General features: G+C 74.4%; 54 protein-coding genes and 1 pseudogene (2 of these 55 cut by a window edge). 18 read left to right on the top strand and 37 right to left on the bottom strand.

Annotated features, from left to right (window positions below):
- Positions 1-253, bottom strand: the start of a protein-coding gene (locus tag ACPYO6_RS04430) for a hypothetical protein (RefSeq protein ID WP_425713681.1). Its footprint begins 461 nt before the window's first position; 253 of the gene's 714 nt are visible here — the first part of the coding sequence; its start codon is at positions 251-253; the stop codon falls past the left edge of the window.
- 90 nt (positions 254-343) lie between these two features.
- Here ACPYO6_RS04430 and ACPYO6_RS04435 point away from each other — a divergent pair, with 90 nt between their 5' ends.
- The 3 genes from ACPYO6_RS04435 to ACPYO6_RS04445 are packed head-to-tail and all read left to right on the top strand — an operon-like array spanning position 344 to position 2,468.
- Positions 344-1,270: an A/G-specific adenine glycosylase gene (locus tag ACPYO6_RS04435; RefSeq protein WP_425713682.1), complete on the top strand. Its 927-nt coding sequence runs from the start codon at positions 344-346 to the stop codon at positions 1,268-1,270.
- Positions 1,271-1,290: 20 nt separating this feature from the next.
- Positions 1,291-1,725, top strand: coding sequence for a hypothetical protein (locus ACPYO6_RS04440; RefSeq protein WP_425713683.1), 435 nt, complete (start codon positions 1,291-1,293; stop codon positions 1,723-1,725).
- Between the two features lie 41 nt (positions 1,726-1,766).
- Positions 1,767-2,468, top strand: a complete 702-nt coding sequence (locus ACPYO6_RS04445; protein WP_425713684.1) for an alpha/beta fold hydrolase — start codon at positions 1,767-1,769, stop codon at positions 2,466-2,468.
- A gap of 31 nt (positions 2,469-2,499) precedes the next feature.
- Here the strand turns inward: ACPYO6_RS04445 and ACPYO6_RS04450 are convergent, their stop codons facing one another.
- The 5 genes from ACPYO6_RS04450 to ACPYO6_RS04470 form a co-directional block, all read right to left on the bottom strand.
- On the bottom strand, positions 2,500-2,715 hold the full coding sequence (locus ACPYO6_RS04450) for a hypothetical protein (protein WP_425713685.1): 216 nt from the start codon (positions 2,713-2,715) through the stop codon (positions 2,500-2,502).
- 190 nt (positions 2,716-2,905) lie between these two features.
- Complete coding sequence (locus ACPYO6_RS04455) at positions 2,906-3,823, bottom strand: hypothetical protein (RefSeq protein ID WP_425713686.1); 918 nt, start codon at positions 3,821-3,823, stop codon at positions 2,906-2,908.
- Positions 3,824-3,958: 135 nt separating this feature from the next.
- On the bottom strand, positions 3,959-4,489 hold the full coding sequence (locus tag ACPYO6_RS04460; protein ID WP_425713687.1) for an amino-acid N-acetyltransferase: 531 nt from the start codon (positions 4,487-4,489) through the stop codon (positions 3,959-3,961).
- Between the two features lie 42 nt (positions 4,490-4,531).
- Entirely contained in the window at positions 4,532-6,196 is a 1,665-nt protein-coding gene (locus ACPYO6_RS04465; RefSeq protein WP_425713688.1) for an alpha/beta hydrolase, read from the bottom strand.
- Positions 6,190-6,798, bottom strand: coding sequence for an LppA family lipoprotein (locus ACPYO6_RS04470; protein ID WP_425713689.1), 609 nt, complete (start codon positions 6,796-6,798; stop codon positions 6,190-6,192). The genes ACPYO6_RS04465 and ACPYO6_RS04470 overlap by 7 nt, the downstream gene beginning before the upstream one ends.
- A 198-nt stretch (positions 6,799-6,996) precedes the next feature.
- Here ACPYO6_RS04470 and ACPYO6_RS04475 point away from each other — a divergent pair, with 198 nt between their 5' ends.
- Entirely contained in the window at positions 6,997-7,857 is an 861-nt protein-coding gene (locus tag ACPYO6_RS04475) for an SMP-30/gluconolactonase/LRE family protein (RefSeq protein ID WP_425713690.1), read from the top strand.
- Between the two features lie 7 nt (positions 7,858-7,864).
- On the opposite strand, the gene ACPYO6_RS04480 is transcribed toward ACPYO6_RS04475, so the two are convergent.
- Entirely contained in the window at positions 7,865-8,149 is a 285-nt protein-coding gene (locus tag ACPYO6_RS04480) for a hypothetical protein (RefSeq protein ID WP_425713691.1), read from the bottom strand.
- Positions 8,150-8,206: 57 nt separating this feature from the next.
- Positions 8,207-9,820, bottom strand: a complete 1,614-nt coding sequence (locus ACPYO6_RS04485) for an HNH endonuclease (RefSeq protein WP_425713692.1) — start codon at positions 9,818-9,820, stop codon at positions 8,207-8,209.
- A gap of 704 nt (positions 9,821-10,524) precedes the next feature.
- Between ACPYO6_RS04485 and ACPYO6_RS04490 the strand changes: the two genes are divergently transcribed.
- A complete protein-coding gene (locus ACPYO6_RS04490) occupies positions 10,525-11,310 on the top strand; it encodes a uridine kinase family protein (RefSeq protein ID WP_425713693.1) in 786 nt (261 codons plus the stop codon).
- Positions 11,311-11,367: 57 nt separating this feature from the next.
- Here the strand turns inward: ACPYO6_RS04490 and ACPYO6_RS04495 are convergent, their stop codons facing one another.
- From ACPYO6_RS04495 to ACPYO6_RS04570, 16 genes are all read right to left on the bottom strand, one after another.
- On the bottom strand, positions 11,368-12,339 hold the full coding sequence (locus ACPYO6_RS04495) for an aldo/keto reductase (protein WP_425713694.1): 972 nt from the start codon (positions 12,337-12,339) through the stop codon (positions 11,368-11,370).
- 9 nt (positions 12,340-12,348) lie between these two features.
- Positions 12,349-13,902, bottom strand: a complete 1,554-nt coding sequence (gene lysS, locus ACPYO6_RS04500) for a lysine--tRNA ligase (RefSeq protein WP_425713695.1) — start codon at positions 13,900-13,902, stop codon at positions 12,349-12,351.
- 26 nt (positions 13,903-13,928) lie between these two features.
- Positions 13,929-14,399 carry an aspartate 1-decarboxylase gene (gene panD / locus ACPYO6_RS04505; RefSeq protein WP_425713785.1) on the bottom strand — a complete coding sequence of 157 codons (471 nt, stop codon included), beginning with the start codon at positions 14,397-14,399 and terminating at the stop codon, positions 13,929-13,931.
- Between the two features lie 20 nt (positions 14,400-14,419).
- Positions 14,420-15,304, bottom strand: coding sequence for a pantoate--beta-alanine ligase (gene panC, locus ACPYO6_RS04510; protein WP_425713696.1), 885 nt, complete (start codon positions 15,302-15,304; stop codon positions 14,420-14,422).
- 43 nt (positions 15,305-15,347) lie between these two features.
- Positions 15,348-16,253, bottom strand: a complete 906-nt coding sequence (locus tag ACPYO6_RS04515; RefSeq protein WP_425713697.1) for a Rossmann-like and DUF2520 domain-containing protein — start codon at positions 16,251-16,253, stop codon at positions 15,348-15,350.
- Positions 16,250-18,154 (bottom strand): PH domain-containing protein, encoded by a 1,905-nt coding sequence (locus tag ACPYO6_RS04520; protein ID WP_425713698.1) that lies wholly within the window; start codon positions 18,152-18,154, stop codon positions 16,250-16,252. Before ACPYO6_RS04520 ends, ACPYO6_RS04515 begins: the two co-directional genes overlap by 4 nt.
- Entirely contained in the window at positions 18,151-18,678 is a 528-nt protein-coding gene (locus ACPYO6_RS04525) for a PH domain-containing protein (RefSeq protein ID WP_425713699.1), read from the bottom strand. The genes ACPYO6_RS04520 and ACPYO6_RS04525 overlap by 4 nt, the downstream gene beginning before the upstream one ends.
- 153 nt (positions 18,679-18,831) lie before the next feature.
- Positions 18,832-19,302 carry a DUF3180 family protein gene (locus ACPYO6_RS04530; protein WP_425713700.1) on the bottom strand — a complete coding sequence of 157 codons (471 nt, stop codon included), beginning with the start codon at positions 19,300-19,302 and terminating at the stop codon, positions 18,832-18,834.
- Positions 19,299-20,228 (bottom strand): dihydroneopterin aldolase, encoded by a 930-nt coding sequence (folB, locus tag ACPYO6_RS04535; RefSeq protein WP_425713701.1) that lies wholly within the window; start codon positions 20,226-20,228, stop codon positions 19,299-19,301. The genes ACPYO6_RS04530 and folB overlap by 4 nt, the downstream gene beginning before the upstream one ends.
- Positions 20,225-21,112 (bottom strand): dihydropteroate synthase, encoded by an 888-nt coding sequence (gene folP / locus ACPYO6_RS04540; RefSeq protein WP_425713702.1) that lies wholly within the window; start codon positions 21,110-21,112, stop codon positions 20,225-20,227. The genes folB and folP overlap by 4 nt, the downstream gene beginning before the upstream one ends.
- A 5-nt stretch (positions 21,113-21,117) precedes the next feature.
- Positions 21,118-21,714 carry a GTP cyclohydrolase I FolE gene (folE, locus tag ACPYO6_RS04545; RefSeq protein ID WP_425713703.1) on the bottom strand — a complete coding sequence of 199 codons (597 nt, stop codon included), beginning with the start codon at positions 21,712-21,714 and terminating at the stop codon, positions 21,118-21,120.
- Complete coding sequence (gene ftsH, locus ACPYO6_RS04550; RefSeq protein WP_425713704.1) at positions 21,711-23,822, bottom strand: ATP-dependent zinc metalloprotease FtsH; 2,112 nt, start codon at positions 23,820-23,822, stop codon at positions 21,711-21,713. The genes folE and ftsH overlap by 4 nt, the downstream gene beginning before the upstream one ends.
- 147 nt (positions 23,823-23,969) lie before the next feature.
- On the bottom strand, positions 23,970-24,524 hold the full coding sequence (gene hpt / locus ACPYO6_RS04555; protein WP_425713705.1) for a hypoxanthine phosphoribosyltransferase: 555 nt from the start codon (positions 24,522-24,524) through the stop codon (positions 23,970-23,972).
- On the bottom strand, positions 24,515-25,651 hold the full coding sequence (gene tilS, locus ACPYO6_RS04560) for a tRNA lysidine(34) synthetase TilS (RefSeq protein WP_425713706.1): 1,137 nt from the start codon (positions 25,649-25,651) through the stop codon (positions 24,515-24,517). Before tilS ends, hpt begins: the two co-directional genes overlap by 10 nt.
- Before the next feature lie 10 nt (positions 25,652-25,661).
- Complete coding sequence (locus ACPYO6_RS04565) at positions 25,662-26,702, bottom strand: zinc-dependent metalloprotease (protein ID WP_425713707.1); 1,041 nt, start codon at positions 26,700-26,702, stop codon at positions 25,662-25,664.
- Positions 26,703-26,743: 41 nt separating this feature from the next.
- Positions 26,744-28,144 (bottom strand): D-alanyl-D-alanine carboxypeptidase/D-alanyl-D-alanine-endopeptidase, encoded by a 1,401-nt coding sequence (locus tag ACPYO6_RS04570; protein WP_425713708.1) that lies wholly within the window; start codon positions 28,142-28,144, stop codon positions 26,744-26,746.
- A 163-nt stretch (positions 28,145-28,307) separates the two neighbouring features.
- On the opposite strand from ACPYO6_RS04570, the pseudogene ACPYO6_RS04575 reads away from it, so the two are divergent.
- From ACPYO6_RS04575 to ACPYO6_RS04590, 4 genes and pseudogenes are all read left to right on the top strand, one after another.
- Positions 28,308-28,802 (top strand): annotated as a pseudogene (locus ACPYO6_RS04575) (inorganic diphosphatase); the annotation flags it as partial.
- Positions 28,803-29,054: 252 nt separating this feature from the next.
- Positions 29,055-30,374: a bifunctional o-acetylhomoserine/o-acetylserine sulfhydrylase gene (locus ACPYO6_RS04580; RefSeq protein WP_425713709.1), complete on the top strand. Its 1,320-nt coding sequence runs from the start codon at positions 29,055-29,057 to the stop codon at positions 30,372-30,374.
- A gap of 37 nt (positions 30,375-30,411) precedes the next feature.
- A complete protein-coding gene (gene metX / locus ACPYO6_RS04585; protein WP_425713710.1) occupies positions 30,412-31,560 on the top strand; it encodes a homoserine O-acetyltransferase MetX in 1,149 nt (382 codons plus the stop codon).
- Between the two features lie 48 nt (positions 31,561-31,608).
- The gene (locus ACPYO6_RS04590) at positions 31,609-32,850 is read left to right on the top strand and encodes an alpha/beta hydrolase (protein WP_425713711.1); all 1,242 of its coding nucleotides are present in this window, start codon (positions 31,609-31,611) and stop codon (positions 32,848-32,850) included.
- On the opposite strand, the gene ACPYO6_RS04595 is transcribed toward ACPYO6_RS04590, so the two are convergent.
- Complete coding sequence (locus ACPYO6_RS04595; protein ID WP_425713712.1) at positions 32,851-33,513, bottom strand: hypothetical protein; 663 nt, start codon at positions 33,511-33,513, stop codon at positions 32,851-32,853.
- A 182-nt stretch (positions 33,514-33,695) separates the two neighbouring features.
- Between ACPYO6_RS04595 and ACPYO6_RS04600 the strand changes: the two genes are divergently transcribed.
- Positions 33,696-34,148 carry a TetR/AcrR family transcriptional regulator gene (locus tag ACPYO6_RS04600; RefSeq protein WP_425713713.1) on the top strand — a complete coding sequence of 151 codons (453 nt, stop codon included), beginning with the start codon at positions 33,696-33,698 and terminating at the stop codon, positions 34,146-34,148.
- A gap of 15 nt (positions 34,149-34,163) precedes the next feature.
- Here ACPYO6_RS04600 and ACPYO6_RS04605 read toward each other — a convergent pair whose 3' ends face one another.
- On the bottom strand, positions 34,164-37,238 hold the full coding sequence (locus ACPYO6_RS04605) for an FAD-linked oxidase C-terminal domain-containing protein (RefSeq protein ID WP_425713714.1): 3,075 nt from the start codon (positions 37,236-37,238) through the stop codon (positions 34,164-34,166).
- Positions 37,239-37,368: 130 nt separating this feature from the next.
- Positions 37,369-40,086, bottom strand: coding sequence for a pyruvate, phosphate dikinase (gene ppdK / locus ACPYO6_RS04610; RefSeq protein ID WP_425713715.1), 2,718 nt, complete (start codon positions 40,084-40,086; stop codon positions 37,369-37,371).
- 186 nt (positions 40,087-40,272) lie between these two features.
- Here ppdK and ACPYO6_RS04615 point away from each other — a divergent pair, with 186 nt between their 5' ends.
- The gene (locus ACPYO6_RS04615; RefSeq protein ID WP_425713716.1) at positions 40,273-41,004 is read left to right on the top strand and encodes a glutamine amidotransferase; all 732 of its coding nucleotides are present in this window, start codon (positions 40,273-40,275) and stop codon (positions 41,002-41,004) included.
- A gap of 108 nt (positions 41,005-41,112) precedes the next feature.
- On the top strand, positions 41,113-42,231 hold the full coding sequence (locus ACPYO6_RS04620; protein ID WP_425713717.1) for a DUF4349 domain-containing protein: 1,119 nt from the start codon (positions 41,113-41,115) through the stop codon (positions 42,229-42,231).
- Positions 42,232-42,324: 93 nt separating this feature from the next.
- Here the strand turns inward: ACPYO6_RS04620 and ACPYO6_RS04625 are convergent, their stop codons facing one another.
- The gene (locus ACPYO6_RS04625; protein ID WP_425713718.1) at positions 42,325-44,901 is read right to left on the bottom strand and encodes an ATP-dependent Clp protease ATP-binding subunit; all 2,577 of its coding nucleotides are present in this window, start codon (positions 44,899-44,901) and stop codon (positions 42,325-42,327) included.
- 193 nt (positions 44,902-45,094) lie between these two features.
- On the opposite strand from ACPYO6_RS04625, the gene ACPYO6_RS04630 reads away from it, so the two are divergent.
- Positions 45,095-45,787 (top strand): hypothetical protein, encoded by a 693-nt coding sequence (locus ACPYO6_RS04630; RefSeq protein ID WP_425713719.1) that lies wholly within the window; start codon positions 45,095-45,097, stop codon positions 45,785-45,787.
- 12 nt (positions 45,788-45,799) lie between these two features.
- Here ACPYO6_RS04630 and ACPYO6_RS04635 read toward each other — a convergent pair whose 3' ends face one another.
- Entirely contained in the window at positions 45,800-46,528 is a 729-nt protein-coding gene (locus tag ACPYO6_RS04635; RefSeq protein ID WP_425713720.1) for a TetR/AcrR family transcriptional regulator, read from the bottom strand.
- Positions 46,529-46,654: 126 nt separating this feature from the next.
- Between ACPYO6_RS04635 and ACPYO6_RS04640 the strand changes: the two genes are divergently transcribed.
- Complete coding sequence (locus ACPYO6_RS04640) at positions 46,655-47,038, top strand: VOC family protein (protein WP_425713721.1); 384 nt, start codon at positions 46,655-46,657, stop codon at positions 47,036-47,038.
- A gap of 13 nt (positions 47,039-47,051) precedes the next feature.
- On the opposite strand, the gene dtd is transcribed toward ACPYO6_RS04640, so the two are convergent.
- The 6 genes from dtd to ACPYO6_RS04670 form a co-directional block, all read right to left on the bottom strand.
- The gene (dtd, locus tag ACPYO6_RS04645; RefSeq protein WP_425713722.1) at positions 47,052-47,501 is read right to left on the bottom strand and encodes a D-aminoacyl-tRNA deacylase; all 450 of its coding nucleotides are present in this window, start codon (positions 47,499-47,501) and stop codon (positions 47,052-47,054) included.
- Positions 47,502-47,571: 70 nt separating this feature from the next.
- Positions 47,572-47,967, bottom strand: coding sequence for a DUF2516 family protein (locus tag ACPYO6_RS04650; protein ID WP_425713723.1), 396 nt, complete (start codon positions 47,965-47,967; stop codon positions 47,572-47,574).
- A 68-nt stretch (positions 47,968-48,035) separates the two neighbouring features.
- Entirely contained in the window at positions 48,036-49,235 is a 1,200-nt protein-coding gene (locus ACPYO6_RS04655) for an FUSC family protein (RefSeq protein ID WP_425713724.1), read from the bottom strand.
- Between the two features lie 5 nt (positions 49,236-49,240).
- A complete protein-coding gene (locus ACPYO6_RS04660; RefSeq protein ID WP_425713725.1) occupies positions 49,241-50,404 on the bottom strand; it encodes a YgfZ/GcvT domain-containing protein in 1,164 nt (387 codons plus the stop codon).
- Positions 50,404-50,988: an FABP family protein gene (locus tag ACPYO6_RS04665; protein WP_425713726.1), complete on the bottom strand. Its 585-nt coding sequence runs from the start codon at positions 50,986-50,988 to the stop codon at positions 50,404-50,406. The genes ACPYO6_RS04660 and ACPYO6_RS04665 overlap by 1 nt, the downstream gene beginning before the upstream one ends.
- Positions 50,989-51,043: 55 nt before the next feature.
- The gene (locus ACPYO6_RS04670) at positions 51,044-51,802 is read right to left on the bottom strand and encodes a hypothetical protein (RefSeq protein ID WP_425713727.1); all 759 of its coding nucleotides are present in this window, start codon (positions 51,800-51,802) and stop codon (positions 51,044-51,046) included.
- 89 nt (positions 51,803-51,891) lie between these two features.
- Between ACPYO6_RS04670 and ACPYO6_RS04675 the strand changes: the two genes are divergently transcribed.
- From ACPYO6_RS04675 to ACPYO6_RS04690, 4 genes are all read left to right on the top strand, one after another.
- Positions 51,892-52,710, top strand: a complete 819-nt coding sequence (locus tag ACPYO6_RS04675) for a winged helix-turn-helix domain-containing protein (protein WP_425713728.1) — start codon at positions 51,892-51,894, stop codon at positions 52,708-52,710.
- Between the two features lie 286 nt (positions 52,711-52,996).
- Positions 52,997-53,629 carry a hypothetical protein gene (locus ACPYO6_RS04680; protein WP_425713729.1) on the top strand — a complete coding sequence of 211 codons (633 nt, stop codon included), beginning with the start codon at positions 52,997-52,999 and terminating at the stop codon, positions 53,627-53,629.
- A complete protein-coding gene (locus tag ACPYO6_RS04685; protein ID WP_425713730.1) occupies positions 53,626-54,642 on the top strand; it encodes an anion permease in 1,017 nt (338 codons plus the stop codon). The genes ACPYO6_RS04680 and ACPYO6_RS04685 overlap by 4 nt, the downstream gene beginning before the upstream one ends.
- Positions 54,643-54,743: 101 nt before the next feature.
- On the top strand, positions 54,744-55,181 hold the full coding sequence (locus ACPYO6_RS04690; protein WP_425713731.1) for a septum formation family protein: 438 nt from the start codon (positions 54,744-54,746) through the stop codon (positions 55,179-55,181).
- A gap of 107 nt (positions 55,182-55,288) precedes the next feature.
- Here the strand turns inward: ACPYO6_RS04690 and pstB are convergent, their stop codons facing one another.
- The gene (pstB, locus tag ACPYO6_RS04695; RefSeq protein WP_425713732.1) at positions 55,289-56,068 is read right to left on the bottom strand and encodes a phosphate ABC transporter ATP-binding protein PstB; all 780 of its coding nucleotides are present in this window, start codon (positions 56,066-56,068) and stop codon (positions 55,289-55,291) included.
- Positions 56,069-56,167: 99 nt separating this feature from the next.
- Positions 56,168-56,434, bottom strand: partial view of a phosphate ABC transporter permease PstA gene (gene pstA, locus ACPYO6_RS04700; RefSeq protein WP_425713733.1) — the end only. Its footprint extends 963 nt past the window's final position; only the last 267 of its 1,230 coding nucleotides appear in the window; the start codon falls outside the window, past its right edge — the gene reads right to left on this strand; it ends in the stop codon at positions 56,168-56,170.

Consider the following 56,434-nt stretch of genomic DNA (forward strand, 5'->3'; position numbering starts at 1 on the left):
CGGGGTCGCCGGTCGGGACGGCGTCGGAGGCGGACTCGCTGCCGGACTCCGAGGACGACTCGGCGGCGGCCGGGCCCTGCTCGTCGTCGTCGCCCCCGAAGATCGCGCCCCAGACGGCGATGACGCCCCACACGACGAGCGCGAGCACGACGAGAAGCGCGAGGAGCACGGTGATGCGGCGGCGCCAGATCGTCGCCCGGCTGGGGCGGCGGCGCTGCGCGGGGCGCGAACCGCGGTCGTCATCGGTGGGCACGGGCCCACCGTAGGCACGCGGACCCGCGCCGCCCGGGTGGCACGCCGGAGGACCGCGGGGGACGCGCGTGGATCGGGGCACACTGGCCCGGTGCCCGAGTACCGCGAGATCCACGACGCCGTCGCCGGCTTCTGGGCCGACCACGCCCGTGACCTGCCCTGGCGCCGGACCGGCACCACGCCGTGGGGCGTGCTCGTCTCGGAGACGATGAGCCAGCAGACGCCCGTGGCACGCGTGGCGCCGGCGTGGGAGGCGTGGATGGCGCGCTGGCCGGTGCCTGCGGACCTCGCGGCCGCGCCCGGGGCGGACGTGCTGCGGGCCTGGGACCGGCTGGGCTACCCGCGCCGCGCGCTGCGGCTCAAGGAGTGTGCGGCGGCGGTCGTGCGGGACCACGACGGCGAGGTCCCCGGCGACGAGGCCGACCTCCTCGCGCTGCCGGGGGTCGGCCCGTACACCGCGGCCGCGGTCGTGGCGTTCGCCCACCGGCGCCGCGCGGTCGTGCTCGACACGAACGTCCGGCGGGTCCTCGCCCGGGTCCTCGGCGGCGAGGCGGCGCCCCCGCCCGGCGCGCCCGCGAAGGCGGAGCAGGCGCGGGCGGCGGACCTCCTGCCGGCGGGCGACGAGGCGTCCGCCGCGTGGAACGCCGGGGTGATGGAGCTCGGCGCGCTCGTGTGCACGGCGCGCGCGCCGCGGTGCGACGACTGCCCGCTGGCCGGGCGTTGCACCTGGAGGGCCGCCGGGTACCCGGCGGACACCCACGCCGCACGACGCCGTAGCCAGCCCTGGGAGGGCACCGATCGCCAGGCTCGGGGCCGGGTGATGGCCGCGCTGCGCGCCGCCGAGCCGGGGGCGACGCACACGTGGGCCGAGCTGGTGGAGGCGGCGATGGGTAGGGCGGGATCCGGCGCGGCGGGATCCCGCGGGGCAGGAGACGCCGAGCAGGCCGCGCGCGTGGTGACCTCGCTGCTCGCGGACGGCCTCGTCGTCGAGCGTGGGACCGGCCTCGGCCTGCCCTGAGCGGCGACTACCCTGCCCCGGTGAGCACCGATCTCCCGCCCGGGCCCGAGGACGCGCCCGCGCGCCCGCCGGGGTCCCGGGCCGTGCGCGCGACGCTGCTGGTCATGGCCGGTGCGATCGGCGCGCTCGGGGTGCTCGGGCTCGGGCTGGCCGCGATGGCCGGAGACGTCCTGTCCCCGTGGCCGGGTCTGACGATGATGCTCATCGGCCAGGCGGCCGCGCTGCCGGCGCTCGTGCTCGCGGCGCTCGGTCACCGCCGGGCACTGGTGGGCGACGACCCCGGCGCGGCCCGGCTGCGGAAGGTCCTGCGGGTCACCCCGCCGGTTCTCGTCCTCGCCCTGGGCATCGCGTTCGCGCTGTGGTTCTGGCGGGAGCCCGAACTGTGGCTGCCGACGCTCGGGTGCGCGCTGGTCGCCGCCCAGGTGGGGCTGCTCGCACGGCTGCTGTCGCGGTAGGCGGGGCGCGGATGTCGGCCCCTGCGCCTAGCCTCGGGGCCGTGGAGATCCTCCTCGTCCCCGGCTTCTGGCTCGATGCGTCGTCGTGGGGGCCGCTCCTGGGCGCCCTCGAGGCCGCGGGGCACCGGCCGCGCCCGCTCGCGCTGCCCGGCACGTCACGTCGCGCGGCGGACCGGGCGGGCGTCACGCTCGCCGACCAGGTGGCGGCGACGGTCCGGGCGATCGACGGGTCCGACGCCGAGAAGATCGTCCTCGTCGGCCACTCGGGCGGGTCGCACGTGGTGTGGGGCGCCGCCGACGCCAGGCCGGAGCGAGTCGCCCGGATCGTGCTCGTCGACGGGTTCCCCGTCCCGGACGGGACGCCGGTCAACCCCGATCTCCCGGTGGTCGACGGCGAGGTGCCGGTGCCGGACTGGTCGTTCTTCGACGACGGCTCGCTCACCGACATGACGGACGAGGTCCGCGCGGAGATCGAGCGGGTCGCCGTGCCCGTGCCGGTCGGGGTCGCGCAGCAGCCGCTGCGGCTGACCGACGGGCGGCGCCTCGAGATCCCGGTGACCGTGCTCGCGTCCTCCGTGCCGTCCCACGTCATCCACGAGCTGATCGGGTCGGGCGCCCCGTTCGCCGCCGAGCTGGCCGCGGCAACGGACCTCGAGCTCGTCGACCTGCCGACGGGTCATTGGCCGCAGTACACCCGGCCCGACGAGCTGGCCCGGCTCGTCGTGGCGGCGATCGACCGGTGACGACGCCGGCCGTCAGCCGGGGGCCGAGGGCTCAGCAGGGGAACGGGGTCCAGGGGTCCCCGGGCACCGGGTAGGCCGGGTCCCCTGGCAGCGGATGGGCCGGGTCACCGCCGTCGGCGAGGACAACCTCGCCGGACGCCACGGGCGCCTCGGGCTCGACCGGCTCGTCGCCCTGGCAGGCAGCCAGGCTGCCCGCGAGGAGGAGGGCTGCGGTGGCGGTCGTCAGGCGGGTGGTCCTCGAGCTCATCGTGGTCCTTCCGGGGCGTTGCTGGGGTCGTCCTGCTGTCCGGGCCCACGTTAGGGACGACCCCGGTCCGGCGCCAGGCCGCTCGACGGGCCGGACTCCCCGGTCCCGACGTGCGGCGGCGCCGGCCGGAGGGGATCCCCACCGGCCGGCGCCGTGGTCGGACCGCTACCGGGTCACGGGTGCCGCCGGGTCACTGGAGCGACATCTCGCGGACGGACTCGAGGACCGCGTCGTCGACACCCTCGCTCTGGTACTCGAGGACGGCGACCTCCTCGGTCTCCTGGTTCTCCACGACCCAGTAGACGATCTCGGTCTGGCCGTCGCTCACCGAGATCTCGGTGGCGTTGAGGCCCTCGGCGACCGGCTGCAGCTGCTGGATGTCGACCTCGGTGTCCGGGTCGGCCGCACTCGGGTCCCCGGTCTGGGGGATGAAGTCGACGCAGTCGCTGTAGCCGAGCGTCCCGGAGTCCGGCGCGTGGCAGTCGTTCAGGTGCAGCGCAGCACCGTCGTTGCCGGACCAGACGCCCTCCTCGAACTCGCTCCAGTCCTCGGGCAGCGGAACGGCGAGCCAGTCGGAGTGGATCGCGACGCCGGCCGCACCGGTCCCGGCCGGATCGCCCTCGGGGGCCCCGCCCTCAGGGGCCTCACCCTCCGGTGGTGCTCCGCCGTCGTCGGGCACCCCACCGTCGTCGGGCACCCCACCGTCGTCGGGCATCTCCCCTCCGGGGACGTTCCCGTCCTCGCCGGGCGCGACGCCGCCCTCGGAGCCACCGTCCCCGCCGGGCGCGACGCCGTCGGACGCACCTTCCTGGCCGGGCGCGACGCCGTCGGACGCACCTTCCTGGCCGGGCGCGACGCCGTCGGACGCCCCCTCGTCGGAGGCCGAGTCCTCGTCGGGAGCCTCCGGCTCCTGCGAGTCCTCGACGGCGGGCGGTTCGACGGGGTCCGTCGCATCGTCGGAGCAGGCGGCGATCCCGCCGACGAGAAGCAGCGCGCTCGAGCCGAGCGCCAGTCGCTGGGTGACCTTCGCGTTGATGGTCGTCTCCTTCCTGCCCTTGTGGCCGCTGCGGCCACGAGGAACCGGAGTGTCGATGTCGTGCTCGGTCACCCACCACGCTAGAAATCACGCCGCGCGGGTCGCAGATCCGAACCGTGGGGACTTCTGTCCTGCCCTGACCTGGGCAAAGACTCCGACATGCAGAGAACCGCGTCGTCGTGGGGAACGGTGCGCCTCCCCCGGGTACTACAGCTCGAGCAGCATCCGGGTGTTGCCCAGGGTGTTCGGCTTGACACGGGCGAGGTCGAGGAACTCGGCGACACCGTCGTCGTGGGAGCGCATGAGCTCCTCCTGGACGTCGACGCCGACGGGCGTGCCCTCGATGACCTCGAAGCCGTGACGGCCGAAGAAGTCGACCTCGAAGGTGAGGCAGAACAGACGCTTGAGCCCGAGGGCGCGGGCGCGGTCGACGAGGGACCGGAGGAGCAGTCCGCCGATGCCGCGTCGGAGCCACGACTCGTCCACCGCGAGCGTGCGGATCTCCCCGATGTCGTCCCACATGACGTGCAGGGCGCCGCAGCCGACGATCGTGCCGTCGTCCGCCTCGGCCACGAGGAACTCCTGGACGGACTCGAAGTAGGTGACGAGGTCCTTCGTGATGAGCGTGTTCGTGGCGGCGTAGGGCTGGACGAGCCTGGCGATCGTGCGCACGTCCGTCACGAGCGCGGGCCGGACGGCGACCGCGCCACGGGGCTCCGTGCCTGGTCGCGACGTCATCGGAGAATCATGCCACCGCCTCGGCCGACGGTCCGGACGTGGCTACCAGGGCCACTCGACCGGGTCGGTCCAGAACTCGTGCGCGCGCTCGGAGACCACGTGCTCCTCGAGCCCGGCCACGACGAGCCCGGTGTTGTGCTGCGCCATCGACCCGTCGTCGAAGACGCTGGAGTGCCCGGTGGTGCCGTCGCGGTGCTCGCCGTACGCCGTCTGTCCCTCGTACGTGGACAGGTGGGTGAGGCCGTCGACGCCGGTGGGGTCGGGCCCGAACCGGCCGAGGTCGGCGATGAGGTCGTTGTCGTTCTCGAGGTAGTAGATCGCGTCGCCCGGCACGTCGAAGTCGTCGAGATCGCCGGTCGAGATGCCCGGGGAGGACATGAACACGGTGTTGTCGACCCCCGTGCCCTCCTGCTGGAGCGCGTACCCCTGGGTCGTCGACCCGTACGAGTGCCCGAGCGCCGTGAGGTTGGGGTCGACGGGACGCGAGGCGTTGATCCCGGTGTAGAAGCCCGCGAGGTCGTCGCCGCCTCGCTGCGCGGCGCCGGACAGCGCGACGGAGTTGCCGGACAGCGTCTCGTCCCACTGGGGTGCGTCGTAGCCGAGCCACGACACCGTCGCCACCGTCTGGTCGTGGTGGCCGTAACGGTCGAGCTCGGCCTCGGTGACCCCCTTGAGCGAGGACATCCGGCTGTCGTAGCTCGCCAGGCTGCCGTCGACGGTGGTGGTGAACCCCGGCGTGAGGACGGAGACGTGGTCCGCGGTGTCGACATCGCCGTTCGCGACCGCCGCCTTGACCCGGTCGCCGGACTCGGTGTCGAGCAGGAGGAGGTAGCGGCCGTCCTGGGCGATCGTCTCCTCGACCTGGGTGATCGAGTCGAGCGCGGCCTGGGCGTCGTCGATCGCACCCTGGTCGCCCGAGGCCTCGGCGGCTGCCAGCGCCTCCTCGGCGTCGGTCTTCTCGCCGTCGAGCCGGTTGCGGTTGGCCTCGTCCCTGGCGGTGGACGGGATGCCGTCGCGGTTGCCGACGAGGTCCGGCTCGTCGTCGAGGATCTCCTGGCGCTGGGCCGGGGTGAGGGACTCCCACCAGTCCGCCTGGGCCTGCTCGTCGCCGTCGGGCGGCGGGGGCCAGGTGATCTGCCCGTCGGTGTCGCCGGCCGCGGCGGCCGCCGCGAGATCGGTGTGCCCCGAGTCGAGCTGGTCGCCGTGCGCGGAGTCGAGGACCGCGGCCAGCGTCGTGTCGGCGGATTCGGCGAGCAGGAGGACCTCGGTGACGGCCTGCGACACGACGTCGACGGCCTCCTGGCGCTCGCGCGTGTACGCGTCGCGGTCCTCGACCGTGTCGAACCGGGCCGGCGGCGTCCGGGTGTCGGTGACAGAGCCGTCGCTGCCCACCGTGACCTCGCGGCTGGTAGCGAGCGCGTCGATGTCGGCGACCTTGTCCTCGACGGTGCGCACGGAGTCCTCGGCCTCGTCGACGGCCGCCCGGACGAGGGAGACCTCGTAGACGATCGACTGCGCGGCGGTGCTGATCTGGGTGCGGCGGGTCCCGGCGGCGGTGGCGGCATCACCGGTCCAGCCGGCGGGGGTGACCATCGCGTCGAGCTCGTCCTCGATGCCCTGGAGCGTGTCGCGGGCGTTCCCGAGCGCGGTGACCTCGGCGGCGAGCGACGACGACGACCAGCTCCGCACGTCCGACCAGGTCACCATCGCGGGACCTCGTCGACGATGTCGGGGGCCGCATCCGGGAGGTCGGCGCCGGCGGGGCCGATGAGGGGCTCGGCCGAGGTCGAGCCGGCCGAGGCGGAGCCGACGGCGCCGGACCCTGGCGCCGCGCCTGATCCACCCATGTGCGCCGGCAGGCCGGCGCCCGGTCGCACGGTCACGCGGAAGATCGTCGAGGTGGCCGTGCCGAAGGTGAGGATGCGGCCGTCCTCGGCGTAGAACCGAGCCTCGTGGTCCTCGAGCCTGTCGACGGCGAGCTCGGCCCCCGTGTACCCCACCCGGCGGGCGTGGGCCGCGACGATCGCGATCGCGCGGTCCCACTCGTCCTCGTCGAGGTGCCGGGCGACGCCGAACGTGTAGTGCCGGTCCACCGGGTCGCTCGCTCTCGGACCGGTGCGCGCCGTGCTCAGCTGCGGCCTGTTCTGGATCCAGGTGAGCCCGTTGAGCGCGGCATCGAGGTCGTCCTTGACGGCCTCGGCCAGGTCGGTGATCTCCCGGTCCGCGTCGGTCGGCTCGGCGTCGGTCGGCTGGGCGTCGGTCAGGTCGGCGTCCCTCAGCTCGGGCGGTGGGCCGTCGGCTTCGTCCATGCGCGCATCTCCTGGGCAGGTCCGTCGTCGTCGGCGTCCCCAAGGTGCCGACGGGACGAATCTTCCACGTCGCGCCCCGAGGGCCGAATCCATGACAACGATCGCGTGGGGAGAAGTCCCCATCGACGACGACGGGAGCACGTGGCAGGCCCGCTCCGGGGTGGCGCGCCGCGTTCGGGCGTGGTCGACAATGGGCCCATGACACACGTGCACTCGGCACCCGAACAGGTCACCGACGCCGTCGCCTATCACGGGGAGGGGCCGGTCTGGTCCGCGAGCTGGGGCGGGCTCCGGTTCGTCGACATGCTCGCCGGGGACCTGCTGACCGTCCGGGACGACGGCGGGGTCGACCGCCTGCCGACCGGCTCCGCCGTCGCCGCCTTCGTCCGCCCGCGCGCCGACGGCGGCTACGTGGTCGGCACCGAGCGTGGGCTGGCCACGTCCGACGAGCCCGACGCCGTGCCCTCACCGTGGTTGACCCTCTGGCGCCACGAGGGACTGCGGATGAACGAGGGCGGCTGCGACGCCGCCGGCAACCTCTACGCGGGCAACATGGCCTACGACCGCAGCCCGGAGGTCGCGAGCCTCTACCGGATCACGCCCGGCGGGGACGTGACGACCGCCGTCGAGCGGGTGACGACCTCCAACGGCTTCGACGTCTCCCCCGACGGCTCGCTCGCGTACTACAACGACACCTCGGCCGGCGGGACCGATGTCTTCGACGTCACCGACGTCGGGCTCCGCAACCGACGGCGCTTCGCGACCGTAGCCTCCGACGAGCGGCCCGACGGCCTGACCGTCGACTCGGCGGGGAACGTGTGGGTCGCGCTCAACCGCGTCGGGAAGGTGCGCCTGTACTCCCCCGAGGGGGCCGAGCTGGCGACGGTCGACCTGCCCGTCCGGCTCGTCACCGCATGCACTCTCGGCGGCGAGGACGGCCGCGACCTGTTCGTCACCACGTCCAAGGAAAAGCTCGACGACCCGGAGCCGGAGGCCGGCGCCGTCTTCCGCATCCGGGTCGAGGTACCGGGCCGGCCGGTGCGCACGTTCGGGGGCTGAGCAGGGGTCAGCCGAAGTCCTGCGCCGCCGCCTCGTCGGTGTCGCGGTAGGTGCGCGCCGCTGCCTCGAGCCCGGCCGCGTAGTTGTCCAGCCCCTCGGTCAGCGCATCCTTCTCCCCGGTCCAGCTCGTCCCCAGCTCTGGCGCCGACACCGCGGAGCTCGAACCAGGCATCGCCGTGGCGATCCCGTCGACCGCTGCCGGCAGGTCGACGTCGGCGATATCGCCGGACGCGTCTCGGGCGTTGCTCGCCGCGGTCTCGAGCTGGCTGATCTCGGCCTCGAAGTCGCTCACGGGGAGATCGTGCCACGCGCCCCGGACCGGCCCGACATGGTCCCGTCAGGGACGGGCTCACCCCGACCACCCCCCGCGATAAGGCAGGTCATACATGTCGGGCACGTCGAACTCCTCCAGGTCGTCCACGTAGGACAGGTCGTCGAGGTCGTCCAGGTAATCACGATCGTCCGGCTCCACCATCTCGGGTGGATCACCACCGGCCGTCGCGATCCAGCCGGGCGGATCGCCACTTGTTCCGACGCCTGGCGGCCGCGATCGTTCCACGCCGTCGGAGCGACGGACCGGCTGCTCGAGCTCCGCAAGTGCCGCCCGGCTCTCGGCGTATCGCCGACGCATGGCGTCCGTCCGGCTCGCCCGGAACGTCTGGGCGAGGGCCGAGCCGCCACGGGTCGAGTATCTGTGACCCGTCGGCGTGCTGACCGTGAGGTCCTCGCCGTCGACGCTGTGGGACCACCCCTCGTTCTCCTTCGCGAGGTTGCACCGCTGGCACAGCCCCGACGCATTCGCGACGTCCGTCGTCCCGCCGGCCGCGTGCGGGCGCACGTGGTCGACCTGCCGGATCGGCGCGCCGCACCACAGGTTGCGGCATCGGTCGTCGCGCGCCAGCACGAGCGCCCGGAGTCGTTTGGAGAAGAGTCGCGAGCGCACATCCATCTTCGTGATCCGCCCGGTCTCCGGCTCGACCCACAGGCGCCGCAGCTGGACGTCGCCCGCCTGGTCCGCGGTGAGGATGCCGCGCGCGACGGCGGCGTCGAGCGGACCCTCCCCCGGGATGCGTGCCGGCTCGTCACCACCGAGCAGCGTCTCGTCCGTCATCACCAGGGTGAGGTCGACACCTCCCGGACGTCCGGGTCGCGTGCCGGTGATGCGTTCGACGAACAGATCCGCCGCCACCTGGTCTCGGGTACGCGCAACGGCGCCACCCTCGGTGACCTCGGTGTCGGCCGCCCGTAGCAGCGAGGCCTTGACCGCCACCGCGTCGGTGAGCGTGAGGAGCGCCGTCACGTAGGCCATGCCGCCCGGCGCAGGTCGGACGGAGACGCGGCGTTCGCGCCTGTGCCGCTCGAGCCGCTCCACGGCCGACGCCTGGTCCAGCTGCCGGGCATGGTGACGCGCGCGTGCAGCCGCCTGTGCGTCGCTCAGTCGCGGCAGGTCGGTCGCGACGGCCTCGTCGACGACCCGGCGGTCCTCGGCGTCGAGCATCGCCGTCTCGCGCGCGACGAGCGTGGCCCGCCACTCCGACACGTCGCCCTGCTCCAGAAGGGTCATGGTGCGGGGCAGCTCGCGAAGGAGCGCCTTGGCGAACCCGAGATGCTGCGAGCCCTTCGTCGGCGAGTCCCGCCGGGCGAGCGCCACCTCCTCCGCGACGCCCTTGCCGCGCTCATGCGCAGGCACGCCCCGCGCGGCCTCGGCCGCCCGCCGCCGCTCGTCGAGTCGTACCGCTGCACGCGCCTGGACGGCTGCGAGCGCCGACTTGACCGACTCCACCCGTGTGATGAGGTCGATCTCCCCCGGCTCATCGGCAGCCTCGACGCCGGACAGCTCGACGAGGAGCGCACCGAGCGCGTCGTCCCCGAGCAGCGCGTCGGTCCACGTCCCGCCGGCCCGCGACGCGGAGCCGGCCTGGCCAGGGGGCCGAGTGGCAAGGGCCGATGCAAAAGCGGGCACGGTCGTACGGGTAGCCGTGGCAGGTACGGCGGGAACGGCAGGGATACTCGCGGACCCGGGAGCGTCGGCGGGCCGAGGCGCCGCGTCTTGCCCGGTCGTGGCGGTGACGTCAGGCGCAGAGGCGGACTCCGTTGTGGTTGCGGGGCGAACCGCGGAGTCCGACCCGGCCGTGGAGGTGCCGCAACGCCCCGACGCGAGAGCGGTCGTGGTCGTGGCTCCAGAAGCAGTGAGGGGCGATCGAGAGACCGCGCGCGAGCCAACAACGTGGGTCTCGGTACTCGTGTCGGTCATCTCGCCACCTCCTCGTCGAGCCAGTTTCTCGAACCTGTGTTCGAACTGATCCAAGCCTACCGCAACGAACTGACACCACAAGAGATCAACCGAAATAAGTGGACAAGACGTCACGAAGGCGTCCTGTGGATAGATCGGGACCGGGGCAAACGGTGGGGCGAATCGCCGACGCGCCGCCAGGCCAGGCGCAGAGGCAGGGTTGGAGGCACTGGCAGGAGTAGGGGCAGAGGCACAGTCACAGTCACAGGCACAGGCACAGGCACAAGCGGCGGCACCGGCGCACCCAACGGGCATGGCACACGCGAGGATCGGGGCGGGTCCCGCGCGACAGTCACGGCCGGGCGACGTGCCGGCACGCCTCGCCTACCCTTGTCCGGTGCGGGCACCGGCCCGCCGACGGACCGGAGGTGGCGATGGACGACGACGCCCGCACCACCCGCCACACGCCCGCGGAGGGCGCGACAGATACGACGGGCGGCGCCGGACACACCGCGGCGACGACAAGCACGACGACGACAGACCCGCCCCCGACACCCCCCGCCCGACCGGCACAGGAACCACTGTTCGACATCCCCGAGGCGGCGCGGACCCCGCTCGCGCGGGTCGTGCTCGTGACCGGGCCGTCAGGCTCCGGCAAGACGCGCCTGACGCGCCGGCTCGGCCTGCCCACGGTCGCCCTCGACGACTTCTACCTCGACGGTGACCACCCCGGCCTGCCCCGGCGCCACGGCATGGTCGACTGGGACTCCCCCGCCAGCTGGGACGGCACCGCGGCCGTGGCGGCACTCGTCGAGCTCGTGACCACGGGGTCGGTGGAGGTCCCGGTCTACGACATCCCGTCGAACGCGCGCGTGAGCTCGAGGACGATCGAGCTCGGCACGGCGCGTGCCGTCGTCGCGGAAGGGATCTTCGCCGCCGAGATCATCGACGCCTGCCGCACCGAGGGGATCCTCGCCGACGCCCTGTGCCTCACCCGCCCCCGACTGCAGACCTTCGTGTTCCGCCTGGCCAGGGACCTGGATGAGGGCAGAAAGCCTCCGCTCAACCTCGTGCGCCGCGGACTGGCGCTCACGCTCGCCGAGCCCGCGATGTACCGCGACCTCGTGGCCAAGGGCGCCCGTCGAACAACGGTCGACGACGCCGAACGGACGATCCTCCGGGTGGCCGCCGGGCTGCCGCCGGAGCCCGTCGAGGACTGACGCCACCGACCTTGCGGGGTGCCCGAGGCAGGGAGCGTGCGGCGCGGGTGGGGACGATCAGAACGGCGCGACCTTCGGGACCGCCGGGAACAGCTCGTCGAGCTCGGCCTCGTCCTCCTCGGTCGGCACCCAGGCGATGGACTCGGCGTTCTGCCGGATCTGCTCCGGCGTCGTCGCACCGGCGATGACCGAGGCCACCGGGCCGCGCGAGGCCAGCCACGAGAAGGCCACCTGCAGCTCGGTGAGGTCGCGCGCACGGGCGAACTCGCCGAACTTCCGCAGCGTGGCAAGGGTGTTCTCGTCGTCGAGCAGGTGCTGACGCGTGAGGGCGAGCCGGGAACCCGCCGGGGCCACCCCGTCGGAGTACTTGCCCGTGAGCAGGCCGTTGGCCAGCGGGAAGAAGGGCAGCACGCCGAGCCCGAAGTGCTCGGCCGCGGGGATGACCTCCTGCTCGGCGCGACGGTCGAGCAGGTTGTAGTGGTTCTGCGCGGACACGAACTGCACCCCGCCGAGCGACTCGGCCACGTGCGCGGCGTCGGCGATCTGCCAGCCGGCCAGGTTCGAGTGCCCCACGTAGAGGACCTTCCCCTCGCGCACGAGGTCGTCGAGGGCGGAGATCGTCTCGTCGATCGGGGTGTCGGCGTCGGGCGTGTGGTACTGGTACAGGTCGATCCGGTCGGTCTGCAGACGCCGGAGCGAGTGCTCGACCGACCGCTTGACGTGCCGCCGCGAGCCGCGCGCACCGAAGTCGGGCCCTTCGTCGTCGTGGGCCTTCATCCCGAACTTCGTCGCCACCACCACGTCGTCCCGACGCCCCTTGAGCGCCTCCCCGAGCAGCGTCTCGGACGTGGCCGGCCCGTAGGAGTTCGCGGTGTCGAAGAACGTGATCCCGGCGTCGAGCGCCGCGTGGACCAGGGCAGACGCGCCGTCCTGGTGCTCGGTGACGGTCCCGCGGCGGCCGAGGTTGTTGCACCCCAGACCCACGCGGGAGACGGACAGGCCGGAGGCGCCGAGGCGTGCGTGGTCCATGGATCCAGACTAGATCCGCTTGACCAGCGGGAACGTGATCGTCTCGCGGATACCCGCGCCGGTCATGGCGGCGAGCAGGCGGTCGATCCCCATGCCCATCCCGCCGGCGGGCGGCATCCCGGCCTCCATCGCCTGGAGGAAGTCCTCGTCGAGGACCATCGCCTCCGGGTCGCCGGCGGCCGCGACGAGCGCCTGCGCCTCGAAGCGCTCCCGCTGGACGACCGGGTCCACGAGCTCGGAGTACGCCGTCGCGAGCTCCATCCCGCGCACGTACAGGTCCCACTTCTCGACGGTGCCCGGCTGCGAGCGATGCGCCCGGGTGAGCGGCGAGGTGTCGACCGGGAAGTCGCGCACGAACGTCGGCGCCCACAGGCGGTCGCCGACCCGCGCCTCCCAGATCTCCTCGACGATCTTGCCCGGCGTGTGGTGCGGCGCGAGCGGGATCTCGAGCCGCTCCGCGAGCGCCCGCAGCTCCTCCTCCGACGTCTCGGGGGTGATCTCCTCCCCGAGGGACTCGGCGAGCGACTCGTACAGGCCCAGCTGCGCCCATTCGCCCCCGAGGTCGTACTCCGTGCCGTCGGCGAGCGTGACGAGCGTGGTCCCCAGCGCGTCCTGCGCGGCGGTCTGGACGAGCGTCCGGGTGAGCTCGGCCATCGTGTCGTAGGAGCCGTACGCCTCGTAGGCCTCGAGCATCGTGAACTCCGGGGAGTGCGTGGAGTCCGCGCCCTCGTTGCGGAAGTTCCGGTTGATCTCGAAGACCTTGTCGATCCCGCCGACCACGGCCCGCTTGAGGTACAGCTCCGGCGCGATGCGGAGGAACAGCTCGGTGTCGTACGCGTTCATGTGCGTGACGAACGGCCGGGCCGCCGCGCCGCCGTGGAGGTTCTGCAGCATCGGCGTCTCGATCTCGAGGAAGTCGCGCGCGTCGAACGTGCGGCGCAGCGAGCGGGTGACGGCCGAGCGCAGCCGCACCATGTCCCGCGCCCCGGAACGCATGACGAGGTCGAGGTGTCGATGCCGGACGCGCCCCTCCTCCGAGAGCGAGGACTCGACGCCCTCGGCCGTCTCGTAGGTCTTCGGCAGGGGCCGCAGGGCCTTGGCGGCGATCCGCCAGGCGGGGGCGGGCTCGCCGGCGACCTGCCCGGGGCGGGCGAAGATGCTCAGCTCCCCGCGGCGGGAGGCGCCGATGTGCCCGTGGACGTAGAGGTGGTCGCCGAGGTCGACGTCGGACTTGAACGCCGCGAGGGACTCCTCCCCGACGGCGGCGAGCGACAGCATGACCTGGATGCGCGTGCCGTCGCCCGACTGGAGCGTGGCGAAGCACAGCTTGCCGGTGTTGCGCAGGTACATCACGCGGCCCGCGACGCCGACGAGCACGTCGTCCAGCTCGGTGCCGGCCTCGAGGTCGCCGTGCGCGGCACGGACCTCGGCGATCGTCGTCGTGATCGGGAGGGTGACCGGGTACGGGTCGGTCCCGGCGGCCAGGAGCCGCGCGCGCTTCTCGGCGCGGACGCGGACCTGCTCGGGGGTGTCGTCGTCGGGGGTCTCGGGAGTCTCGGTCACCGGGCCAGGGTAGTCCGAGAGCCCGCTCAGCCCTTCGGCAGCGTGTGCCGGGCCTTCGCCGCCCGGTAGGACGCGAACGTCTCGCCGGAGGACTCCATCTCGGGCGCGCTCCCGCGGTCCGTGTCCGGCACCTGCCCCGGCTCGTGCGAGCACTCGACGATCCGGTTGTCCTCGTCGACGAACACGACGGACGGCTCGTAGGAGCGTGCGTCCTCGTCGGAGAGGTGGCCGTAGGCGATGACGATGACGAGGTCGCCGGCCTGGATGTGGTGGGCGGCCGCACCGTTGATCGTCAGCACGCCGCTGCCCCGCTCGCCGGGGATGACGTAGGTGGTCAGGCGCGCGCCGTTGGTGATGTCGACGACGTCGACCTGGTGGCCGGGCGGGAGGTTCGCGGCGTCGAGCAGGTCCGCGTCGACGGTGAGCGAGCCGACGTAGTGCAGGTCGGCGCCCGTGATCGTGGCCCGGTGGATCTTGCCGATCATCATCGGGCGCATGAGCGAGGCGGGCGTACGGGTCACGAGGTGACCTTTCTGGGTGCGAGGTGGACGGTGAGGTTGTCGATGAGGCGGGTCGCGCCCACGCGGGCGGCGACGGCGAGGAGGGCCTCGCCGGTGTGGTCGGGGTCGACGTCGAGGAACGTGGCCGGGTCGACGAGGACGAGGTAGTCGGGCACGACGCCGTCGCTCGCCTCGAGCGCGCCCCTCGCCGTGGCGAGGACCTCGGCCGGGGAGGCGCCGGCGGCCGCGCGCTGCTCGCCCGCGGTCAGCGCCCTGACCAGGGCCGTCGCGCGTTCCCGCTCGGTCGCGGACAGGTGGGCGTTGCGCGAGGACATCGCCAGGCCGTCGTCCTCGCGGCGGATCGGGGCGCCGACGATCTCGGTTCCGAGGCTCAGGTCGTCGACGAGCGTGCGGACGAGCGCGAGCTGCTGGGCGTCCTTCTGGCCGAAGACCGCGACGTCCGGGCGGACCGTGGCGAGGACCTTGGTGACGACCTGGAGGACGCCCGCGAAGTGGCCGGGCCGGGTCGCGCCCTCGAGGACCGCCGCGACGGGCCCCGGGTCGATCCGCACGAGCGGCTCGCGGGGATACATCTCGGCGTCGTCGGGGGCGAGGACGTAGGCGAGGCGGCCGCCGAGGCCGGTCCCGGCGAGCAGGTCGAGGTCCGCGTCGAGGTCGCGCGGGTAGCGCTCGAGGTCGTCCGGGTCGTCGAACTGGAGCGGGTTGACGTACACGGACACGACGACGTGCTCGGCCCGACCGGCGGCCTCCCGCACGAGCGAGAGATGGCCGTCGTGGAGGGCTCCCATCGTCATCACGAGCGCCACGCGGCCGGTGAGGGCGGAGCGGGCCGTGCGCGCGCCGAGGAGCGTGCGCACGACGATCGGGCGGGGGGTGTCCATCCCTCAAGGGTACGCGGGGGCCGTGCGGTGGATCGGGGCAGGGTCAGGGCAGCGCGTCGAGGACCGCCGCCGCGGCGTCCGGGGCGAGGCGCCCGGTGCGGACGGCGCGGGCGGCCGTCGTGCGTGCGAGGTGCGCGTACGTGGCGAGGAGATCGGCCTGCGACGGCTGGTCGAGCTCGCCGAGCGCGGCGGTGTGTGCGCGGACGGTCGCGGCGTCGCCGCGCGCCACGGGGCCGGTCAGCGCGCTCTCCCCGGCCGCGAGCGCGTTGCCGAGGGCCGCCTCGAGGAGCGGCCGCAGGTAGTCGCCGGGCTCGGACACGCCGGCCTCCTCGAGCATCCGCGCGGCCTGGCCGACGAGGGTGACGAGGTGGTTGGCGCCGTGCGAGAGGGCCGCGTGGTAGAGCGCACGGTCCGCGGCCGCGACGACGACGGGCTCGCCACCGAGGTCGATCGCCACCGCCTGGGCGAGCGGGAGGAGCGCCGGCGCCGCGGTGACGGCCGTCGGGCAGCCCGGCAGCCGGCGCAGGTCGAGCGAGGTGCCCGTGAAGGTCATCGCCGGGTGCACGGCCAGGGTGAGCGCGCCGCGCGCGGCGGCGGGCTCGAGGACATCCGTCCCGTGCCGACCGCACACGTGGACGACGACCTGTCCCGGCCGGATCGCGCCGGAGTCGGCGAGCTCGGCGACGAGCCCGGGCAGCACGTCGTCCGGGACCGCGAGGAGGAGCAGCTGGGCCTCGGCGGCGACGTCGGCGGCCGGGAGGACCGGCACGTCCGGCAGGAGGACCGCGGCCCGCTCGCGGCTCGCCTCGCTCCGCGCCGTCACACCGACGAGCCGGTGGCCCGCGATCGCCATGGCCGCGCCGAGCACGGAGCCGGCGCGGCCGGCGGAGACGATGCCGACGTCGAGGCGGCCGGGGCGGTCCTGCCCGCCGGTGGGGTCGTCGGTCATGCGCTCGGTCCGTCCTCGTGCAGCGCCGACCAGCCTCCGCCGTCCGGGCCGCGGGGGTGGGTGCTGGCCGGGTGGGTGGGGCTTACAGGGCCGCCGGACGGCGCCGAGCGGCCGGGCGCCACCGGGCCGCCGGCCGGCGCCGGGGCACCGGTCGGCGCCGGGGCACCGGTCGGCAGGGTCGCGCCGCCGGGCGGCGGCGCACCGGGCGTGGCGGCGTCGTCGTCGGAGGTGATGTCGGTGGCGGCGTCGTCGTCGTGGGTGGGTGCCTTGACGTCCGGGAGCACGGCCACACGGCGCGCCCACTCCTCGGGGCCCTCGCGGTGGCGGGCCTCGCGCGCGCGTCCGGCCTGGTGCTGCAGGAGGGCGAGCGCATCCTGCTCGTCGAGGTGCTGGACGGCGGGCTGGCCGGGACCGGCGACCGTGTGCATGTGGAGGTTCGCGAGCCGGAGCCGGCGCTCCCACGGGCCCTGCGTGATCCCGACGGACTGCGTGCGCCCGTGCGGGACGACCTCGAGCTTCCGGCCGAGCCAGCCGGTGCGCAGGAGGATCGCCTCGCGCGTGACGAGCACGGCCTGCCGGCGCCATGCCTTCGGGTCGAGCCAGCGCGCGCGCCGGGGCGAGGTGAGGAAGCCCGCGGCGTCGCCGGAGCCGTCGAGGCCGGCGTCGAGGACGGCGGGAAGGTCGTCGACACCGAGGTCGGGCACGACGAGCCACATCGCCGTCAGGGCCTCGGACCGCGTCCCGACCGGCATGAGCGTGCTCGACGAGCTGGCGAAGCTGCCCTCGGCCACGCCGTACCCGGCGATGTAGCCCTCGACGCGCCACCAGCCGCGCCACCGCCACAGCCACGGCTGGCTCAGTCGGACGGCCTGCACCCGGCGGGGCGGGATGGTCTGCGAGGTGGTCTCGAGCAGACCGCGGCGGACGCGGATGCCGTCGGGCGAGGTCGCGCTGGTGAAGCTGAACGCCCCCGAGAAGCGGCTCCACACGTAGCCCGCGGTACTGATGACGCCGGGGACGAACGCGGCGAGCACGGCGAACGGCGCGCGTGACGCGAGCACGACGATCGCCGCGATCAGCATGAGCGCGATGGAGATGAAGCCCGGCGAGAGCAGGGTGCCCGCGACGAGTCGCCCGTTGTCGATCTCGAACACGACGCGCTCCGGCGCCTCGCGGTAGCCCGTGCGTGCGGCGCGCAGGGACCGGGGGTCGTCGGGGTCGGCGGTGGTTGCGGCTGCGGCGGCGTCGTGGTCGGCGCCGGGAGAACGGTGGCCGCCCGCGCCGAGCACCCCGCCCGCACCGGCCGCCTCACGAACGGCCTGCTCGGCGTCCGTCCCGCCCGCGGCGGCCTCGGCGGCGATGCGCACCTCGTCGAGGTCGACCCCGGCGGCGCGGGCGAGGATCTCCGCCCGCAGCGCGTTCGCGTCCGCGAGCCGGAGGAACGCGATCGTCACGTTGGAGTCCGCCGCGCCCGCGGTCTCGACCTTGACCCGGGCGAGGCCGAACATGCGGCCGAGCAGCGGCTGCTGGAGGTCGACCGCCTGGACCCGCGCGAGCGGGGCGCGGCGCTGCTGCCGGAAGAGGATGCCCGAGTTGAGCTCGACCCCGTCGGTGTCGACCCGGTAGCGCATCCGCCGCCAGGACAGCGACGAGTAGATGCCGACCACGACGATGACGACCGCGATCCCGACGCCCAGCCACAGCAGCACAGTGCTCAGGTGGTCGACGACCCAGTCCCAGCCGCCGGTGCCGGCGAGCTCCTGGCCGACCTGGAAGACGAGGACGGCGAGGATCGCCGCGAGGACCTGCCACACGAGCAGGACGGGCGTGACGGGGTGCACCCGCCGCCAGCCGTCCCCGGCCTCGACGGGGAGGTCGTCCTGCCGGCTCTCCCCACTCACAGGCCGGCCAGCCGTGCCTCGCCGCGCGAGGTGAGCGACTCACGCAGGCGCGCAGCCTCGTCGGCGGGCAGGCCCGGGATCTTCGCGTCGGTCTGCGCGGACGCCGTGCTCAGCTTGACCGACGCGATGCCGAAGCGCCGGTCGAGCGGACCGGCCTCGACATCGATCTGCTGCATGCGGCCGTAGGGCACCACCACGAGCGAGCGCCAGAGGAGGCCCTTGCGGAACAGCAGGTCCTCGTCCATCTCGCAGTAGCCCATCGCGCGGACCTGCCGGGGCACGAGCAGCACGATCCACAGCAGCAGGGCCGCGACGATCCCGGTCCCGAGCCACCAGCCCCAGCCACCGACCCAGATCCCGAGGACCACGCCGACGACGACGAGCGGGCCCAGCCAGAGACACGTCGAGATGATCCGGACCGTTGCCAGGCTCTGGTCGACGGGCCGGAACGGGACGCCGGGCGGCGCGAACGGGGAGGGGCGCTCGGCAGCCGATGCGTCCGGTTGCTCCCACTGCTGCGACATGCCGTCTCCGATCACGCTGGGCGTCCGGGAGCGTCCGCCCCCGCGCGAATCATGCCAAACGAGGCGTCGTCAGCAGATCCACCGACCGGCGGACGGTGGGCGCGCTCCTCCACCCCGCGGTGGACCCGTCCGGATCCGCTGCGCCGACCGGCCTCACGCCGGTTCCGGCCCCGAGGCGGCCGATCGGACCTCGGTCTCGTCCTCGGGCGGGATCGAGCACCAGTGCTCGACCACGAGCCCGACGACGACGAGCACGACGGCGGCCACCCCGTTCGCGACCGACTCGGCGAGGTGGGCGGCGGCGAACGCGGCGTGCCAGCTGCCGGCCGCGACGAGCGCCTGCGCCGCGAACCACCCGGTCACCAGCGAGCCGCCCCAGGCCGACGCCTGCGCGAGGGCCGCGACGCGCGCGGCGCCGAGCGGCGTCATGCTCGTCCGCTCCCCCTCGACGAGCCGCCTGACCGCGCGCCCGCCGAGCCACAGGCCCAGCGCGAGCCCGAGCAGGACGACCGCGGTCAGCCACGAGACCTCGACGTACACCTCGGCGATCCCGAGCAGCAACCAGGACGCCGCGCCGGCGATGATCGCGGCGCCCACGAGCCAGGCGATCGACGTGCGCCTCATCGCCAGACCTCGGTCACCGAGCGGACCCCGTCGGCGTCCGCTGCCCGCGCGGCGAGGTCGGCCACGCGCCCCGCGCCCGGGAGCTCGGCGGCCGGGTCCGCGAGCGACCACGGCAGCAGGACGAAGGCTCGCTCGGCGGCCCGCGGGTGGGGCAGCGTGAGGGCCGGGTCGTCCGAGGTGACGCCCCGGTAGGCGACGACGTCGACGTCGAGGGTGCGCGCCGCCCACCGCTCCGTCCGCACGCGGCCGGCCCGTTCCTCGCACCGCCTGGCGATCTCGAGGACGCCCGCCGGCGCGAGCGTGGTGGTCCCCACGAGGACCGCGTTGACGTAGTCGGGCTGCGGCGCCTGCCCCGGCGCGAGGGCGGCCGCGGTGGCCACGAGCGGCGAGACCGCGTCGATGTGCAGCCCGTCGGCGTGCGCGAGGGCGTCGACCGCGCGGCGCAGCTGGTCCGCGGGTGCGGCGAGGTCACCGGCCTGGTTGGAGCCGAGCGCGAGGACGACCGGCGTCGGCCCCACGGGGGCGGCGCGCAGCACGGGGTCCGCGACGTCGTCGTGCGCCGTGCGCTCCCGGCGGATCGTCAGGGTGACATCGTCGACCTCGACCCCGACCGGCGCCTCGGGCTTGTGGACGGTGACCTCGACGGCGCCGGCCCCCAGGTCGAGGACGGCGCCCGCGATCCGCTCGGCGAGGGTCTCGAGGAGGTCGACCGGCTCGCCCGCGAGGATCGCCCGGGCGGTGCGCGCGACCTCGCCGTAGGAGAGCGTGTCCGCGACGTCGTCGGTCGCCGCCGCGCGCTCCGTCGCGAGCTCGAAGACGACGTCGACGCCGAAGGGCTGGCCGTCGCGCCGCTCGTGGTCGTACACGCCGTGGTGGGCGTGGGTCCGCAGGCCCGTCACGGCGATCCGGGCGGGGCCGCTGCTCACCGCCCGTCACCGCCCGCGAACGGGGCGAGCGCGGCGGCCACGGCCACGGCGTCGGCGGATGGCCGGACGTCGTGGACCCGCACCGCCCACACGCCTCTGGCGGCGAGCAGCGCGGTCGTGGCGGCGGTGGCGGCGTCGCGGTCGACCGGGGTCCCGGTGCGGTCCGGGCCGTCCGCGACGGCGGCGGCGAGGAACCGCTTGCGGCTCGTCCCCACGAGGAGCGGGTGGCCGAGCACGGCGAGGGCCTCGAGGCGCTCGAGCACCTCCCAGGACTGGGTGCCCTCCTTGGCGAACCCGAGGCCCGGGTCGAGGACGATCCGGTCCGCCGCGATCCCGGCCGCGAGCGCCGCGTCCCGGCGCTCGGCGACCTCGGCGACGACGTCGGGAACGAGGTCGTCGTAGTCGGCGAGCGCGGTCATCGTACCCGCCTCGCCCCGGCGGTGCTGGAGGACGACGACGGCGCCGGCCCGCGCGGCCACGTGCAGGATCTCCGGGTCGTGGACACCGGCGGAGACGTCGTTGACGATGCGGGCGCCGGCCTCGAGCGCGGCGGCCGCCGTCGCCGCGTGCAGGGTGTCGATGCTGACGACCACGCCGCGTTCCGCGAGCGCGCGGACCACGGGCTCGACCCGGCGGATCTCCTCGGCGGGGTCGACGGGCGTGGCGCCGGGCCGGGTGGACTCGCCCCCGACGTCGACGAGGTCGGCGCCGCGCGCCACCATGTCGAGCCCGTGCGCCAGGGCGGCACCCTGGTCGACGTACGCGCCGCCGTCGGAGAAGGAGTCCGGGGTGACGTTGAGGACGCCCATGACCAGCGTGCGGCCGGTGGGCACGGACGCGGGCAGACCGGCGGGGGCGCCGCGGAACAGGTCGCCGGTGCGCACGGCGGCTACGAGCGCGAGCGCAGGAGGCTCATCGCCTCCGCGCGGGTGGCGGGGTTGCGCATCATGCCGCGCACGGCCGAGGTGACGGTGCGGGTACCCGTGGCCCGGGCCCCGCGCATCGACATGCACATGTGCTCGGCCTCGACCACGACCAGGGCGCCGCGGGCGCCGAGCCGGTCGACGAGCGCGTCGGCGACCTGGCTCGTGAGGTTCTCCTGGACCTGGGGGCGCCGGGCGTAGCCCTCGACCATCCGCGCCACCTTCGACAGGCCCGTGACACGGCCGTCCTCGCCCGGGATGTAGCCGACGTGCGCCTTGCCGTGGAACGGCAGCAGGTGGTGCTCGCACATCGAGTACAGCGGGATGTCGGCGACGATCACCATCTCCTGGTGGCCGAGGTCGAACACGGAGTCGAGGTGGTCGGCAGGGTCCTCCGCGAGCCCGGCGAACAGCTCGCCGAACGAGCGGGCCACGCGCTCCGGGGTCTCCCGCAGGCCCTCGCGGTCCGGGTCCTCCCCGACGGCGACGAGCAGCGCGCGCACGGCCGCGGCTGCGGCCGCGAGGTCGACCGGCTGGGCGGGCAGCGCGTCGTGCTCCGTCACGGCCGCCCCTCGGTGGCGGGACCGTCCGTGGCGCCGCCGTCGGGCGTGGCCTCCCCCGACCCGAAGTCGGGCGAGGTGGGCGGCGGCTGCGTGCCGAACATGTCGCTCGTGTCCTCCGGACGCGGGCGGAACTCGCTCGCGGGGCGCGGGTCGGCCGCACGGCGGGCCTGCTCCTCGCGGGTGAGCACGGGGCGGCGGCCGAGGTCCGGGCGGTTGTGCGAGGCGTACCAGAGCTCGCGCGGCTCGCGCTTGACCACCCGGGAGAAGATGCGGCGCAGGTCGGCCTCGTTGAGGGTCTCGCGGTCCATCAGCTCGATCACGAGCTCGTCGAGGACGTCGCGGTACTCGGTGAGGATCTCCCACGCCTCCTGGTGCGCGTCCATCATCAGCGTGCGCACCTCCTCGTCGACCACGCGCGCGACGTCGTCGGAGTAGTCCTTCGACCCGCCCATGTCGCGGCCGAGGAACGGCTCGCTGCTGCTCTCGCTCAGCTTGACCGGGCCGACGCGCGCGGACATGCCGAGCTCGGTGACCATCTGCTTGGCGGTCGTCGTCGCCTTCTCGATGTCGTTGCCGGCACCCGTGGTCGGCTCGTGGAAGACGACCTCCTCGGCCACCCGGCCACCGAGCGCGTAGACGAGCTGGTCGACCAGCTGGTTGCGCGAGCTCGAGTACCGGTCCTCGGTGGGCATGACCATCGTGTAGCCGAGGGCCTGGCCGCGCGGCAGGATCGTCACCTTCGTCACCGGGTCGGTGTATCGCAGGGCCGCGGCGGTCAGCGCGTGCCCGCCCTCGTGGTAGGCCGTGACCTTCTTGTCCTTGTCGTTCATCACGCGGGTGCGGCGCTGCGGGCCGGCGATGACGCGGTCGATCGCCTCGTCGAGCGCGCGGTTGTCGATGAGCTGCGCGCCGGAGCGGGCCGTGAGAAGCGCGGCCTCGTTGAGGACGTTGGCGAGGTCCGCGCCGGAGAAGCCGGGCGTGCGGCGGGCCACACCCTCGAGGTCGACGTCCGGGGTCATCGGCTTGCCACGCGCGTGGACGCGGAGGATCTGGTGGCGCCCCGGCAGATCGGGGGCGGTCACCGAGATCTGGCGGTCGAACCGGCCCGGGCGCAGGAGCGCGGGGTCGAGGACGTCGGGACGGTTGGTCGCGGCGATGAGGATGACGTTCGTCGTCGAGTCGAACCCGTCCATCTCGACGAGGAGCTGATTGAGCGTCTGCTCGCGCTCGTCGTGCCCGCCGCCCATGCCGGCGCCGCGCTGGCGGCCCACCGCGTCGATCTCGTCGACGAAGATGATCGCCGGGGTGTTCTGCTTGGCCTGCTCGAACAGGTTGCGCACGCGGGAGGCGCCGACGCCGACGAACATCTCGACGAACTCCGAGCCGGAGATCGAGTAGAACGAGCCGCCCGCCTCGCCCGCGACGGCGCGCGCGAGGAGCGTCTTGCCGGTGCCCGGGGGGCCGTAGAGCAGGACACCCTTGGGGATCTTCGCGCCGACGGCCTGGAACTTGCTCGGTTCCTGGAGGAACTCGCGGATCTCCTGGAGCTCCTCCACCGCCTCGTCCACGCCCGCGACGTCGGAGAACGTGACATCCGGGGTCTCCTTGCTCACCTTCTTCGCCGTGGACTTCCCGAAGCCCATGACGCCGCCGCCCTGCGAGCGGGACATCAGCCACCAGAAGAGCCCGAGGATGAGGATCATCGGGAGCATGAGGCCGAGCAGGGAGAGGAACGCGTTGCCCTGCGGGACCTCGACGTCGTAGCCCCTCACCGGGTCCGCGTCCTCAAGCAGGTCGGTGATCGCGCCGCTCTGGGCGTCCGCGTACGTGAACTCGACGCTCGTGCCGTAGTTCTCGTTGTTGTCCGAGCCCTCGTCGCCGTTCGGCGCCACGAGGTCCTCGGTGAGCGTGAGCTCGACCCGCTGGGTGGTGTCGTTGACGCGGGCCTGCTCGACCGTGTCGCCGCGCAGGACCTCCATGCCCTGCGAGGTGTCGATCGGCGAGACCCGACCGCCGCTGAAGAAGGGCACGAGGACGACGACGACCAGCAGGGCCCCGATCACCCACGGCCAGGGACTCCGCGCGATCTTCTTCCAGGTTGTCTTCATGCCAGCCTCAGCCGCTCCGTCCGGTCGGCGCCCGCCCCGGGCGACCCGACGACGATAACCGAGCGCGACACGCCGAGGGTCCGGGGGCCGGGCCCGCTCCGCGCACGGCGAACGGGGTGGCGGACGGGAGCGACCCGGCCGGCGTGGTCAGCGGGAGTAGACGTGCTCCGCGAGCCGGCCGACGAACGGGAGGTTGCGGTAGCGCTCCGCGTAGTCCAGGCCGTACCCGACGACGAACGCCGAGGGGATGTCGAACCCGACGTAGCGCACGTCGACGGCGACCTTCGCGGCGTCCGGCTTGCGCAGGAGCGTGGCGATCTCGACGGAGGCGGCGCCGCGCGAGCGCAGGTTGCCCTGCAGCCAGGACAGGGTGAGCCCGGAGTCGATGATGTCCTCGACGATGAGCACGTCCCGGCCGGTGAGGTCGGAGTCGAGGTCCTTGAGGATGCGCACGACCCCGGAGGACTTCGTGCCCGAGCCGTAGGACGACACCGCCATCCAGTCCATCTCGAGCGGCGTGTGCAGCTCGCGCGAGAGGTCGGCCATCACCATGACGGCGCCGCGCAGGACGCCGACGAGCAGCAGGTTCCGGCCGGCGTAGTCGCGGTCGATCTCGGCCGCCATCTCGGCCAGCCGCGCGTCGATCTCGTCCTTGGAGACGATGACCTCGGCCAGGTCCTCGCCCATGTCCGCTACGTCCACGTCGCTCCTTCGTCTCCTTGGTCCGTCCTCCGGGAGAGCATCAGCCTGCCACAGCAGCGGCGGGCGAGAACTCCCCCGGGCAGCGCGGCCGGTCCCTGCCCCGTATACCTCGTCACGAGGGCGTCGAGCGCCTCGAGGTGCGCGGCCTTGACGTCGCCCGGTCGCCAGCCCGCCCGCTCGCCGGCCGCGCGCAGCGCGCGGGTGCGCACGGCCGGGTGGGCGGCGGCGAGGACGGCGGTGTCGAGGGTCATCACCGGGTCCGACGACGACGCCGGTCCGTCGTCGTCGGTCGCCCTCGTCGCGGCGCGCGACCGCCGCGCGTCGTCGAGCAGGGCGTCCGCGAGCAGCGCGTCGGCCCGCTCGGTCAGCGCGTCGTCGTCGCGCCGGGCCTGGAAGGCCGTGCGGGCGAGCGCCGGGACGGGGTCGGCGCCGAGGGCGTCGGCGAGCGCCGGCAGGGCGCGGTCGCGGACGGCGGCGCGGCGCAGGGCGGTGCCGTCGGCGGCGCGCCAGGGGCCGTCGGCGGCGTTCGTCGGGTCGATGACGGGCGTGAGGCCGAGCTCGTCGCACACCGCGAGCGTCTGGGCGCGGCGGATCGTGAGGAACGGGCGGCGCACCCCAGGTTCCACCGCCCGCATCCCGGCGAGCGAGCGGGCGCCCGAGCCGCGGGCGAGGCCGAGCAGGACGGTCTCGGCCTGGTCGTCCATCGTGTGGCCGGTGAGGATGACGGCCGTGTCCTCGGGCGCAGCGGCGCCTCCGGGTGCGGCGGCCCGCGCCCGCAGCGCCGCCCAGCGCGCGTCCCGGGCGCGGGCCTCCGGCCCGCCCGTGCCCGACCCCGCGTCGACGGAGGTCGCCGACGCGGCGAGACCCACGGCGCGGAGCCGGGCGACGACGTCGGAGGCCTCGCCCGCCGACCCCGCGCGCAGGCCGTGGTCGACGACGAGCGCCTCCGCGACCCAGCCGGCCTCCGGCACGAGGTGCGCGACCGTGACCGCGAGCGCGAGCGAGTCGGGGCCGCCCGAGCACGCGACGAGCACGCGCGTCCCCGGCGGCAGGTCGGCGAGCGCGGTGCGCAGGGCCCGGCGCGCCGCGAGCGTGGCGGGGCCGGAGACCCGCGGGTGCCGGGTCATGCGTGGTGGGTCATGCGTGGACGCGGGACACCCAGGCGGCCGGCTCGAGGATCTCGGTCGGGGTCGGCAGCAGGTCCGGCGCCGCCCACACGGCGTTGAGGCCGTCGTGGCCGACCCGCTCGACGACCTGCCGGACGAACGCGGCGCCGTTGCGGTACTGGGCCGTCTTCGCGCGCATCCCGAGCAGGGTGCGCAGGAGGACGTCGAGGGGGCCCGTGCCGTCCCGGCGCTTGTCGAACTGGCGCCGGATGCGGCGCACGCTCGGCAGGACGGCCGGGCCGACGGCGTCCATCACGACGTCGGCGTGCCCCTCGAGCAGGCTCATCACCGCGACGACCCGCTGGAGCGACTCGCGCTCGGCCGGCGTGAGCAGGGCGTCGACGAGCGGGCCCGCGATCTCGAGGCCGGCCGGCGTCTGCTCGTCCCGGTCGCGCAGGGCGGCGACGACGGCGGCGAGCATGCCGCCGACGTCCCGGTCCTGGTCCTCGGTGAGCGCCGGGCCGATCGTGCCGCGGATCATCCCCGTCAGGTGCTCGGCGAGCCAGGGGGCGGCGGCGAACTGCACGGCGTGCGTCTGCTCGTGCAGCGCCACCCAGCGGCGGAAGTCGCGGGCGTCGAGGTCGAGCTCGCGCTCGAGGCGCAGCACGTTGGGCGCGACGAGCAGCAGGTGCGGGGCGCCGGGACCGAAGGGGTCGAACTGGCCGAGCACCTTGGTCGAGAGGTAGGCGAGCAGCGCGCCGGCCTCCTCGCCGGCGAGGCGCGCGCCGAGGCGTCCGGCCGGGGGCAGGAGGCCCGTCGAGACGTGCCCGAGCAGGTCGGCGTTGGCGCGCGCCCAGCCCGGCCGGTCGACCACGCTCACGCGCTGTCCGGCGACCCGGTGCGCGGCGTCGTGCAGCCCGGTGAGCCGGCCCACGTGCTGCGGCGCCGAGGCCGCGGCCTCGCGCAGGCCCGCCACCAGGGCGGTCAGCTCCTCGGGCGTGCCGCGCGGGCCCGGGGGCGCGAGGCGGGCCGCGCGCCGGGCGGCGAGCCGGAGGTCGACGGGATCGGTCACGCCTCCCACGGTAGTCGCGGGGCGGGGCCGGGGCGGTGGTCCTAGGCGCAGCCGCAGGCCGCGAGCTCGGAGACGAAGGTGTCCATCGACTCCCGCGCGGCCCACGCCCCGCCCTCGTCGAACGAGTGCATGACCACGGAGAACGTGAGGAGTCGCTCGTCGGCGGTGAGCACGGTGCCCGTGAGCGAGACCGAGCGCGCGAGCGTGCCCGTCTTGGCCTGGACGCGGCCGGCGTTCTCGCCGACGAGCCGCTCGGAGAGGGTGCCGTCGAGCCCGGAGGTCGGGAGCGCGGGGACGAGGCCGGCCAGGGTCGTGGCCGACGGGTCGAGCGCGAGGTCGACGAGCTCGGTCAGGACGGTGACGGTGGTCGAGTCGGTGATGGAGAGGCCCGCACCGTCGATCATCACGGTGCCGGCGGTGTCGATGCCGAGCGCGCCGACGGCGTCGACGACCGCGGTCCCGCCGGAGGTCGCGTCGCCTGGCAGGCCGCTCGCGAGCGCGACCATGCGGGCGAGCACGTCGGCGATCGCGTTGTCCGAGTCGACGAGCATGGTCCGCACGATCTGCTCGACGGGCGCGGACTCGGTGGTGGCGATCGCGCTCGCGCCGTCGGGGGCGGTGGCCCGTCCCTCGACCGTGGCCGTCACGCCGCGCTCCTCGAGGGCGGCGGCGAGGGCCTCCGTCGCGCCCATGGCGGGGTCCGCGGTGTAGGCGCCGTCGACCGCGCCGGTGTTCACGGCCACCGTGGTCGCGGGCATCGTGAAGCTGCGGTCCCACCCGGTGACGTCGTCGGCGTAGGGCTCGCCGGTGAACTGGGAGTCGTCGACGGCGAGGCGGACCTCCGTGGTGCCCGAGGACTCGAGCTCGGCGGCGACCTGGTCGGCGAGGTCGGCGATGCCGGCGTGGCCGCGGGTCGCGCTCGGGTCGCCCTCGCCCTCGCCGAGCAGGACGTCGCCGCCGCCGACGAGGACGAGCAGCCCGTCCCCGGCGGAGACCACCGTGGTGGGGAACCGGGTCTGCGGGCCGAGCACGCTGAGCGCCGCCGCGCCGGTGAGGATCTTCGCCGACGAGGCCGTCTGCAGGGCGCTCGTCGGGTCGCGCTCGGCGAGGACCTCGCCGGTCGCGGAGTCGACGACGCGAACGGCCACGTCGCCGGGCCGGGCCGGGTCCGCGACGAGCGACTCGACGGCGGACCCCACCGCGTCCGGGGTCGCCGCGGGCGCGGCCGGGTCGAGCAGGTCGACGGGGGCCGCGGCCGGGCGGGCACCCGGCAGGGCGACGGCGGGGTACGGCGCGGCGTCGGCGGGGGCGGGCTCGTCCGTCAGCACGCCGGGGACCGCGTCCTGCACGTCGAGGAGGACGTAGAGCGCGACGAGGACGACGGCGAGGCTGCCGGCCACCCAGGCGACGGTGCTGCGGGCCGTGGAGCCGATTCGTGCCATGCCGTCCGTCCGTCGTCGTGCCCTGGTGTTCGTGCCGTCCCGGCCCGTCGGCGCGCAGGTGGCGCCGCATACGCCACACTAGGTGCTGACCGGGTCCTCCGAGCGGGGACCAGCCGTAGATCCTCGCCGCGCGCGCGGCCCGACACCCGAGGAAGTGCTTGCTGTGGAGTTCGACGTCACCATCGAGATCCCCAAGGGGAACCGCAACAAGTACGAGGTGGACCACGAGACCGGGCGGATCCGCCTGGACCGCCTGCTCTTCACCTCGACCCGATACCCGGACGACTACGGGTTCATCGAGGGCACCCTCGGCGAGGACGGCGACCCGCTCGACGTCCTCGTCCTCCTCGAGGAGCCGACGTTCCCGGGCTGCCTCATCCGCGCCCGCGCGCTGGGCATGTTCCGCATGCGCGACGAGGCCGGCGGCGACGACAAGGTGATCGCGGTGCCCGCCGGCGACCAGCGCGCGTCCTGGCGCACGGAGATCGAGGACGTCTCGGAGTTCCACCGCCTCGAGATCCAGCACTTCTTCGAGGTCTACAAGGACCTCGAGCCCGGCAAGTCGGTCGAGGGCGCGCACTGGGTGGGCCGCGAGGAGACCGAGGAGGAGATCCGCCGGTCCTACCAGCGCGCGATCGACACCGGCTACTACGAGCACGGCGGCGGCGGCCACCAGCGCGTCGGCGGCTCCGGCAGCCAGCCGGGCCCCGACGGCGAGCCGGACCTCGACGGCGACCGCGGCCACGCGAGCCCGCTCGGCCCCGGCGACGCCCGCCGGATCCCGGTCGAGCCGCAGGCCTGAGCGCGTCCAGCACCTGAGACGACGCCGTCGCGCCCTGTCGGGTGCGACGGCGTCGTCGTAGGTTCGGGGAAGTTCACGCCCCGGCCACCGACGCGAGCAAGGACCCACATGACCGAGAACTCGACGCCCGCCCAGGGCTTCAGCACCCGCCAGATCCACGCCGGGCAGACGCCCGACCCGGCCACCGGCGCCCGCGCGCTGCCGATCTACCAGACGACCTCGTTCGTGTTCGACTCCGCCGACCACGCGGCCGCCCGCTTCGCGCTCGCCGACCCGGGCCCCATCTACACGCGCATCACCAACCCGACCCAGGAGGTCGTCGAGAACCGGATCGCCGACCTCGAGGGCGGCGTCGCCGGTCTGCTCGTCGCGTCCGGCCAGGCGGCCGAGACGCTGGCGATCCTCTCGATCGCGGAGGCCGGCGACCACCTCGTCGCCTCGCCGTCCCTGTACGGCGGCACGTACAACCTCCTGCGCCACACGCTCCCGAAGTTCGGCGTGACGACGACCTTCGTCGAGAACCCCGACGACCCGGAGTCGTGGCGCGCGGCCGCGACCGACCGGACGAAGCTGTTCTTCGGCGAGTCGATCCCCAACCCCAAGGGCGACGTCCTCGACATCGAGGCCGTCGCCGGCGTGGCGCACGAGATCGGCGTGCCGCTGATCGTCGACAACACGATCGCCACCCCCTACCTCCTGCGCCCGATCGAGCACGGCGCGGACGTGGTCATCCACTCCGCGACCAAGTACCTCGGCGGCCACGGCACCACGGTCGCCGGCGCGATCGTCGACGGCGGCACGTTCGAGTGGTCGAGGTACCCCGAGCGCTTCCCCGGCTTCAACACGCCCGACCCGTCCTACAACGGTCTCGTGTTCGCGGACCTCGGCGCGCCGGCGCTCGCCCTCAAGGCGCGCACGCAGCTCCTGCGCGACACGGGCCCCGCGATCTCGCCGTTCAACGCCTTCCTCATCGGCCAGGGCATCGAGACCCTCTCGCTGCGCGTCGACCGGCACGTGGAGAACGCCCGCGCCGTCGCCGAGTTCCTCGAGGCGCGCGACGACGTGGCCCGCGTGGCCTGGGCCGGCCTGCCCAGCTCGCCCTGGTACGAGAAGGCGCAGAAGTACACGCCCAAGGGCCCGGGCGCGGTCCTCGCGTTCGAGCTGGCGTCCGGCGGCAAGGAGGCGGGCGTGGCGTTCGTCGACGCGCTCGAGCTGCACTCGAACGTCGCCAACATCGGCGACGTCCGCTCGCTCGTCATCCACCCGGCCTCGACGACGCACTCCCAGCTGAGCGAGGAGGAGCTCGCCGCCGCGGGCGTCTCGTCGACCCTCGTCCGGCTCGCCGTGGGCCTCGAGGACCTGCCCGACATCCTCGCCGACCTCGAGCGCGGCTTCGCCGCGGCAGCGGCCCTCGGGACGGGCGCCTGACATGGCGGGCGCCGGCCGCCGACCTGCACGCACAGCCGTGCCGAGCACGCTGCCCGCCTCCGGCGGGTGGCTGCCCGGCCAGGACCTGGGCGACCGCAGGCAGATGCCGATCGGGGCGGTCCGCCTCGAGGTCGGCGGCCGGCTCCCGCACGCCACCCTCGCCTACGAGACGTTCGGCGAGCTCAACGAGGACCGGTCCAACGCCGTCCTCGTCCTGCACGCCCTGACCGGCGACTCGCACGTGACGTCGCACCGGTCCGACGACGCGGCCGGGCCTGGCTGGTGGTCCGAGATCGTCGGGCCGGGCAAGGCGATCGACACGGACGAGTACTTCGTGCTCGCCCCCAACGTGCTCGGCGGCTGTCAGGGCTCGACCGGCCCCTCCTCCACCTCCCCCAACGGCATGCCCTGGGGCGCGCGGTTCCCCATCCTCACCGTCCGGGACCAGGTGGCCGCCGAGATCCGGCTCGCCGACGCGCTCGGCATCAGCTCGTTCGCGCTCGTCGTCGGCGGCTCCGTGGGTGGGCAGCGCGCGGTCGAGTGGGCGGTCACGGCCCCCGAGCGCGTCGAGCGGGTGGCGGTCGTGGCGTCCAACGCGCGCACGACCGCCGACCAGATCGCATGGGCCCACGCCCAGATCGGCGCGATCGAGCTCGACCCGGGCTGGCGCGGGGGCGACTACTACGACGCGGGTCCCGGCGAGGGGCCCTCCCGCGGCCTCGGGGTGGCCCGCCAGATCGCGCACACCACCTACCGATCCGCGTTCGAGCTCGAGGAGCGGTTCGGCCGCCTCCCGCAGGGCGCTGAGGAGCCGCTCGACGGCGGGCGGTTCGCCGTCCAGTCCTACCTCGACCACCACGCCGGCAAGCTCGCCGCCCGCTTCGACGCCGGGAGCTACGTGGCGCTGAGCCGGACGATGCTCACCCATGACATCGGGCGCGACCGCGGCGGCGTGGCCGAGGCGCTCGCGAGCATCACCTCCCGCACGCTCGCGGTGGCCGTCAGCTCGGACCGCCTGTTCGACCCCGCCGAGGCCCGGCGGATCGCGGACGGCGTGAGCGGGCCGTCGGACTACGTCGAGATCGACTCCCCGTACGGGCACGACGGGTTCCTCGTCGAGCACGAGCAGGTGGGGGCCGCGATCGCGCGGCTCCTGACCGAGGACCGGGTCGACTCGCTGAGCTGAGCGGGTCGGGGCGAGCGGCGTCCCTGCGTCCGGTGCCACCATGGGCGGGTGGACATCTTCCGACTCGGTCGCAGCTCGTCCGGCGGCCGCGCCGCGGACGACCCGGGGGCGACCGACACGCACTCGACCGCCGACACCGCCGTCGAGGAGGACGCCGTCCCCGACGCCACGGGGCGCAAGGTCCGCACCGGGGTCGGGCCCAACGCCCGCAGCTACCTTCTCGAGGCCGACCTCCCCCCGCTCGACGAGCCCGGCCCGCCGGGCGAGTGGGTGCCCGACCTCCTCGGCGCCGGGTTCCACGCGCGCACCCTTCCCCTGCCCGACGACGACGAGGGCGAGGTCGTCGCCACCCTCGTCGCCTACCGGCCCGCGGAGGACCCCGCCGCGCTCCCCGGGACGCCGGCCGTGCCGACCTGGGCGATGCTCTACCTGCACGGCTGGAACGACTACGTGCACAACGCCGAGCTCGCCCGCCGCGTCGCCGCCCTCGGCGGGGCGTTCTACGGGCTCGACCTGCGCAAGTACGGCCGGAGCCTGCGCGCGCACCAGTCCCGCGGGTACGTCGACTCGCTCTCGGTGTACGACGACGACATCCACGCCGCCCGCGACGTCGTCATGGCCGAGCTGGGCCTGGGCACCGACCTCGTCCTCGCCGGGCACTCGACCGGCGGGCTGACCGCCGCCCTGTGGGCCCACCGGCACCCCGGCGCCCTGCGCGCGCTCGTCCTCAACTCCCCCTTCATCAGCGCGGGCATGCCCGGGTTCGTGGGGGCGGCGACCACGCCGGTCGTCGAGCGGATCGCCCGGACCGCGCCGAGGACGGTCGTCCGCGTCAACCCCGTCGACGTCTACCAGCGCACGCTCGACGGCCTCGCCGAGGGGGACGAGGAGGAGGCCCCCGAGGACGAGGCCGACGACCGGTTCTGGACCGGGTGGGGGCTCGACCGGCGCTGGCGCATGGCCCCGGCCGGCCCCGTCCGGTTCGGCTGGCTCGCCGCCATCCTCACCGGGCAGCGACAGGTGGCGAACGGCCTCGAGATCACGTGCCCGGTGCTCGTGCTCACCTCCACGAGGTCGGCGCAGGCGCTCAAGTGGTCCCCCGACCTGCGCTTCGTCGACACCGTGCTCGATGTCGGCGCGATGCGGTCGGCCGCCCTCCGGCTCGGCCCGCTCGTCACCCTCGCCGCCTTCGAGGGGGCGGTCCACGACGTCACGCTGTCCGCACCGAACGTGCGCCGCGACGTCTACGACGAGCTGGCCCGCTGGGTGGGGGCCTACGTGCGGCGCTGATCAGCGCGGGCGGCGCGCGCCTCGCAGGAGGTCGAGCGCGATCCACGCGACGGCGAGCGCGAGCACCCCGACCGCGACCGCAACGACGGGCGTGGGCAGGAACGACCGGAGCCCGATGAGCGCGCCGGTCACGCCGTAGACCACGAGCGGCACGACCGGTGCCGCGCGACCGGCGAGCAGGACGCCCACGTGGACGAGGGTGCCGACGAGGAACCACATCGACCCGACGACGAGCAGCGTCCCGGCGGGCCCCTCCCGGAGCTCGGCCACCTGGGCCGGCGTGACGTACGGGAACACGTGGTTCGTCAGCGCCTCGATCGCGACGACGAGCGCGAGCCCGACGAGGTTGACCGCGCCCGCGAGCACGCCCCAGGCCCCTGTCCGTCGGGCGGTGGCGGCGACGAGCATCGCGATGAGGACGATCGCCAGGCTCTGCGCGAACGGAGCGAGGAGCTGGTTGAGGGCGACGGCAGGGACCACTCCGCCGAGCTTGAGGGCGTTGGACACGAGCAGAACGGCCGAGAGCAGGCCGGCCGCTCCGCCGACCGCACGGGCGGCACGGAGCGCGCCGTGCGGATCGACGAGGGGTCCGGGACCGTGGACGGGGTCGAGCGAGGGGGTCGAGGAGGTCGAGGGGTCGAGCACACGCGCGGAGGTGGACATAGGAGCTCCCTGGGAGTGCGACGCCCGCAAGAACGAGCGTGATAACGTTCGCTATCTAGAACGAACGTTATAGGCTGAGGCGCAGGACGGCCAGACTCCTCGTGTCACGATCGGGACACGAATCGGGTGCGGTGGACGGCGGGGCGCGGGTCACGTGCCGCCGCACGACGAGAAGAGGAACGATGTCGAGCAGGTCGGAGATCGACGAGTCGCTCATCGCCGGCGCCCTCGCGCTGGTCGCCACCTCGGGCAGCGCCGAGCTCTCGGTACGGTCGCTGGCATCCGCGGGCGGGCGTTCGACGATGTGCGTGTACTCCCACTTCGGCGGTCGGGGCGGACTGCTGACCGCCGCCTACGCGCGGGCGGCGGAGGGACTCCTGCAGGCGATGGACGCGGCGGTCTCCGATGCGACGGCCGCCGACGCGGCGGGACGCGCCCGGGAGGCCTATCTCGCGTGGGCCGGACAGGACCTGCGGCGGTACCGCCTCCTGTTCGCGAGCGAGCTCGAGCCGCTCGACATCGACCCCGCCGTCCGGGGACGGCTCGTCGACGACGTGGCGGAACGGCTCGGTGGCCGTGACCGCTGGGCCGCCGCGCACGGCGAGGTGAGCCTCGACCTCGTGACGATCGGCTGACCGGCCGCCCCCGCGTCAGGGGGTGACGCGGCCCAGCAGCAGCTCGGCGAGGTGCACGCCCCTGCGCCCGGCCAGCTGGTCCGCCTGCGTGCGGCAGGAGAAGCCGTCGGCGAGGAACGTGGCGTCCGGGTGCTCGCGGAGCGCCGGCAGGAGGGCGTTCTCGGCGACGGCGGCGCTCACCTCGGCGTGCCCCTTCTCCATCCCGAAGTTGCCGGCCAGGCCGCAGCAGCCCGCGAGGTTCGTCGTCGTCGCCCCGGTCGAGGCGATGAGCGCGCGGTCGGTCTCCCAGCCCATGACCGAGTGGTGGTGGCAGTGCGGCTGCGCCACGACCTCGACCCCGGTGAGGTCCGGCGCGCTCCACCGCTCCCCCGGGCCGATCGGGTCGGGCGCCGTGAGGAGCTCGGCGAGCGTGTACGTGCTGCTCGCGAGCAGGTGGGCGCGCGGGTCGTCCGGGAGGAGCTCGGGCATGTCGTCGCGCAGCGCCGCGGTGCACGACGGCTCGACGCCGACCACCGGGATGCCGTTGGCCGCGAACGGGGCGAGGACCCCGAGCAGGTCGCGCATCCGGGTCCGTGCGCCGTCGAGCTGGCCGGTCGAGATCCACGTGAGCCCGCAGCAGACCTTGTCCTCCGGGATGACCACCGTGTAGCCGGCGGCCTCGAGGAGCTCGACGGTGGCCTGCGCGCCGGCGCCGTCGAGGGTCTCGGAGAACGAGTCGGTGAACAGCACGACGTACCGTCGAGATTGCGGTTCGTGCACGTCGAGACTGCGGTTGGGGGCCGCACGATCGGCACCGTCTCGTCGAGACTGCGGTTCGTGCACGTCGAGACTGCGGTTGGGGGCCGCACGATCGGCACCGTCTCGTCGAGACTGCGGTTCGTGCGTATCGTTGCGGCTCGCGAGACCCGGGCCGTCCAGCGCCTCGGCCGACGCCGTGCGCACGGCGCCGCGCCCGCCGCTGCGTTTCTTCCACCAGGTCGTCAGGCGCTGCGTGGCGAAGCCCGGCATGGCGCGGGATGTGTCGACGCCGGCGATCGCGAACGCGAGCCTGCGCAGCGCGCCGACGCTGAGGACGGCGTTGGCGACGCGCGCGAGGCCGGGCACCCCGGTGACGAGGTTGGCGAGCACCGGGAGACGGCCGAGCGTGTAGTGGGTCCGCGGCCGGAGCTTCCCCTCGTACGCGCGGTGGAGCGTCTCGGCCTTGAGCCGCGCGACGTCCATCCCCGCGGGGCAGTCCGCCGAGCACGCCTTGCAGGACAGGCACAGGTCGAGCGACTCGAGCAGCGCCGGGTCGTCCCACCGCGCGACGAGCTCGCCGTTGGTCACCTCCTGCAGGACGCGGGCGCGCCCGCGGGTGACGTCCTTCTCGTCCTTCGTCGCCTGGTAGCTCGGGCACATGAAGCCGCCCGACGCCGAGCTGTCCGCCCGGCACTTCCCCACCCCGGTGCACCGATGCGCGGCGCGCGTGACGTCGCCACCGTCCTCGCTGAATGCGAACCCACCGCCACGGGCGACCGGCAGCGGCTTCGCGGCTGGCCGGCGCAGGTACGCGCCGACGGGGTCCGGGTCGACGAGCACACCCGGGTTGAGCGACACCTTCGGGTCGAACAGGTTCTTGACCTGCCCGAACAGGCCCATCACCTCGGGTCCGTACATCCGGTCGAGCAGCTCGGACCGAGCGCGACCGTCGCCGTGCTCCCCGGAGAGCGATCCCCCGTGCGCCACGGCGATGTCGGCCGCCTCGGCCACCGTCTCCGCGAACTCCCGCGCGCCGCGCGCGCCGTCGTCGAGGGGGAAGTCGACGCGCACGTGGACGCACCCGTCCCCGAAGTGGCCGTAGAGCAGGCCGTCGAGGCCGCGACGGTCGAGCATGGCCATGAAGTCGCGCAGGTAGGCCCCGAGGTTCTCCGGGGGGACGGCGGCGTCCTCCCAGCCCGGCCACGCCGGCATGCCGGCGGGCGTGCGTCCGCCGAGCCCGGCGCCGTCGGCCCGGATCCGCCACAGGGCGTCCGCCTCGGCTCCCGCGGGGACGACGACCGCCGCATCCGTCGATCCGGCGGCGGCGAGCGCGCGCGCCCGGGCGAGGACGTCGGCGTCGGACTCGTGCTCCTCTGCACCGACCTCGACCATGAGCCAGCCCTGCCCCGCGGGCAGCTCGGGAACGGCGCCGGGCCCCTTGGCACGGCGCACGACGTCGACGAGCCTGGCGTCGAGCCCCTCGACGGCGAGCGGCCGGTGCTCGAGGAGGGCCGGCACGGCGTCGGCGGCGGCGATCATGTCCGGGTAGCCGAGGACGACGAGCACGGGCCGCGCCGGGACCGGCACGAGCCGCACGGTGCCGCCGAGCATCGTGACGAGCGTGCCCTCGGACCCGACGAGCATCTTCGCCAGGTCGCGTCCGTTCTCCGGCAGCAGGTGCTCGAGGGAGTAGCCGGAGACCTGACGGCCGAACCGGCCCAGCTCCGACCGGATCGGCCCAAGCCCCCTCGTGACCAGGTCGGACAGTCCGTCGACCACGTCGAGCGCGTTCCGTCCCGAACCCGCCGTGAAACGGCGGCCGAGCCCGTCGACGACGTCGAGCGAGTGGACGTTGTCCGCCGTGCGGCCGTAGGCGAGCGCGTGGGGTCCGCACGCGTTGGTGCCGATCATCCCGCCGATCGTCGCGCGGTTCTGCGTGGACGGGTCCGGGCCGAACCGCAGACCGTGCGGCGCGGCCGCGCGCTGGAGGTCGGCGAGCACGACGCCGGGCTCGACGACAGCGGTGCGCGCGTCCGGGTCGATCTCGCCGATGCCCGTGAGGTGCCGGGACACGTCGAGGACCACGCCGGGACCGACCGAGTTGCCGGCCGTCGAGGTCCCGCCGCCGCGCAGGGTGACCGGCGCGCCGGCGGCGCGCGCCACGTCGAGCGCGGCGAGGGTGTCCGGTACGTCGCGCGGGACGACGACGACCTGCGGGACCACGCGGTAGTTCGAAGCGTCGGTCGAGTACTCCGCGCGGCGGCGCGTGCCGTCGGAGACCTCGCCGTCGACCGCCGACCGGAGCGAGGCGGCGAGCTCGTCGGTGCCGGGGGTCGCCGTCGTCGTGCTCATCCCCCCATGATCACCCCTGCCGGACCACCCGGGCGCCGGGGGCCGCGGGTCGGGACGTCCGAGGCGTCACCAGGTCGACGACGAACCGCAACCTCGATGGGCACCAACCGCAATCTCGACGAAGAAGGGGTCAGCGGGTGGCGTCCTCCCCCTGCACCGCCGCGCGGCCGGCCTCGAGGCGCGCGATCGGCACCCGGAACGGGGAGCAGGACACGTAGTCGAGCCCGACGGACTCGAAGAAGTGGATCGACTCCGGGTCGCCGCCGTGCTCGCCGCAGACCCCGAGCTTGAGGCTCGGCTTCGTCGACCGGCCGCGCTCGGCACCGATCCGCACGAGCGCGCCCACGCCGTCGGCGTCGATGGTCTCGAACGGGGAGATCGTCAGCACGCCGTTGGCGAGGTAGTCGGCGAAGAAGGCGCCCTCGACGTCGTCGCGGGAGAAGCCCCACGCCGTCTGGGTGAGGTCGTTGGTGCCGAACGAGAAGAAGTCCGCCTCGTCGGCGATGCGCTCCGCCGTCATGGCGGCCCGCGGGAGCTCGATCATGCAGCCGATCGGGATGTCGAGCGTGACGCCGTGCTCGGCGGCGACGTCGGCGACCACCTGCTCCGCCTCGTCGCGCACGATCTGCAGCTCGCGGCGCGAGCCCACGAGCGGCACCATGATCTCCGGCCGGGGCCTGCCCCCGGCGGCGATCCGCCGCGCAGCGGCCTCGGCCACGGCGCGGATCTGGAGCGCGAACAAGCCCGGGATCTTCAGGCCGAGCCGCACGCCGCGCAGGCCGAGCATCGGGTTGGACTCGTGCATGCGCCGCACGGCCGCGAGCAGCGCCCGCCTGCGCTCGACCTTCGCGCCGTCCTCGCCCCGCTCCTCGGCGAGCGCCACCTCGACGGACAGCTCGGTGAGGTCGGGCAGGAACTCGTGCAGCGGCGGGTCGATGAGCCGGATCGTGGCCGGCAGCCCGTCCATCGCCGTAAGGATCCCCTCGAAGTCGGACCTCTGCGGCTCGAGCAGGCCGGCCAGGGCGGCGTCCCGCTCGGCGTCCCCGTCGGCGAGGATGAGCCGTTCGACGAGCTCGCGCCGATCGCCGAGGAACATGTGCTCGGTGCGGCACAGGCCGATGCCCTGGGCACCGCGCTCGCGGGCGCGCTGCGAGTCGTCCGCGTTGTCGGCGTTGGCACGCACGTCCATGCGGCGCCGGGCGTCGGCGTGGCTGAGCAGGCGGTGGACGGCCTCGACGAGCTCGCGCGGGTCGACGTCGTCGCCCGCGGCCGCCAGCCCGGCGTCGATCCCGCCGGAGATGTAGGCCATGACCGGCGAGTCGGAGACCGGGACGTCGCCGAGGAAGACCTCGCCGGTGGTGCCGTCGATGGCCACGACGTCGCCCGGCCGGAGCACGTGCTCGCCGATCGTCACGGTGCCGGCCTCGACGTCGACGACGATCTCCTCGGCGCCGACGACCGCGCACGTGCCCATGCCGCGGGCCACCACGGCCGCGTGCGAGGTCTTGCCGCCGCGCGAGGTGAGCACGCCCTTGGCCACGATCATCCCGCCGAGGTCGTCCGGGTTGGTCTCGCGCCGCACGAGGATGACGTCGGCGCCGGCCGCGGCGCGGGCCTCCGCCTGGGCGGTGTCGAGGACGATCTCGCCGACGGCGGCACCCGGCGAGGCCGACAGGCCGGTCGTCAGGTGCTCCTTGGCGGCGGCGGGGTCGAACTGGGGGAACATCAGCTGGCTGAGCTGCGCGCCGGTCACCCGTCCGAGGGCCTCGTCCATCGTGATGAGGTTCTCGTCGACGAGCTGGGTCGCCACCCGGAAGGCGGCCCCCGCGGTCCGCTTGCCCACGCGGGTCTGGAGCAGCCACAGCTTGCCCTGCTCGATCGTGAACTCGATGTCGCACAGGTCGCGGTAGTGGGTCTCGAGCCGGCGCATCGCGGCGCGCAGGTCGGCGTACGAGCCCGGGTCCAGCGTCTCGAGGTCGGTGAGGTGGAGGGTGTTGCGGATGCCCGCCACCACGTCCTCGCCCTGCGCGTTGACGAGGTAGTCGCCGTACATCCCCGACTCGCCGGTGGACGGGTCCCGCGTGAAGCAGACGCCGGTGCCCGAGGAGTCCCCGAGGTTGCCGAACACCATCGTCACGACGTTGACGGCGGTGCCGAGGTCGTCCGAGATGCGCTCGCGGCGGCGGTAGAGCCGCGCCCGGTCGGTGTTCCACGACCGGAACACGGCCTCGACCGCGAGGTCGAGCTGCTCGCGCGGGTGCTGCGGGAACTCCCGCCCCGCGTTGTCGCGCACGATCGCCTTGTACTCGTCGACGAGCTCGCGCAGGTCCTCCTCGGTGAGGTCGACGTCCGCCGCCGCCCCGCGCGCCGCCTTCTTCGCGTCGAGCGCGTCGGAGAACAGCTCCCCGTCGACGTCGAGGACCGTCTTGCCGAACATCTGGATGAGGCGCCGGTAGGAGTCCCAGGCGAAGCGCGCGTCCCCGGCGAGCTCGGTGAGGCCCTGCACGGACGCGTCGTTGAGCCCGATGTTGAGGACCGTGTCCATCATCCCGGGCATCGAGAACTTCGCCCCGGAGCGCACCGACACGAGCAGCGGGTCGTGGAAGTCGCCGAGCGAGCGACCCGCGGTGTCCTCGAGCTCGCGCAGCGCGAGCGTCACCTCGACCCGCAGGTCGGGGGGCACGTCGCCGTCGCGCAGGTACGCCCGGCACGCCTCGGTGGTGATCGTGAATCCCGGGGGCACGGGCAGCCCGAGCCGGGTCATCTCGGCCAGGTTCGCCCCCTTCCCGCCCAGGAGGTCCTTCTGGTCCTTGTCACCCTCGGTGAACCGGTACACGTACGTCGCCATCGCCGTCCCTCACTTGTGTTCACAGCGCACGCCGCCTCGTGCGCATACGTGCACCGTAGGGAAGCCCTCGCCCCGCCGGGCCCGTTTGTCACCATGTGGAACTCGGCGTGCCGCCGTGACCGACCGCATGCTGGACCGCGCGGCGCACGGTCGCCGCGCACCCGCCACCTGGGGCAGGATCTCTTGGTGCCCGCCCACTTTCTCCTCCTCTCGTCGCGCCCCGAGCAGCGCGCCGCGGACGACGAGCACACGGCGATCGCCCGCCACATGGGCGTGCCCACCGAGCGCGTCGTCCGCCTGTCGATGACCGACGACGCCTACGTCGCGCCCGACCCGACCGCGTTCGCCGGTGTCCTCCAGGGCGGCTCGCCGTTCACCGGCTCCACGCCCCTCGAGGAGCAGTCGGACCTCCAGCGCCGCACGGAGGACCGGCTCGGCGAGGTGCTCGACCGGGTCGTGGCCTCGGCCGTGCCGTTCATGGGCCTGTGCTACGCGGTCGGCACGCTGACGCGGCGCCTGGGAGCCGTTGTCGACGAGACCTACGGGCGCGGCACCTCCGCCGTGCGGGTCAGGCTGACCGAGGAGGGGCGGGCCGACCCGCTGCTCACCGACGTGCCGGACGCGTTCGACGCCTACGTCGGACACCACGAGGCGGTGACCGTCGCCCCGCCGGGGTCCGTGCGGCTCGCGACCTCGGCCCCCACGCCTGTCCAGATGCTGCGGACCGCGCCGGACCAGTACGTCACCCAGTTCCACCCCGAGCTCGACACCGCGGGCCTCGTGCGGCGGATGACCGACTACCGGCACTCGGGCTACTTCCCGTCCGACGAGTTCGACCGGGTCGTCGCCGAGATCTCGCGCGCCCGGGTCGACGACGCCCACCGCGTCCTGGAGGCCTTCGCCCGCCGCTACGGCTGACCGCGGGTCCTGTCGATGGGGAGAACTTCGGTGACGACGAGGTCACCGCGAGGTCCCGAAACGGTTGCCGGCGTGGCCGGGGCCGCCCCGTCCTGCGACGGTTCGATCATGCGAACGACGACACCCACGACCACCCGACGACGACGAACCCCCCGCCGCGCGACCGCCGTGCTCGCGCTCGGGCTAGCCGCCACGCTCAGCGCCTGCGGGTCCTCCGGCTCCGGCGGCGACGAGGCGCACGAGGATGCGGGCGTCCCCGCGTACGAGGAGTCCGTCGAGAGCGCCGACCAGGCCGAGGGCGGCGCGGCCGACAGCGGCGCCGACCCCGCGGCGGACGCCGCCCAGGTCACGGCCGACGGCGTCGACCGGGTGGTCGTCACCACCGGGGACGCGACCGTCGTCGTCGAGGACCCCGTCGCCGCGACCGAGGAGGTCGTCACCCTCGTCGAGACCTACGAGGGCCGCGTCGAGGGTCGTCAGCAGAACAGCAGCGCGGAGCGGCCGTGGGGCCAGGTGGTCGTCCGGGTCGCGCCCGAGGAGACCGACGCCTTCCTCGCGGACCTCGGCGAGATCGGCGAGGTCGACCAGGTGGCGACCACGGCCGACGACGTCACCGGCACGGTCCGGGACCTCGACGCCGAGATCAGCGCGCTCGAGACCTCCGTCGCCCGGCTCGAGGGCCTGATGGAGGAGGCGGGGTCGGTGGCGGACCTGCTGGCCGCCGAGACCGAGCTGACCACCCGGCAGGCCGAGCTCGACCAGCTCCGGGCCCAGCGCACGGACCTCGGCGAGCAGGCCGCGATGTCCACCCTCACCGTAGATCTCGTCACCGAGGACGCGCCGTCCACCACCGGGGAGCAGTCCGGCTGGTCGGAGATGTGGGAGGACGCGAGCGAGGCGTTCACCGGGGCGATCCAGGGCATCGTCGTGGCGGTCGCCGCGCTCGCGCCGCTGCTCGTGGCGCTGGGGATCGTCGCGGCGATCGTCGTCGTCGTCGTGCGCCGGAACCGCGCGCGCACCCGGGAGCGCGAGGAGGCCACGCGGGCCATGCACGCCGAGGCGCAGGCGCTGGACCAGACCCGCGCGCGGCGCGGGCCGCAGCACCCGGACGGACCTGCGACGCAGGCGGGCGGCCGGGTGCCCGCCGGTCGTCCGGGCACCTCGGGGACGCCGCAGGACGGGCCCCAGCAGGACGGGCCACAGCAGGACAGCTCGCCGAAGGACTGAGGCCGACCCCGGTCACAACGAACGGCGGGGGCCGGAGGTGGATGTCCACCTCCGGCCCCCGCCGTCGTCCTGCGTGCGGTCGACCGCCCGGGATCAGCTGCCCGGCTGCATCTGGCCGGGCCCACCGGTGTCGCCCCCAGGGGTGGCCGTCTGGAGCGCCCGCCCGGCCGTGGCCACGCGCTCGGCCTCGGGGCGCTCGACCTTCTCGATCGGCCCGTCGTGGTCGACGAACTCGAAGGTCAGCTCGCCGAGGATGCCCTCGCCGGTGGCGTCGACCTTGATGAGCTGCCCGGCCTTGACCTCGCTGAACAGGATCTTCTCGGACAGGACGTCCTCGATGTCCCGCTGGATCGCGCGGCGCAGCGGACGCGCGCCGAGCACCGGGTCGTAGCCGCGCTCGGCGAGCAGGGCCTTGGCGGCGTCGGTCAGCTCGATCGTCATCTCCTGGTCGCGCAGGCGGGCGTCCAGGCGGGCGATCATGAGGTCGACGATCTGGACGATCTCCTCCTGCGAGAGCTGCGGGAAGACGATCGTGTCGTCGACACGGTTGAGGAACTCGGGCCGGAAGTGCTGCTTGAGCTCGTCGTTGACCTTGTTCTTCATCCGCTCGTACGAGGTGGACAGGTCGCCGGAGGCCTGGAAGCCCGTCTGCAGGCCCTTGGCGATGTCCTTCGTGCCGAGGTTCGTCGTCATGATGATGATCGTGTTCTTGAAGTCAACGACCCGACCCTGGGAGTCGGTGAGGCGACCGTCCTCGAGGATCTGCAGCAGCGAGTTGAACAGGTCCTGGTGGGCCTTCTCCACCTCGTCGAACAGGACCACCGAGAACGGACGACGCCGGACCTTCTCCGTCAGCTGGCCGCCCTCCTCGTAGCCGACGTACCCGGGGGGCGCGCCGAAGAGGCGAGAGACGGTGTGCTTCTCGGAGTACTCCGACATGTCGAGCGTGATGAGCGCGTCCTCATCCCCGAACAGGAACTCGGCGAGCGCCTTGGCGAGCTCGGTCTTCCCGACGCCGGTGGGGCCGGCGAAGATGAACGAGCCGCCCGGACGACGCGGGTCCTTGAGGCCGGCGCGCGTGCGGCGGATCGCCTGGGAGAGGGTCGAGATCGCCTCGTCCTGGCCGATGACCCGCTTGTGCAGCTCGTCCTCCATGTGGAGCAGCTTCGCCGACTCCTCCTCGGTGAGCTTGACGACCGGGATGCCGGTCGACATCGCGAGCACCTCGGCGACGAGCTCCTCGTCGACCTCGGAGACCACGTCGAGGTCGCCCTCGCGCCAGTCCTTCTCGCGCTGCTGGCGGCGCTCGGTGAGCTGACGCTCGTCGTCGCGCAGGGAGGCGGCCTTCTCGAAGTCCTGGTCGTCGATCGCGGACTCCTTCTCCCGGCGCACCTCCTCGATCTGGTCGTCGAGCTCGCGCAGCTCCGGCGGCGCCGTCATCCGGCGGATGCGCAGGCGCGCGCCCGCCTCGTCGATGAGGTCGATCGCCTTGTCCGGCAGGTGCCGGTCGGAGACGTAGCGGTCGGCGAGCGTGACGGCCGCCTGCAGGGCGGAGTCCGTGATCGAGACCCGGTGGTGGGCCTCGTAGCGGTCACGCAGTCCCTTGAGGATCTCGACCGCGTGCGGGACCGACGGCTCCGGCACCTGGATGGGCTGGAACCGGCGCTCGAGCGCGGCGTCCTTCTCGATGTGCTTGCGGTACTCGTCGACGGTCGTGGCGCCGATCGTCTGGAGCTCGCCGCGGGCGAGCATCGGCTTGAGGATCGAGGCGGCGTCGATCGCGCCCTCCGCGGCACCAGCGCCGACGAGCGTGTGGATCTCGTCGATGAACAGGATGATGTCGCCGCGCGTGCGGATCTCCTTGAGCACCTTCTTCAGGCGCTCCTCGAAGTCACCGCGGTAGCGGGAACCGGCCACCAGCGAGCCGAGGTCGAGCGTGTAGAGCTGCTTGTCCTTGAGCGTCTCGGGGACGTCGCCCTTGACGATGTCCTGGGCGAGGCCCTCGACCACGGCGGTCTTGCCGACGCCGGGCTCGCCGATGAGGACCGGGTTGTTCTTCGTGCGGCGCGAGAGCACCTGCATGACCCGCTCGATCTGCTGCTCGCGGCCGATGACCGGGTCGAGCCGGCTCTCGCGCGCCGCCTGCGTGAGGTTGCGGCCGAACTGGTCGAGCACGGCGGAGCCGGAGGGCTGCCCCTCGGCGGGGCCGCCGGCGGCGACGGCCTCCTTGCCCTGGTAGCCCGAGAGCAGCTGGATGACCTGCTGGCGCACGCGGTTGAGGTCGGCGCCGAGCTTGGTCAGCACCTGGGCGGCGACGCCCTCGCCCTCGCGGATGAGGCCGAGGAGGATGTGCTCGGTCCCGATGTAGTTGTGGCCGAGCTGGAGGGCCTCGCGCAGCGAGAGCTCGAGCACCTTCTTCGCGCGCGGCGTGAAGGGGATGTGGCCGGCCGGGGCCTGCTGGCCCTCGCCGATGATCTCGGTGACCTGGGCACGGACGGCCTCGAGCGAGATGTCGAGCGCCTCGAGCGCCTTCGCCGCCACTCCCTCGCCCTCGTGGATGAGCCCGAGGAGGATGTGCTCGGTCCCGATGTAGTTGTGGTTGAGCATCCTCGCCTCTTCCTGGGCGAGGACGACGACGCGACGGGCGCGGTCGGTGAACCGTTCGAACATGGGCACTCCCTGGGTGTGGTGCGGTCGCCGCACGGGTCGAGCGGGGACCCTCTGCGGGCGTTCGACGACGATAACCGCGCGAGGGTGCCGTACCTGCCCGTGTTCGCCATGGGCGTGAGCGGTCGTCGCGGGCGGGGACCTCGGCCCACCCCGGGCACTTGCCGCCGCGCCGGGGGCCGCCGACGATAGGGGCATGTCGACCGACGAGCAGCCGCTGGGCCGCGGGGTACTCATCCTCGCCGCCCTCGTCACGGCTGCCCTCGTGGGCGCACTCACCCTCACCGTCATCCTGTGGCCGCGCGGCGGCGACGACGGCGCGACCGACGGCGATGCCCTCACCCTCGAGGACCCGGGCACGTCCGAGACGGAGTCCGACGGCGGCGCGGACGTCGAGGAGCCGACCACGCAGGCGCCGGAGCAGGAGACCGAGGAGGAGACCGGGACCGGGCTGCGCGACCTCACCGACAGCGCCCTGGACGAGGCGGAGCGCCTCCGGGAGCGCGCCGACGAGGAGGCCCGCGAGCTTCGCGACCGCGCCGAGGAGGAGGCACGGAGCCGGTTCAGCGACCCCCTCGACACGCTGCGCGAGCTGTTCGGCCGGGGCGACGCCGAGGAGGACGACGCGGAGGACGCCACGCCGTCCGGACCGGGCGGCGACGAGGACGAGGACGATCGGGACCGCGGTCGTGACCGCGGCGAGGACCACTCCGACGACGACGAACGGCGCGACGCCGACCGCGGCGAGCGCGACGGCAACGGCAACGGCAACGGCAACGGCAACGGTGAGGGTCGCGGCGGCGAGGGCGAGGGCGACGACGCGCCCGAGGACGACCGCAGCATCCTCGACGAGCTCATCGACGGCGCGCGCGACTACTTCCGCCCCTGACGACCGGGTCCGTCACGCGCCGCGACTCCCCGCCGCGGCCGCCAGCCCGTCGAGGATGACGGCGAGACCGAACTCGTAGGCGCTGCGCGCGTCGGCGGCGGCCCCCTGGGCCTCCCCCGCCGCGGCCCCCACGCGGGAGGCGAGCGGGAACCTCTCCTCGACCCCGAGCTCCGCCAGCCGCGCCCCCTCCCGCTCCCACCACTGCGCCGTCGACTCCTCCGCGTTCTCGACCCGCGCGGCCGCCATCGCCCGCGCCGCCCCCCGCACGTGCCCGAGCACGAGGGCGAGCGCCCGGTCGCGCGCGACGTCGTCGAGGCCGAGGGGTTCGAGCGCAGCGAGCTCGTGCTCGTACGCGCCGAGGGTGCCGGGCCCCAGCACGGCGCGCTCGGTCTCCACGTGCGCGAGCCACGGGTGCTCGGTCATGAGCGCGAGGTTCTCGGCCGCGACCTGCTCGAGCATGTCCCGCCAGGAACCGGCGAGCGGTCGGCGGGCGTGCCGCGCCCGGCAGTCGTCGACCATGAGCTCGACGAGCTGCGCGCGGTCGGTCACGTGCCCGTAGAGCGTCATCACGCCGACGCCGAGGCGCCCGGCCACGCCGCGCACGGACAGGCCGTCCAGCCCGCGTTCGTCGGCCTCGGCGACGCCCGCCGCGACGACGTCGTCGACGCCGATCCGGGGGCGGCGGCCGGGGCGGGCGGGGAGGGGGCGCTCGCCGCGCCAGAGGAGATCGATCGTGTGCACGTGACCTGCCCGTCCCTTCCGGGGGTTGCTTTCCGTACAGCGTACTGCCACAGTATCCGTGCGCTGTACGGAATCCGCGGCGCGGCGACCGTCCCGGTCGACCACGAGCACGACGAAGGAGAGCCCATGTCGTTCACACCCACCGGATTCGCGATCTCGCTCAACGTCCCGGACCCGAGCGCCTCCGCCGGGTTCCTCCGCGGGCACTTCGGGTACGAGACCGCCATGGAGCACGACGGCGTCGTCTCGCTCGCGCACCCCGCCGGGGGCTCCAACGTCATCCTGCTGCGCACCGGGCTGGAGACCTTCACCCCGGCCGACGTCGCCGGGAGCGCGGGCGAGGGCCTGCTCCTCGTGATGGAGACCGACGACCTCGACGGCGACCACGCACGCCTCGTCGCGCGCGGCGTCGAGGTCGTCACGCCACCCGAGACGGAGCCGTGGGGCGAGCGGTTCGTCCAGTACCGCGACCCGAACGGCCTGGTGGTGCAGCTCGTCCAGTGGGTCTGACCAGACCCGCGGACTACGCGCCGGCGCCGGCCGCCGGCTCGGACTCGACGAGGACGGTGACCGGCCCGTCGGCGACCATCTCGATCTCCATGTGGGCCCCGAACCGGCCGGTGGCCACCTCGACGCCCGCCGCGCGCAGCCGCTCGACCACCTCCGCGACGAGCGGCTCGGCCACGGGCCCCGGGGCGGCCGCCGACCACGACGGGCGGCGCCCCTTGCGGGTGGCCCCGTAGAGCGTGAACTGGGAGACGACGAGGACCGGCGCGGCGGCGTCGAGCACGGAGCTCTCGTCGTCGAGGATCCGCAGCTCGGCGATCTTGCGGGCGACGACCTCGGCCTGGGCGCCGGCGTCGCCGTGCGTGACCCCGACCAGGGCGAGCAGCCCGGGCCGGTCGATCTGCCCGACCACCTCGCCGTCGACGCGGACGGCCGCCCGGGTGACGCGTTGGAGGACGGCCCTCATCGCAGCGCCCGGCCGGCGGGGTGCCGGCGTGGCGGCAGCGGCGGCGGCGCGAGGTCGCTCGGCGAGAACCTCACGAACGCCAGGCGGTCGGCGGCCGGTCGTCGAAGCCGCCGCGACCACCGCGGCCACCCCGACCACCGCGGCCACCGCGACCGCCGCGCCTGCGGGGCGAGGCGTCGCGGACGGCGGGTCGCACGTCGGCGAGGTAGACGGCTCCGGCGACCACGGCCGCGAGCGAGAGCAGGCCGCCCACTCCCCCGCCGACCCCGATCGGCGGCGGCACCGACACCAGCGAGACGCCGAGCGAGGCCGCGAGGATGACCATCCAGACGCGCCGCTGGAGCTTGCCGGCCGCCACGTAGGCCGCGTCCTTGCGCATGAGGGAGTCGACGAGCGCCCACCCGGTGAGCACGACCGCGCCGAGGCTCAGCGCGAGCATGACGTAGGTCTGGAGGGCGGCGAACATGACTGACACGGTAGTCGCCGCACGCCCGGTGCAGCTGCCGGGCCGCGGCATCCGGCACGCGGCGACGGTCAGGACGCCGGGCGCTGCTCGTCGTCGTCGTGCTCCTCGTGGTCCTCGTGGTCCTCGGCGTCGATCCACCGCCAGCCGCCGTCGACGGCGGGGAGCTGCGTGCGCGCGTCGGCGGCGGTCATGCCGGCGATCTGGAGGACGTCGACGACCAGGGAGCGCAGGACCGACACGAGGGTCTGCGTGGGCCAGCCGTCGGAGGCGTAGTCGTCGGGGTCGAGGGTGTGCGCGGCCTCGGTGAGCCGGGTGCGCGAGAGGTCGGGGGCGTCGCCGCGGCCGAGCTCCACGGCGAGGAGCCGCAGCCCGGAGGACATCGCGTCGAGCGAGCGCGCGAGGTCCGGCCGCGGCCCCGTCTCGACCACGCTCTCCGCCTTGCGGGCCACGACCCGGGCGTTGCGCACGGCCCGGTCCGCGAGGACGGAGGCCCGGGCGAGCCGCCGGACCTCCCCGCGGTCGCCGCGCATCGTGGGGTTGACCGCGATGACCTGCCGCGCGTTGCGGACCGTGCGCTCCCACGTGTCGAGGACCTGCTGCGTGTCCCGGCCGAGCGTGAGGGCGTCCCGGGCGAGCTCGCGGTCGCCGAGCCGCAGCCCCTCGCCGAGGGTGCGCAGGAGGTCGGCGAGGTCGGTGATCGCGGCCTGCGCGCGGCGCCGGGGCCGACGGATCGCGTTGTCCGGCAGGAACGCCGCGACGGCGAACGCGAGGGCGGCGCCGACGAGGGCGTCGCTCCAGCGCCCGAAGGCGCCGTCGGTCACCGCCGCGCTCGCCGGCATCGCGATGACGACGATCCCCTGGATGCCGGCCTGGTAGGTGAGCAGCTCGCCCCGGTCGACCACGCGGGCCAGCATCGTGGCGACGACGAGGACGGCGAAGACCTGGACCGGCCCGACGCCGAACAGCGAGGCGAACAGCTCCCCGAGGGCGACCCCGAGCGTGCAGCCGACACCGAGCTCGGCCACCCGCCGCAGCTGCCGGTCGGAGGTGAAGCCGAGGCAGAGCCACGCCGCCGTCGGGGCGAAGATCGGCATCTCGTGCCCGAGCACCTCCGAGGAGATGAGGAAGGCCAGCGCCGCGGCGGCCGCGGCCACGACCGACGGGACGAACGCCCAGCGCGCGCGCCGGGTCCCCTGCCGCAGGCGCGTGCGGGCGTGCAGGGCGAGGCGGCGCAGACCTCGGTCGGGGCGCCCCTCCTCGTCCGCCACCGGGTCTACCTCAGGCGGCGCAGACCCGCGCCGGGCCGCTCGCCCGGCCGGGCGTCGGTGACCCCGGAGGGGTCGACGACGACCTCTTGCGCGGCCGTGACGCCGCCGGTGGTGAGGACGGCGTCGGTCGGGACCGAGCGCTTGACGACCGCGAGCGCGAGCGGGCCGTCGGTGCCGTGCCGGACCACGGAGGTGAGGCGGCCGACGACCTTGCCGTCGTTCTCGACCGGGGCGCCCGCCTCCGGGGTGATGTGCTCGCTCCCGTCGAGGTGGAGGAGCACGAGGCGGCGCGGCGGCCGGCCGAGGTTGACGAGCTTGGCCACCGTCTCCTGGCCGCGGTAGCAGCCCTTGGTCAGGTGGACGCCGGTGCGCAGCCAGTCGAGCTCGTGCGGCAGGGTCCGGTCGTCGACCTCGCGGCCGTGCCGCGGGCGGTAGGCCGCGACCCGTACGGCCTCCCACGCCCAGGTGCCGGCGAGCGAGCCGACCGACCGGGCGTCGGCGGGCGCGAGCGCGGCGGCGACGGCCTCCTCGAGCCGGTCACGCGCGAGGAGGGCGAGGACGACCGGGTGGTCCGCGCCGGGGTGGTCGGCGTCGGCGGGCCCGTAGGCGGTGGAGCCGGGCGCGGTGACGGGCCACGGGTCGTCCCACACGGCGAGCGGGTCTGCGGCGCGCAGCCGGTCGCGGCCGCCCCCGAGGGCCCCGAGGACCGCGACGTCGGCGCGGACGCGGACCTCGACGTCGAGCATGAACCGCATCGAGTCGAGGAACGCGGCGAGCGGGGCGGCGCAGGCGCCCTCGACGACGAGCCACGTGGTCTCGGCGTCGTCGACCACGGCGGCCGCGAACGCGATGTGCCCCTGGTTGTCGAGCAGGAGGAGCTCGGCGGCCTGCCCGGGCGTGAGGTCCCGGACCCACTGCGAGGACAGGGTGTCGAGCCAGGTGAGCCGGTCGGCGCCCGAGACGGTGACGACGCCGAGCTGGGAGAGGTCGACGACCGCGTCGCCCGCCTCGAGCGCACGCTGCTCGTGCACCGGGCGGCCGAGGTGGAGCGGCACGCCGGCGTCGGGGCCGGAGCCCTCGACGGCGCCCTCGCGCGCGAGCAGCGGGGAGGGCTGGGGGTGCCAGTCGGTGAGGTCCGGCGCGGCGGCCGGGGCGGTGCCGGGCAGCATCACTCGACCCGTCCGAGCCGGCCGGAGGCGTAGGGGGCGAGCGGCTTGCCGAAGGCCGCGATGTCCCGCGCCCACATGAGATCGGACTGCACGAGCCCGAGCATCCAGGAGCCCGCCGACAGCTCGGACGCGCTGGGTGAGCGGACGACCGCGTCGGTGGTCAGCTCGATCCGGGCGGGCTGCGAGCGCCCGACGTACAGCGAGAGGTGGCCGGCCGGGTCCGCGAGCAGGACCTCGAGCTCCGCGGTCTGCGGGGCGGGCTGCCCGGCGGGGACCGGCTCGCCGGGCACCGTGCGGACGTAGCCCGTCTCGGTCGACCACTGCTGGCCCTTGACGAGGTTCGCGTAGCGCTCGAGGCCGGGCATCTCGTTGGCCACGGGCCCGGACAGCCCGGGCTCGGCGAGCCAGATCGTGGCCTGCCAGCGCAGGTAGGGGCCGCCGTCGTGGTCGACCTCGATCTCCTGGACCACGACCTGCTCGTCGATGCCGTCGTAGCCGATCGCGCCGGACCCGTGCCACGTCCCGACGAGCCACGCCACCGGGTAGTTCTCGGGTGCCAGTCCCTCGGGGAACGTGAACGTCATGCCACCAGGGTAGGCGAGCGCGCGGACGGCGTCGCCGGGCGGGGCGCTCCTCGACCTACGTGGTACCGAGCAGGATGACGGTGACGACCGCCCCGACGGCGAGGAGCGGGATCGTGGCGGCGGCGAGTGCCGGGCGCAGCCGCGAGGAGCTCGGCGAGCGGGCGGACGTGCGGTGCAGCGCGGCGGTGAGGACGCCGACCACGAGGCCGAGGAGGGCGCCGCGCCACCAGCCGACGTCGGGGACGAGCGCCCCGAACCCGGCGGTGACGAGGCCGCCGGCCGTGACCGCGAGGCTCGCCGCGAGCCAGGAGGTGACGGGCAGCGCGGCGCATGCCGTGCCGACCACGACGGCGAGCGCGCCGGCCGTCACCCACTGCTCGCCGCCCGGCTCGCGGGCCACGACGAACCAGCCGGTGCCGAAGGACATGAGGGCGAGGCCGAGGACGTCCCCGGCGACGGACTCGGTGAGCCGGGGCCGGCCGTCGCGCCGGACCATCTGGTGGACGAACGCGGTGGCGACAGCGCCCGCGACGAGCAGCACGACCCGGTCGAGGCCGCCGAACCACACGACGCCCGGGATGACGAGCGCCCCGCCGGAGAGGAACCAGGCGGCGCCCGAGCCGTGCGGGAGGTCGAGCAGGCGCGGGAGCCCGACCGCCAGGAGGATCGAGCACACGAGGGTGACGACCGCGACACCCGCGGGCGGCCCGAGGGAGACGGCGGCGAGGACCGCCGCGAGGACCGCGGTCAGCGCCGCGCGCAGCGACGTCCCGCGCCGCGAGGGCGGGACGGAGCGCGGGGACGGCGACGACACCGGTCGATCATCCCAGGTCCGTCCCGGTACGCCGGGAACCGGGCGCCCCCGACCCGCATAGACTGCACAGCCGGACCGAAGGAGAGCGGATGGCCGAGCTGGTGCTCCTCACCGCCGACCCGGGCGGTGCCGTCCGGGCGCTGCCCGCCCTCGCCCTGCTCCGGCACCGCGTCACCCTCGCGCCGCTGACGATGAGCGCGCTCGTGGCTCAGGACCGCGCCGACGTGCTGCTGGTCGACGGGCGCCACGACCTCGTCGGGGCCCGGGCGCTGTGCCGCACCGCCGGGGTCGGGGGGACGCTGCCGGAGGGCGTGCCGCTGCTGCTCGTCCTCGCCGAGGGCGGGTTCGCGGCCGTCTCGACCGAGTGGGGCGCCTGGGACGTGGTGCTCGAGAGCGCCGGTCCCGCCGAGGTCGAGGCCCGCCTGCGCATGCTGCTCGACCGCTCCGCCCCCGCCCGCGCGCAGGCCCTCGCGGGGTCCGGGGCGGGCACCGGCATCGGCTCCGGCCCGGGTGACGAGGCGGAGGTCATCGAGGCCGGCGATCTCGTCATCGACACGACGGCGTACACCGCCCGGGTCCGCGGCCGGGTGCTCGATCTCACCTTCCGCGAGTTCGAGCTGCTCCGGCACCTCGCCGCGCACCCCGCCCGCGTCCACACCCGCGCCCAGCTCCTCCAGGCCGTGTGGGGGTACGAGTACTACGGCGGCACGCGCACCGTGGACGTGCACGTCCGCCGGCTGCGCGCTAAGCTCGGCGCCGAGCACGACCAGCCCATCGGCACGGTGCGCAACGTCGGCTACCGGTTCGAGGTCCGAGCGGCGGGGTCCGGGGACGACCGGCCGGGCGACGACGCGGACGGCACCGGCGACGACCGACCCGCGCGCCGGGACGCGCCGGCCGGGAGCTGACGGCCGCGAGCTGACGGCAGCGATCTGACGGCCGGGACGTGACAGCCGGCGGCGCGAGGGCGTACGTTGGATCTCGACGGCGGGCCGCGAAAGCCCCGGGCTCCAACATTTGCCGCTACGAGCGGCCTTCGCGCCGACAGGCGCTCTCCGGTCCGCCGTCCCTCCTTCGCCGGTGACGTCCCCCGGCACCCCAGGACCCCGTCCGGACGGGCCCCTCGATCGCGCGCGCCCGCCTGTTAGGGTTCCCGTTCATCCGCCCGTCACGCCTCGTTCACCTGGAGTCGCCGTGCGCCTGTCGCGCCGCCCGTCCGTGGTGTCCGGGGACGGACCCAGCCTCGCGTCGAGCTCCCGCCTCATGGTCGACACGGCCATGCTGCTCGTCCGGGTCGTCGGCGCCACGACGGCTGACGTCCCCGAGCTCGACGAGCAGGTCGGCGACATCGCCCGGAGCACCGACCGGCTCGGCGAGGAGGTGACGGACCGCCTCGTCGGCGACCTCGTCCTGCCGTTCGAGCGCGGGGACCTCCATCGCGTGCTCTCGGCCCAGCGCGTCGTCGTGCGCACGCTGCTGCGGGTGTCCCGCACGCTGCTCGCCGACCGGTCCGCCCCCACGCACCACTCGGTCGTCCACGCCGCCGACGAGGTGCTGCGGGCCGCCGAGCTGGTGGGCGTCGCCACCGGGGCGCTGCGCGCGACGGGGCGGCTCGCCGACATCGCCCGCGAGACGGCCCGGGTCCGGGAGGACCTCGAGGCCTCCCTCCAGCGGGCCGTCCGCACGGCGTCGACCTCTGCCACGACCGACCGCTCCCCCGCGGCCGCCCCCCACGTCGTCCTCGCCGCGCTCGCCGACGCGGTCGCGGGCTGCGCCGACGTCGTCGTCGACATGCGGATCCTCGCGGCGGGAGCCGGCCGCCGGTGACGGACGTCCTCCTCGCGCTCGCGGTCCTGCTCGGCCTGGGGTTCACGTTCTCCGTCGGGGTCCAGGACGCCTCCAACGCCGTGGCCACCGCCGTGGCCACCCGCTCCCTCGGCCCGCGCTCGGCCACCCGGTGGGCGGCCGTCATGGTGCTCGTCGGGTCGCTCGCGGGCTGGTGGCTCCACCCGGCCCTGTCCGACCAGGCGGGCCTCGGCGTCGCCGAGCTGCCGGGCGGCGACCCCGGCCTCGCGGTCCTCGCGGTGGCGCTCGCCTGCGCGACCGGCTGGCTCGCGCTCGCGGCCCGCCTCGGCCTCCCGGTCTCGACCACGTACACGCTCGTCGGCGCCCTGGCCGGCGCGGCGGCCACGAGCGGCGCGCGCGTGGACTGGGCGCGGCTCGGCACCGGTGTCCTCGCCCCCATGGTCCTCAGCGCCGTGGCGGCGCTGGCGGTGACCTACGCGGGTACGCAGCTGGGCCGCAGGCTGGCGATGTCCACCCCCGCCGACCGGGTGGAACCGGCCGCCCGCGTCGCGCTGGCCGCCGCGACCACCGCGTCGGCGATGCTCATCGGCCTGCTCAGCAGCGCGAAGTCGGTCCTCGTGCTCGTCCTCGCCCTCACGCTCGCCGGTCGGGCCGCCGGGGAGGTGCCGGCCTGGGTCGTCGTCGCCACCGCGTGCGCCCTCGCCGCGGGGACGGCGATGGGCGGGCGCCGGATCATCGCCACCCTCGGCGACCTCATGGTCGGGCGCGCGGTCACCCGCGGGGCGTTCATCCAGGGAGCCGCGGTGACGGTGTTCGGCGTCGTCGCGCTCGCCCCCGGGCTGCCGGTCTCGACGACCCACACGATCGGGTCGGCCATGATCGGCTCGGGCCTCGTCACGCCCGGCCGCATGCAGTGGTCGACCGCCCGCCGGGTGCTCGTGGCGTGGCTCGTCACCCTCCCCGCCGTCGGGATCGTCTCCGCCCTGCTCGCCGGCATCGTCCACCAGAGCCTCACCGCGCTCCCCATGGGCTGAAGTCCCCCGGTCGAGCGGGGTTTCCGGGCCCCCGCTGGCGATATCCTTCCCAAGGCCTCACCGGCTCCGACCTCTCTCCCTTCCGGAAGGACTCCTCCCCCATGCGCGCCACCCACGCCCGCCGCGCGGCCGCCGTCGCCGCCGCCGCGCTCGCCGTCCCGTTCCTCGCCGCCTGCGGCTCGACCGTCCAGCAGTTCGAGGCCGGCCAGTGCCTCGACATGTCCGACGCGACCGGCGGCCAGGTCTCCGAGATCCCGGAGGTCGACTGCGAGGACGAGCACACCGGCGAGGTCTACCTCGTCCACACCTTCGACGGCGACGAGTTCCCGGGCCAGACCGAGGTCGGCACCGAGCTCGAGACCGCCTGCGCGGACGCGTTCGAGGGCTACGTCGGGACCGACTACGCCTCGAGCCAGTACATGGTCCAGCTCCTCACGCCCACCCAGGAGACGTGGGACGAGGCGGACGACCGCGACGGCATCTGCATCCTCTCGACCAGCTCGCCGACGACCGGCTCCGCCGAGGGCTCGGCCAGCTGATCCCCGCCGGTCGGCGCGTACCCCCGACCGGCCCCCGCACAGCCGCGAACGGCGCCGCACCCTGCGAGGGTGCGGCGCCGTTCGTCGTCGTGCGTGGTGGTGCGAGGTCAGCCGAAGCGGCCGGAGACGTAGTCCGAGGTCTGCTGGTTGGCCGGGTTCTGGAAGATCGTCTCGGTGACGTCGTACTCGATGAGCCGACCGGGCTTGCCGGTGCCCTGGATGTTGAAGAATCCCGTCTTGTCCGACACGCGCGCCGCCTGCTGCATGTTGTGCGTGACGATGACGATCGTGTAGTTCTCCTTCAGCTCGGCGATGAGGTCCTCGATCGCGAGCGTGGAGATGGGGTCGAGCGCCGAGCAGGGCTCGTCCATGAGGACGACGTCGGGCTTGACGGCGATCGCGCGGGCGATGCACAGGCGCTGCTGCTGACCGCCCGAGAGGGACGAGCCGGGCCGCGCGAGGCGATCCTTGACCTCGTTCCACAGGTTCGCGCCGCGCAGGGAGCGCTCGACGAGCGCCTCGGCGTCGGAGCGGCTGATGCGCCGGTTGTTGAGGCGCACGCCGGCGAGCACGTTCTCCGCGATCGACATCGTGGGGAACGGGTTGGGGCGCTGGAAGACCATGCCGACCATGCCGCGGACGTCCACGGGGTCGACGCCGGGGGCGTAGAGGTTCTGGCCGTCGACGTTCACCTCGCCGTCGACGTACGCGCCGGGGATGACCTCGTGCATGCGGTTGAGCGTGCGGAGGAACGTCGACTTGCCGCAGCCGGACGGGCCGATGAGGGCCGTGACCGAGCGGGGCTCGATGGTGACGGTGACGTCCTCGACCGCCTTGAAGGAGCCGTAGTAGATGTTGAGGTCCTTGACCTCGATGCGCTTGGACACTCGGTCAGATCCTTCCGTTCAGGGCCGGCCGGTGGCCGAGGGGGACGGTGGCGGTGCGGGAGGCCGTACGGGTGGTCGGTGCGTGCGTCATGCCGGCGCTCACCGCTCGCCCTTCGGCGCGAACATCGCCGCCACGAAGCGGGCGATGAGGTTGAAGACGAGGACGATGAAGATGAGGACGAGCGCGCCGCCCCAGGATGCCTCGAAGTTGCCGGTGCGGAACGTGTTGTAGACGTACACCGGCAGCGTCATCATGTAGTTGTCGAACGGGTTGTAGTTGAACACGTCGGTCGACATGGCGGTGATCATCAGCGGGGCCGACTCACCGATGACGCGGGCGACGGCGATGACGACACCCGAGATGAT

The sequence above is a fragment of the Georgenia sp. Z1344 genome (assembly GCF_049856295.1).
Taxonomy (GTDB): Bacteria; Actinomycetota; Actinomycetes; order Actinomycetales; family Actinomycetaceae; genus JB111.

Excerpts from the sequence above, each read along its gene's own strand:
- ACPYO6_RS04665 (WP_425713726.1), bottom strand. The coding sequence starts at position 50,988 with ATGACGTTCACGTTCCCCGAGGGACTGGCACCCGAGAACTACCCGGTG.
- tilS (WP_425713706.1), bottom strand. The coding sequence starts at position 25,651 with ATGACCCGGCACCCGCGGGTCTCCGGCCCCGCCACGCTCGCGGCGCGC.
- ACPYO6_RS04525 (WP_425713699.1), bottom strand. The coding sequence starts at position 18,678 with ATGTCGCAGCAGTGGGAGCAACCGGACGCATCGGCTGCCGAGCGCCCC.
- ACPYO6_RS04605 (WP_425713714.1), bottom strand. The coding sequence starts at position 37,238 with ATGAGCACGACGACGGCGACCCCCGGCACCGACGAGCTCGCCGCCTCG.
- ACPYO6_RS04660 (WP_425713725.1), bottom strand. The coding sequence starts at position 50,404 with ATGCTGCCCGGCACCGCCCCGGCCGCCGCGCCGGACCTCACCGACTGG.
- ACPYO6_RS04495 (WP_425713694.1), bottom strand. The coding sequence starts at position 12,339 with ATGGACCACGCACGCCTCGGCGCCTCCGGCCTGTCCGTCTCCCGCGTG.
- ACPYO6_RS04490 (WP_425713693.1), top strand. The coding sequence starts at position 10,525 with ATGGACGACGACGCCCGCACCACCCGCCACACGCCCGCGGAGGGCGCG.
- ACPYO6_RS04650 (WP_425713723.1), bottom strand. The coding sequence starts at position 47,967 with ATGTTCGCCGCCCTCCAGACCTACGTCATGCTCGCGCTGAGCCTCGGC.
- ACPYO6_RS04640 (WP_425713721.1), top strand. The coding sequence starts at position 46,655 with ATGTCGTTCACACCCACCGGATTCGCGATCTCGCTCAACGTCCCGGAC.
- ACPYO6_RS04580 (WP_425713709.1), top strand. The coding sequence starts at position 29,055 with ATGACCGAGAACTCGACGCCCGCCCAGGGCTTCAGCACCCGCCAGATC.
- ACPYO6_RS04690 (WP_425713731.1), top strand. The coding sequence starts at position 54,744 with ATGCGCGCCACCCACGCCCGCCGCGCGGCCGCCGTCGCCGCCGCCGCG.
- ACPYO6_RS04475 (WP_425713690.1), top strand. The coding sequence starts at position 6,997 with ATGACACACGTGCACTCGGCACCCGAACAGGTCACCGACGCCGTCGCC.
- ACPYO6_RS04515 (WP_425713697.1), bottom strand. The coding sequence starts at position 16,253 with ATGACCGACGACCCCACCGGCGGGCAGGACCGCCCCGGCCGCCTCGAC.
- ACPYO6_RS04600 (WP_425713713.1), top strand. The coding sequence starts at position 33,696 with ATGTCGAGCAGGTCGGAGATCGACGAGTCGCTCATCGCCGGCGCCCTC.
- ACPYO6_RS04620 (WP_425713717.1), top strand. The coding sequence starts at position 41,113 with ATGCGAACGACGACACCCACGACCACCCGACGACGACGAACCCCCCGC.
- ftsH (WP_425713704.1), bottom strand. The coding sequence starts at position 23,822 with ATGAAGACAACCTGGAAGAAGATCGCGCGGAGTCCCTGGCCGTGGGTG.
- ppdK (WP_425713715.1), bottom strand. The coding sequence starts at position 40,086 with ATGGCGACGTACGTGTACCGGTTCACCGAGGGTGACAAGGACCAGAAG.
- ACPYO6_RS04460 (WP_425713687.1), bottom strand. The coding sequence starts at position 4,489 with ATGACGTCGCGACCAGGCACGGAGCCCCGTGGCGCGGTCGCCGTCCGG.
- ACPYO6_RS04530 (WP_425713700.1), bottom strand. The coding sequence starts at position 19,302 with ATGAGGCGCACGTCGATCGCCTGGCTCGTGGGCGCCGCGATCATCGCC.
- dtd (WP_425713722.1), bottom strand. The coding sequence starts at position 47,501 with ATGAGGGCCGTCCTCCAACGCGTCACCCGGGCGGCCGTCCGCGTCGAC.
- ACPYO6_RS04450 (WP_425713685.1), bottom strand. The coding sequence starts at position 2,715 with ATGAGCTCGAGGACCACCCGCCTGACGACCGCCACCGCAGCCCTCCTC.
- ACPYO6_RS04675 (WP_425713728.1), top strand. The coding sequence starts at position 51,892 with ATGGCCGAGCTGGTGCTCCTCACCGCCGACCCGGGCGGTGCCGTCCGG.
- ACPYO6_RS04630 (WP_425713719.1), top strand. The coding sequence starts at position 45,095 with ATGTCGACCGACGAGCAGCCGCTGGGCCGCGGGGTACTCATCCTCGCC.
- ACPYO6_RS04595 (WP_425713712.1), bottom strand. The coding sequence starts at position 33,513 with ATGTCCACCTCCGCGCGTGTGCTCGACCCCTCGACCTCCTCGACCCCC.
- ACPYO6_RS04570 (WP_425713708.1), bottom strand. The coding sequence starts at position 28,144 with ATGGCACGAATCGGCTCCACGGCCCGCAGCACCGTCGCCTGGGTGGCC.
- panC (WP_425713696.1), bottom strand. The coding sequence starts at position 15,304 with ATGGACACCCCCCGCCCGATCGTCGTGCGCACGCTCCTCGGCGCGCGC.
- ACPYO6_RS04470 (WP_425713689.1), bottom strand. The coding sequence starts at position 6,798 with ATGGACGAAGCCGACGGCCCACCGCCCGAGCTGAGGGACGCCGACCTG.
- ACPYO6_RS04625 (WP_425713718.1), bottom strand. The coding sequence starts at position 44,901 with ATGTTCGAACGGTTCACCGACCGCGCCCGTCGCGTCGTCGTCCTCGCC.
- ACPYO6_RS04465 (WP_425713688.1), bottom strand. The coding sequence starts at position 6,196 with ATGGTGACCTGGTCGGACGTGCGGAGCTGGTCGTCGTCGTCGCTCGCC.
- panD (WP_425713785.1), bottom strand. The coding sequence starts at position 14,399 with ATGCGCCCGATGATGATCGGCAAGATCCACCGGGCCACGATCACGGGC.